This window comes from Streptomyces sp. NPDC047880, from assembly GCF_040706515.1.
In the GTDB taxonomy this organism is placed as follows: domain Bacteria; phylum Actinomycetota; class Actinomycetes; order Streptomycetales; family Streptomycetaceae; genus Streptomyces.
In genome coordinates this window covers 115,344-158,568 of record NZ_JBEZOK010000010.1, presented here as the reverse complement: position 1 = coordinate 158,568, position 43,225 = coordinate 115,344, and the positions used below count along the sequence as shown (strand labels likewise).

Genomic DNA, 43,225 nt, shown 5'->3' with positions numbered 1-43,225 from the left:
CCCGGGGCACCGTGCGCCTCGGCGGCCGTCGTCGAACGTCGACCTCGTGCTCCCTGGCGTCGGGCCCCGGGCGTTGATCCCCTGCCTCGGCGGCGGCCTTCGCGCGTTAATCGCGTGCCCCCGCGAAGGCCGGCCGCCTAGGCTCCCCCAGTTGTTCCGACAAGGGGGGCGCAGGCATGGAGGAACTGGTCGCGGCCGTACGGCGCGGGGACGCCGACGCGGTCACGTCGCTGCTGGAGTCCGGGGCCGACCCCGACACCCTCGCGCAGGGCCTGCCGGTCCTGTGCCTCGCCGTGGCCGCGTACGACGAGGACGTCGCCGAAGCGCTGCTGCGAGCCGGTGCCGACCCCCTGCGCCCGCTGCCCGACGGCAGCACCCCGCTGACGCGCGCGGTGGACGGCGGGTGGCACCTGCTGACCCATGCGCTCGCGACCGGCCGCAGACCGCTCCCGGCACCGGCGCGCGCCGACCTGCTGGCCCGGGCCCGGCGCTGGGCCGAGGCGGGCGCCGAGGCCGAACTGCGCCGCCTCACCGGCCTCACCGGGCCCATCGAGCGGACCCGGGTCGAGAACGACGAGATCGGCTGGTGGTGCGAGCAGCTGAGGCTCGGCCCCATGACCGTGCGCGACGAGCACCGGGCCGTCCTGACGTCCATGGAGGCCCTGTACGGCATCCGCACCCCCTTCGACGAACTGGTCGCGCGCGCCCTCGCCCACCCCGACCGGAACCACGTCGTGTGGTGCGACGTGGTGTTCACGCTCGGACGGCGGACCGACGAGGAGACCTGGCAGTGGAGCCGGGACCTGCTCAACCACCCCGACCGGCTGCACCGCCTGCTCGCCGCCGACCTCCTGCTGTCCCTGATCCTCGGAGACGTCGTCAAGGGCGGCCAGCCGTTCTGGGACCGGGGCCGGGAGCTCGTGCCCTGGGCGGAACAGGAGGAGGACCCGGAGGTGCTGGCGGTTCTCCTGCACGCGATGACCCACGACAGCGCCCCGGAGATCGAGGCGGTCGGGCTGTCGTACCTCACCCACCCGGATCCGAGGGTGCGCGCCCTGGTGCCGGAGACCGTGCACCGCCCCGAGAGCCTCACCACCGTGCTCACCCTGGCCCGTGACGAGGACCCCGGCGTACGCGAGGCGGTGTGCCACTGGCTCGCCCACCACCGGGGGAGCGAACCCGAGGTGGGGGACGCGCTGGTCGCGCTCACCCATGACGAGAAGCAGCCGATCCGCCTCTGTGCCGTGTCCGGTCTGGCCGTGCGCGACGACCCGCGCTGTGTGGAGGCCGAGCACCGCATCGGCCCCGTGGCCGAGGAACTGCGCGAAGACGAGCGGCTGCTGGACGTGTGGCGCTACCAGCGCCGCCGGGAAGAGGCGGACGGCGGCTGACCGCCCCGGCCGGAGCACCCCCGCACGCGACTACCCTGGGGGTCGATCCATCCCCCTTGGCAGGAGAGTAATGGCCGTCAACCTGGTCAATGTCGAGAACGTCAGCAAGGTGTACGGCACCCGCGCCCTGCTCGACGGCGTCTCCCTCGGCGTCTCCGAAGGGGACCGCGTCGGTGTCGTGGGCCGCAACGGCGACGGCAAGACCACGCTCATCCGCATGCTCGCCAAGCAGGAGAGCGCCGACAGCGGCCGGGTCACGCATTCCGGCGGGCTCCGCCTCGGCGTGCTCACCCAGCACGACTCCCTCGACCCCGAGGCCACCGTCCGCCACGAGGTCATCGGCGACATGGCCGACCACGAGTGGGCCGGCGACGCCAAGGTCAGGGACGTGCTCACCGGTCTGTTCGGCGGGCTCGACCTGCCGGGCTTCCCCAAGGGCCTGGACACCGTCATCGGCCCGCTGTCCGGCGGTGAGCGGCGCCGGATCGCGCTGGCCAAGCTGCTCATCGAGGAGCAGGACCTGCTCGTCCTGGACGAGCCCACCAACCACCTCGACGTCGAGGGCATCGCCTGGCTGGCAGGCCACCTGCAGAAGCGCAGGTCGGCCCTCGTCTGCGTCACCCACGACCGGTGGTTCCTCGACCAGGTGTGCACGCGCATGTGGGACGTCCAGCGCGGCGCGGTCTACGAGTACGAGGGCGGCTACTCCGACTACGTCTTCGCCCGGGCCGAGCGCGAGCGCATCGCCGCCACCGAGGAGGCCAAGCGGCAGAACCTCGTCCGCAAGGAACTGGCATGGCTGCGCCGTGGCGCGCCCGCCCGCACCTCCAAGCCCCGCTTCCGCGTCGAGGCCGCCAACGAGCTCATCGCGGACGTACCGCCGCCCCGGGACAGCAGCGAGCTGATGAAGTTCGCGTCGACCCGGCTGGGCAAGACGGTGTTCGACCTGGAGGACATCACCGTCCAGGCCGGCCCCAAGGTCCTGCTCAAGCACGTCACCTGGCAGCTCGGTCCCGGCGACCGCATCGGCCTGGTCGGTGTCAACGGCGCCGGCAAGACGTCGCTGCTGCGGGCCATGGCGCAGGCGGCCAGGACCGACGGCGAGGCACAGCCGGCGGGCGGGCGCGTCCGCGTCGGCAAGACGGTCAAGCTCGCCTACCTCTCCCAGGAGGTCGCCGAACTCGACCCGAACACACGCGTGCTGGAGGCCGTGCAGCAGGTGCGCGAGCGCGTCGACCTCGGCAAGGGGCGGGAGATGACCGCCGGGCAGCTGTGCGAGACGTTCGGCTTCACCAAGGAGAAGCAGTGGACGCCCGTCGGCGACCTGTCCGGCGGTGAGCGCCGCAGGCTCCAGCTGCTGCGCCTGCTCATGGACGAGCCCAACGTCCTCTTCCTCGACGAGCCCACCAACGACCTCGACATCGAGACGCTGACGCAGCTGGAGGACGTCCTCGACGGCTGGCCCGGCTCGATGATCGTCATCTCCCACGACCGGTTCTTCATCGAACGCACCACCGACCGCGTCTTCGCGCTGCTCGGCGACGGCGCGCTGCGCATGCTGCCGCGCGGGATCGACGAGTACCTGGAGCGACGGCAGCGCATGGAGGAGGCCGCGGCCGCCTCAACCCCCGCACCGCAGCAGTCCGCCGCCCCGGAGAAGAGCGCGGCCGACCAGCGCGCCGCCAAGAAGGAGCTCCAGAAGATCGAGCGGCAGCTCGACAAGTTCTCCGAGAAGGAGACCAAGCTCCACGCACAAATCGCCGAGAATGCCACGGACTTCGCAAAGGTGGCCGAACTGGATGCGGAGCTGCGGGAGTTGGCCGGTCAGCGCGAGGAGCTGGAGATGCGCTGGCTGGAACTCGCCGAGGACGCGTGAAGGGTGCGTGAAGACGCGTAACGGCGGCATCACGGGCCGGTTCTCCCTTGGGAACAGGGGGCGACGGCCCGCTCCGCTGTCGGAACGGAGTGATAGAAAGAGCCGTCTTAGAACTTTATGAAGCATCTCTGAGCCCCATGGGCATTTCAGGGTGTGGCTAAAAATCAGTGATCGAACGGGGGAGCCGCTGATGACTCAGCCGCCCAGTCAGCCACCGCACGGTGGCTTCGGAGCACCGCAGAACCAGCCGCCGCAGGGCGGTGGTTACGGGGCGCCGCAGACTCCGCCGCCGCCCCAGGGCCCGCCCCAGACGCCGCCTCCTCCGCAGGGACCGCCGCAGCCCGGCTACGGCTACCCGCAGCAGCCCGGTCCGTACGGGCAGCCGCAGCAGCCGGGCCCGTACAACCCCGGCCCCTACGGTCAGCCGCAGCAGCCCGGCCCGTACGGCCGGCCCGGATACGGCTACCCGCAGCAGCCGCAGTACCCCGGCGCGCCCGGCACCCCGCCCGGGGGCGGTTCGAACAACCCCTTCAAGGGCAAGCCCGCCCTGATCATCGGCGCCGCCGTCGCCGCGCTGCTCGTGGTCGGCGGAACCGTGTGGGCCGTCACCGGCGGTGACGACGGCAAGGGCAAGAAGAAGCCGGTCGCCCAGAAGACCGACGACGCCAAGCCCGGCTCCTCCGCACCGGTCAACCCCGGTGACGGCAGCGGCGACGGCGGCGAGGACCCGGAGGACCTCAACGCGGGCCGGCAGGCCGGCGAGGCCAAGGTCCTCTGGTACAAGGAGGCGCCCGACGCGCCCGGTTCCGGCGCCGAAGCCGACGGCATGTGGATCACGGGCAAGACCGCCGTGAAGGCCGCCTACAAGCAGCTCTTCGCCTACAACGTCGGTGACGGCAAGCCCACCTGGGACGCGATCACCTTCCCGCAGAAGATCTGCGCGACGACCCCGCAGAAGACCTCCGACGACAAGATCGTCGTCGCGTACATGAGCGGCTCGAGCGACCGCGCAAAGTGCAACCAGCTCCAGGAGATCGACCTCGCCACCGGCGAGAAGGGCTGGAAGGAACAGGTCGCCGACGGCGCCCTGTTCGACTCCACGCTCTCCGTCGAACTGTCCATCACCGGCAAGACCCTGATGGTGGGCCGCTCCCAGTCCGGCACGGCGTACGACGTCACCAACGGTGACAAGCTCTTCGACAAGAAGAAGTACGGCAACGCCTGCTTCCCCGCCGCGTTCGCCGGCGGCGAGAAGCTGATCGCCGTCTCCTCCTGCGGCGCGGGCTCCGACAAGGAGCACGACGAGGTCCAGGAGCTCGACCCGAAGACCGGCAAGGCCAGGTGGACCCAGCCGTTCGACAAGGGCTGGCGGGTCGCGCGCACCTACTCGGTCAGCCCCCTGGTCGTGTACAGCACCAACGAGGACAAGAAGGCCTGGAACATCTCCACCTTCACCTCCGGCGGCAAGTTCCGCTCGCAGGTCGGCTTCGACGAGGACTTCGCCCCCGAGTGCGGCTGGGCCATCCTCGAGCGGGACCTCACGGGCTGCGAAGGCGTGGCCGTCGACGACGACACGCTGTACCTGCCGACCGAGGCCACCTCCGGCGCCAACGAGATCGTCGCGGTCAACCTCGCGAACGGCAAGGAGAAGTGGCGCGTGAAGTCCCCCTCGGACGAGTCGATGCTGCCGGTGAAGACCGAGGGCGGAAAGCTCATCGCCTACGTGCAGCCGTCGTACGACGCGGGCGGGCAGATCGTGTCCATCCCGACCGGCGGCGGCAGCCACAAGCCGTCCAAGCTGCTGCAGAACCCGGAGGGTGCCGCGGACGTCGAGGACAGCTTCTTCTCCAAGGACATCGACTGGGTCGACGGGCGCTTCTACATCTCGACGACCCGGCTGAGCGGGAACGACGACACGAAGGAGAAGTTGATGCTCGCCTACGGCAAGTGACTCCTCCTCCTTCCGCGCCCCGTTCGTCGTCCGTCCCCTTCCCCGAGGTACCCACGTCATGACCCAGCCGCCGCCCCCGCCGCCCCAGCAGCCCCCGCAGGGGGGCGGCTTCGGCCCGCCCCCGGAGCAGCCGCCCCAGGACCAGCCGCCGCAGACCCCGCCGCAGGGCCAGCAGCCCGCGTCCGGGCCGAACCTCGGCAAGGCCCCGGAGCCGGGGTACGGCTACCCCCAGGCGCCGTCCGCGCCGCAGACGCCTGCCCCGTCGGCTCCGCAGAACACGCCGCAGCCTCCGCAGGGTTACGGGTATCCGCACAGTGCTCCGGCGCCCCAGCCTCCGCAGGCCCCGCCCGGCTACGGCTACCCCGGCCAGCAGCCGGGGCCGTACGGGCAGCCGCAGGCGCCGTACGGGCAACCGCAGGCGCCCTATGGCCAGCCCGGTTACGGGCAGCAGCCCGGCTACGGCTATCCGCAGCAGACCATGCCGCACCAGCCGCAGGCCGGACAGCCGGGCGGCGGCGCGAAGCTCAACGTGCAGCTGCTGATCATCGTCGCCGCGGTCCTGGCGATCGCCCTGATCATCGGCGGCGGCGTCTGGTACGCCTCGTCCGGCAAGGACGAGGGCAGGCAGAACGACACCGCCGGCCAGAGCGGCGGCACCGGCGGCACGGACGACGGCAACGGCGGCACCGCCGCCGGCAAGGAGAAGGCGCCGTCCGACCCCAGCGCCAAGGTCCTCTTCCAGGTCCCGGCGCCCGAGGTGAAGAACGACAGCACGGTCGTCGTCTCCGGCTCGTGGCTCACCGACAAGGCGTACGTCAAGAGCGGCATCGCCCGGATCGTCGGCTACGACCGCGACAAGGGCAGCGAGTTGTGGAAGCTGCCGCTGGCCGGTCCGGTCTGCCAGGCCAGCCGTCACGTCACCGACGACAACCTGACGGCGATCCTCTACCAGCCGGCGATGCCCACCAAGGCCGACCCGTCGCACGGGTGCAGCCAGATCGCCCTCATCGACCTCGACGCGGGCAAGAAGCTGTGGACCAAGACGGTCAAGAGCGGTGACCAGCTGGTCAACTTCGACAACATCACCCTCAGCGGGAAGACCGTCGCCGTCGGCAGCACGAGCGGCGGCGCCGCCTTCGACGTCTCCGGCAAGCTCCTGTGGAGCCCCAAGCCGGCCGACTCCTGCTACGACGCCGGCTACGGCGGCGGCGACAAGCTCGTCGCGGTGCGCAAGTGCGGCCCGTACGACCAGAGGCAGCTGCACATCCAGACCATCGACCCGAAGTCCGGGAAGGTGATCTCGGAGTACAAGATGACCGAGGGCATCGAGTACGCGAGCATCGTGTCCACCAACCCGCTGGTCGTGGCCGCCGATGTCGGCGACTCCGCGGGCGACGGCAGCGGCATCTCCGACTTCTTCTCCATCGACAGCAGGACCGGCAAGCTGCGCACGCGCATCTCCGCGCCGGGCGAGCAGTTCGCGGCCCGCTGCGAGGGCATCACCCGCGTCGAGGCGTGCAACCTGCTGGCCGTCGGCAACGACCGGCTGTACTTGCCCACCGAGGAGCACGACGGCACCGGCAAGTACAGCCAGACCAACGAGATCGTCGCCTTCGACCTTGCCACCGGCAAGCAGACCGGGCAGCGGGCCGACGCCGGCGACGGGTACACCATCTCGCCGCTGCGCATGGACGGCGGCAACCTGATCGCGTACAAGCGTCCCCCCTACGACAAGGGCGGACAGGTCGTGAGCATCGCCGGAGGCAGCTTCAAGGAGACGACGCTGCTGCAGAACCCCGCGACGGACTCGGTCCGCGACGTGGAGACCAGCATGTCGCCGGAGTACTCCGAGTTCCTGTACGCCGACGGGCACCTTTACATGTCCAAGGTGTATGCGAGCAAGCGGTCGACAGTGCGGGAGAAGGAGTACCTCGCGGTCGGCTTCGGTACGGGCTGATCACTCCGACCGGGCTCTGACCGGGTACTGACCGGTTCTTGATCGACTGGTGGCTGATGTGGCCCCGTCCCTGTTCAGGGGCGGGGCCACAGCTGTTTGGCGCGGTCAACCTGGAGGGCTGGGAATTTCGGCGATCCGGGGCGATTCTCGCCGGTAGGGGGAGCGCAACGTCGAACAAGCGTGTAGCTTCCGGGGGCATGAAGGCGGGGGAGCCGGGGGGCTTCCATGGGGGGGCTGGGGTGACTGGGGGGTTGCTCGATGGGAGTGCGGCTCATGGTGGTCGACGACCACCGATTGCTGGCCGAGGCGCTGGCTTCGGCGCTGAAGCTGCGGGGGCACCGGGTGCTGGCCGCGGCGGCGCCGGCCGCGGGCGCGGCGGAGCTGGTGATCACACGGGCGCCGGAGGTGTGCCTGCTGGGGACGGCGGCGCCGGCCGAGCCGGGGGTCTTCGACCCGGTGGTGCGGATCAAGCGGGAGCGGCCGCAGGTGGCGGTGCTGGTGCTGGGGCCGGTTCCGAGCCCTCGGGGCATCGCGGCGGCGTTCGCGGCGGGGGCGTCCGGCTATGTGCGGCACGACGAGCGCATAGAGGGTGTCGAGCGGGCGATCATGAAGGCGCGGGCGGGGGAGGCGGCGGTGGCGCCGCAGCTGCTGCAGGGTGCGTTCGGTGAGCTGCTCAACCCGGCGGCCCAACCGGACGACGAGGGCCAGCGGTTGCTCCAGATGCTCACGCCCCGCGAGGTGGAGGTCCTGGTCCGGGTCGCCGACGGTGAGGACACCCGCCTGATCGCGGCGGGCATGGGCATCGCACCGTCGACGGCACGCACGCACGTCCAGCGGGTCCTGATGAAACTGGGCGTCGGCTCCCGCCTGGAAGCGGCGGCCCTGGCGGCCCGCACGGGCTTGCTGGACAGGGCGGGACCGGTACAGCGCGAGCAGTGAGCCGGGGAGGGCGGTGGGGTCCGCTCAGCCCCCGCTCGGGCAGTGGTGCCGCCGGGGCGGCACGGGTGGGCGCAGGCAGCACCTCGTCGCGCCGAGTTGCGCGCCCACCCTGCCCGGCAGCGACGCCGCGCACCGGACACCCCCGGGTCACTCCACCCGCTCGTCGTCCTCCGGCTCAACCCCGGGCGGTGCCGGGGCCGCAGGCCTCAGCTTCAGCCAGACCAGGAAGAACACGCCCAGCAGCAGCATCCCCAGCCCGGTCCACAGGTTGATGTTCACCCCCTCGGCCTTGTCGATGTCCGCGTCGGACGCCGTGAACCCCGCGATCGTGACGATCACGCCGTAGACCACGAACAGCCCGCCGATGATCCGCCGGATGTCGAAGAGCCGCGCAGCCGTCGCCGACTTGCCCTGCAGCTCGGTCACTTCCCGCTGCAGGTCCTTCTCGGAGTAGAACTCGGACATGTGCGATCACACTCCTCGGTCGGGGGTCAGAACGAGAACGGGATGTAGCAGGCCGCGGCCAGGACGATCGCGCCCCAGCCGAGCAGCGCCGGCTTGCGGTACCAAGCCTCGTCCCCGGGCGCCGGCGGCTCCGACATGCCGGGCGAGGTCGTGCCGTAGACCAGCCCCTGCAACTCCTCGGCCGGCTTGGGCGCGGTGAACAGTGACACCGCGACCATGACGACCGCGCCCGCGACGAAGCCCGCGATCGCCGAGACGAAGTTGGCCCCCTGGTCGGAGGGGATGTCGATGATGTCCCGCTTGTAGAGGACGAAGTAGTTGACCATCGCCGCGGTGGTGCCCGCGAGCAGCCCCCAGAAGCCCGACTTCATGGACGCCCGCTTCCAGAACATGCCGATGATGAAGACGACGAACATCGGCACGTTGAAGAAGGAGAAGAGGGTCTGCAGGTAGGCCATGATGTTGGAGAACGAGCGGGCGAGGAACGCCGTGCCGATGGAGGCCAGGACGCCGATCGCGGTGATGAGGCGGCCGAAGCGGACGTAGTACTCGTCCTCGCGGCCCCTCACGACGTACTTCGCCCAGATGTCCGTGGTGAACACGGTGTTGAACGACGACACGTTGGCCGCCATGCCCGCCATGAACGCCGCGAGCAGGCCGGTGACGGCGATGCCCAGCACGCCGTTGGGCAGCAGCTGCTCCATCAGGTAGGGGATGGCGTCGTTGTACTGGAGGTCGGAGCCGGACGTGCCGATCTTCGGGACCAGCACGGCGGCGACCAGGCCCGGGATCATCACCAGGAACACGATGAAGATCTTCGGGAACGCCGCGATCAGGGGGGTGCGCTGGGCGGCCGAGAGGTTCTTCGCGGACAGCGCGCGCTGCACCTCGGCGAAGTTCGTCGTCCAGTAGCCGAAGGAGAGGACGAAGCCGAGGCCCAGGACGATCGTCAGCCAGTTCGCGCCGAGCGGGTTGTCGTTGCCGATGCCCGTGCCGCCCCAGGACGTCATGAAGTCGGCGCCGCGGCTCTTCGTGAGGGAGTCGGACAGGCCGTCCCAGCCGCCGACCTTCTTCAGGCCGAGGAAGGTGATGGGGATGAGCGCCGCCAGGATCACGAAGAACTGGAGGACCTCGTTGTAGATCGCCGAGGACAGGCCGCCCAGGGTGATGTACGCCAGGACGAAGAAGCCGGCGACGACGATGGCCACCCACTCCGGCCAGCCCAGCAGCGCCTCCACGACGATGGCCAGGGCGTAGAGGTTGACGCCGGCGATGAGGATCGCGGCGAAGGCGAAGAGGACCGAGCTGAGCAGGTGCGCCGCCCGGTCGAAGCGCATCAGCAGGAACTCGGGGACCGAGCGCACCTTCGAACCGTAGTAGAAGGGCATCATCACCAGGCCGAGGAAGACCATGGCCGGGATGGCGCCGATCCAGTACCAGTGCGTGGTGTAGACGCCGTACTGGGCGCTGTTGGCGGCCATGCCCAGGATCTCCGTGGCGCCCAGGTTGGCGGCGATGAACGCGAGACCGGTGACCCAGGCGGGCAGGGAACGGCCGGAGAGGAAGAAGTCGAGACTGGTCTTCACCGAGCGCCGGGCGGCGAAGCCGATGCCGAGCACGACGAGGAAGTAGATGCCGAGGATCGTGTAGTCGAGCCAGTTGGTGGGGAGTCGTAGCTCGGCCGACAGATATGTGGGGGTTTGCATGAGCCCTCGCTTCGTTGCGCGAACCGATACCTCGCGGGATCTTCTTCTCCGCGTCCAGCAATTGAACCCGTTTGTTGATGCACTTTGTTTGATTGTGATGTTGACGTCTGTGGTGAATTGCGTTTTGATATGTTGGGTTCTGTTTGAAGGGCAAGGAGTCCGGCGTGAAGAAGACCTCGACCCGGCTGGCCGACGGTCGCGAGCTCATCTACTACGACCTGCGTGACGACAGCGTGCGGGACGCGACCGACCGCCGGCCGCTGGACCGCACCGTCACCACGTCCGAGATCCGCCGTGACCCCCTCCTCGGCGACTCCGTCGCCATCGCCTCCCACCGCCAGGGCCGCACCTACCACCCGCCGGCCGACGAGTGCCCCCTGTGCCCCTCCGAGGGCGAGCGCCTGAGCGAGATCCCCGACTCGTCCTACGACGTCGTCGTCTTCGAGAACCGGTTCCCCTCGCTCGCCGGCGACTCGGGCCGCTGCGAGGTCGTCTGCTTCACCTCCGACCACAACGCCTCCTTCGCCGACCTCACCGAGGAACAGGCCGGCCTGGTGCTGGACGCGTGGACGGACCGCACCTCGGAGCTGTCCCACCTGCCGTCCGTCGAGCAGGTGTTCTGCTTCGAGAACCGGGGCGCCGAGATCGGCGTGACCCTCGGACATCCGCACGGCCAGATCTACGCCTACCCCTTCACCACCCCCCGCACCGCGCTGATGCTCCGCTCGGCCGCGACCCACAAGGAGATGACCGGCGGGGAGAACCTCTTCGACGCCGTTCTGGAGCGCGAACTCGCGGGCGAGCGGGTCGTTCTGGAGGGGGAGCACTGGGTGGCCTTCGTGCCCTACGCGGCCCACTGGCCCTACGAGGTGCACCTCCACCCCAAGCGCCGCGTGCCCGACCTGCTCGGCCTCGACGAGGACGCGCGCACAGAATTCCCCAAGGTCTATCTGGAACTCTTGAGGCGCTTCGACCGGATCTTCGGGGAGAGTGAACCTCCCACGCCCTACATCGCGGCCTGGCACCAGGCCCCGTTCGGCTCCCTGGAGGAGTTCGACGGCGTCGTGCGCGAGGACTTCGCGCTGCACCTCGAGCTTTTCACCATCCGCCGCACTTCCGGCAAGCTGAAGTTTCTCGCGGGTTCCGAGTCCGGCATGAACGTGTTCATCAACGACGTGCCGCCGGAGCGCGCGGCCGAGCGACTGCGAGAGGTAGCGAGTTCATGAGCGGGAAGTACCTGGTGACGGGCGGCGCGGGATACGTCGGCAGCGTGGTCGCCCAGCACCTGCTGGAGGCCGGTCACGAGGTCGTCGTCCTCGACAACCTCACCACGGGCTTCCGCGAGGGCGTCCCGGCGGGCGCGTCGTTCGCCGAGGGCGACATCCGCGACGCCGCGAAATGGCTGGACTCCTCCTTCGACGGCGTGCTGCACTTCGCCGCGTTCTCGCAGGTCGGCGAGTCGGTCGTGAAGCCGGAGAAGTACTGGGACAACAACGTCGGCGGCACCATGGCGCTGCTGGCCGCGATGCGCGAGGCGGGCGTGCGCAAGCTGGTCTTCTCCTCGACGGCGGCGACGTACGGCGAGCCCGAGCGGGTCCCGATCGTCGAGTCGGCGCCCACGTCCCCGACCAACCCCTACGGCGCCTCCAAGCTCGCGGTCGACCACATGATCACGGGGCAGGCCGCGGCGCACGGCCTGGGCGCGGTCTCCCTGCGCTACTTCAACGTGGCGGGCGCGTACGGCGCGTACGGCGAACGCCACGACCCCGAGTCCCACCTGATCCCGCTGGTCCTCCAGGTGGCGCAGGGCAGGCGCGAGGCGATCTCGGTCTTCGGCGACGACTACCCGACGCCGGACGGCACGTGCGTGCGTGACTACATCCACGTCGCGGACCTGGCCGAGGCCCACCTGCTGGCCCTGACCTCCGCCACCCCCGGCGAGCACCTGATCTGCAACCTCGGCAACGGCAACGGCTTCTCGGTCCGCGAGGTCATCGAGACGGTCCGCCGGGTCACCGGCCACCCGATCCCCGAGGTCGTGGCCCCGCGCCGGGGCGGCGACCCGGCGGTCCTGGTGGCCTCGGCCGACACCGCCCGCGAGAAGCTGGGCTGGAACCCGTCCCGCGCGGACCTCGCGGGAATCGTCGCGGACGCGTGGGACTTCGCGCAGAACATCGCAAGGGAGCAGTAGTGGGCGCACAGCAGGTGCGGGACGGTTTCGAGGAGCTCTACGGAGCCGCCCCCGAGGGTGTCTGGGCGGCCCCGGGCCGCGTCAACCTCATCGGTGAGCACACGGACTACAACGACGGCTTCGTGATGCCCTTCGCGCTGCCGCACACCGCCGTGGCGGCCGTCTCCCGGCGCACGGACGGCGTGCTGCGCCTGCACTCGGCGGACGTCGAGGGCGGGGTCGTCGAGCTGCGCGTCGACGAGCTGGTGCCGGAGGCCGACCGGAACTGGACGGCGTACCCGGCGGGTGTGGTGTGGGCGCTGCGCGAGGCCGGTCACCCGGTCACCGGCGCCGACATCCACCTCGCCTCGACGGTCCCCTCCGGCGCGGGCCTGTCGTCGTCGGCGGCGCTGGAGGTCGTGGTCGCGCTGGCCCTCGACGACCTGTACGAACTGGGCCTGAAGGGCTGGCAACTGGCCCGCCTGTGCCAGCGCGCGGAGAACGTCTACGTCGGTGCCCCCGTCGGCATCATGGACCAGACGGCGTCGGCCTGCTGCGAGACCGGCCACGCCCTGTTCCTCGACACGCGCGACCTCTCCCAGAAGCAGATCCCCTTCGACCTGGCCGCCGGGGGCATGCGCCTGCTGGTCGTGGACACGCAGGTCAAGCACTCCCACAGCGAGGGCGAGTACGGCAAGCGCCGGGCCGGCTGCGAGAAGGGCGCGGCCCTGCTGGGCGTCGACGCGCTGCGTGACGTGCCCTACGCGGACCTGGACGCGGCCCTGGGCCGCCTCGGCGACGAGGAGGAGGTCCGCCGCCTGGTCCGCCACATCGTCACGGAGAACGAACGCGTCGAACGGGTCGTCTCCCTCCTGGAGTCGGGCGAGACCCGCGCGATCGGCCCGGTCCTCGTCGAGGGCCACGCCTCGCTGCGCGACGACTTCCGCATCTCCTGCCCCGAACTGGACCTGGTCGTCGACACGGCCCTGGCCAACGGAGCGCTGGGCGCCCGCATGACGGGCGGCGGCTTCGGCGGTTCGGCGATCGTCCTCGTGGAGGAGGCGGACGTGGACGCCGTCACCAAGGCGGTGACGGAGGCTTTCGCATCGGCGGGCTTCACCACCCCCCGCGTCTTCGAAGCGGTCCCCTCCCCAGGAGCCCGCCGCCTGCCCTGACCCCCCCCGGCACCAGCGGCGCCCTCCCCCCCCCCCGGGGAGAGCACCGCTGCCGTCGCCTTGTCAGCGGTTGACGGACTGGATCTCCTGGACCGGCACCTCGGTGGTGGTGGCGAACGTGCCGTTGGGCAGGTCACCGCCCGTGCCGCCCGCACCCTCCCAGGTGATCTCCCACGTGAGAGTCGCTTCAAGGCCGTAGGTGTCGTCTCCCGAGGAGCGCAGGTAGCGCACCCCGCACGGTGGCGTCAGCTCCGCCTTGCCCCGGGCGTACGGCTCTCCGATGGAGCCGTCGTCGTTGATCAGGCACTCACCGGACGCCGGAAGCGTCTCCGCGTCCGCTGTTCCCGGATCGAGGTGCAGGCTCACCGGCTTGGCCGTGGTGGTCGCCCACAGTCCCGTGCCGGGCAGACTCGCCGTGACGGAGACGGGCTTGAAGGCGCCCTTGTCCAGCCAGACCCATGTGGGCGCGTTCACCGTCGACCTGGCCTCCGGAGCGAGGGAGATCTTCGTCGGCGGCACGACGGTCCGCTGGTGCGCGAGCCCGGCGAGGGTCTCGGTGTCGATGGCCTGAGGAACACCGGGGTTCTTGCCGTTGTCGACCCAGAAGGGGTCACGCGTGCAGGACTTGGCCGCCGGATCGTCCTTCATCTCCGGGTTCTTCACCGCCACCCACCACATGCCCTCGTCGTTCTTCGCGACGTTGAAGTCCTTGTAGGGGTGGCCCTTCTTGTAGCGAGCCTGGACGTCGGCGATGCCTTCGGGCGAGCCTCCGGCGGACTCGTACATCGACCACTTGGCCTCGTTGAAGGTCTTGAAGTCCTTGGCTTTCCAGTACGGCTCGTACCAGCAGGCCGGCGGCTCCCAGTCCACGGCGGTGGAGGTGATCGGACCGCTGCCCTTCGCCTTGGTGCCCTTGACCGTGATGCTGACCCGGGACTCCAGGGCGGGGCCGGAGGCGTCGCCGGATGTCTTGCTCTCCCGGGGCCCGACAGTGTCGAACCCTCCGGCCGCAGCCGGAAGAGCCCCGAGGCCGACCAGTGCCGAGGCGAGCGCCGCTACGCCCATGCACCGTGTCAGGGCTGGCACTTCTTCGACCCCCGGTCCTCGGTGACATCCCAGGTCTGCCAGACGCCTGCGTCGTTCTTCTTCAGGCCGATGTTGTAGTGGACGTAGCTGTTCGGCGTGGTCTTGGTGCCTTGCAGCTTGTTCGTCTCGCGGTTCTTGAGGTCTGCCTTGCTCTCGTCGACGCAGTACGTCAAAGCCGCCGACTTCTTGCCGAACACCGTGACCTGCCGGTCGAAGTAACGCAGGGTGCCGGCCCAACTGGTCTTCTTGTCGATGGCGCGCTTGGCGTACTGGTACACACCGGTCAGCGCATCGTCCGTGTAGTAGAAGGCCATCCCGGACTTCTTCACGTCGCCGTAGGCCATGGCCTGCCACATCGTGCCCTCGGCCCGTTCGTTGTCCGCGAGAACGGCGTCCTTGATGGCATCGCCGGTCTGCTGTCCTTCGAAAACCATCTTCATGTCCGATGGCAGCTTGATGACCGGCCGATCGATCCCGTCCGCCGACGCGGAAGCCGAAGGTGAAGCCGATGCCTTGTCGCCCGATCCCGCACCGGCGATCTTGTCGGACGATGACGAGCCGTCACCTCCCCCCGAGCCACAGGCGGTCAGCAGCAGGGCCGCGGAGCGGTGAGCGCGGCTGTCACGAGCCGAGCGGGGCGGTTCACTGTGTCTCCCGTTGATCATGTGGGGGGATAACTCAAGCGAACCAACGCTATCGGTGAGTGATGACGGGGCGTCATCGAGCGGGTTCGCCCCCGCAACTCGCCCGCGCCGCTACCCCAGCCTCTTCACCAGCGAGTACTCCGTGATCCCCGGCGGATAGTCCGGCACCACGCACACCACCTCGTACCCCTGCTTCTCGTAGAACCGGGGGGCCTGGAAGTCCCAGGTCTCCAGGCGGGACGACCGGCAGCCGCGGGACGTGGACGCGATGTGTTCCGCCTCCGCGAGGAGCCGTGCGCCCAGGCCCCTGCCGCGGTGGCGTTCGTCGACCCAGAGGTAGGTCACGTGGAGCCAGGTCGCCCAGGTGTGGCCGACCAGGCCGCCGGCGAGGTCGTCGGTTCCGTCGTTCACAGCCCACACATGCAAGGGCATGTCCCTTTCGTCCGGAGTCCCGCGCAGGGCGCGCAGGATCGGAGAGGCGGCGGTGTTCGTGTCCCGCAGGCGTGTGCGGAGCAGATCACGTCGGTCCTTGTCGACTTCTGTCTCAAGACGGAACATGCGGCACACCATAAACGCGTCGGGCAGTCAGTTTTGCAAATAACCTTCCGCTCCGGGCCCCCGTCCGTACCCTGATGAACAGCACCGGTGGGGGCCGGTGCCGATCAGGGGGCGAGACAGCCGGGGTACGACGCCCGGGGTGGGGGTGGCGGTACTGCACGGCGGCGGCCGTGCGGCTGCGGCGACCCGAACAGGCCGCTGCGGCAAGGACGGACGACGGAACGCAGCGGACCCGGACACCCCGGCGTCGTGCCCGCGCGGTGTCAACCCCCGACGTTGGGGTATCCCCTGCTCTTCGGGAGCACTGGGGAAGGGGGTTACGTGGTTCGCATCCGAGTCCTGGTCGTCGACGACCATCGCATCTTCGCCGAGTCACTCGCGGCGGCCCTCGCCGCCGAGCCCGATGTCGACGTCTCCGCGGCCGGCAGCGGTCCGGCCGCGCTGCGCAGCCTGGAGCGGGCGGTCGCCGAAGGGCGGCGGTTCGACGTGCTGCTCGTGGACGCCGACCTGGGCGGCAAGGTACCGGGCACCCGCCCGGCCGTCCCCGTGCAGGAGGGCAACGAGGACGGGCTCGTCGACGGGATCTCCCTCGTCACGGGTGTGCGCTCCGCGCAGCCGAACGTACGGATCGTCGTGCTCGCCGAGAAGGACGACCCGCGGCGGGCGGCCCTCGCCCTGCAGGCCGGCGCCTCCGGCTGGGTCGCCAAGGACTGCTCGCTGTCCCGGCTGCTCACGGTCATCCGGGGCGTGCTGCGGGAAGAGACCCATCTGCCGCCCGCCCTGCTGACGGGTGTGCTGCGGGAGCTCACCGCCGCCCGCAAGCACCGCACCGAGAGCGAGCAGCTCGTCGAGTCCCTCACTCCGCGTGAGCGGGAAGTGCTGCGGTGCATGGTGGCGGGACTGGGGCGCAAGGCCGTCGCCGAGCGCCTGTTCCTGTCGCCGCACACCGTACGGACCCACATGCAGAACGTCCTCGGCAAGCTCGGCGTGCATTCCACCCTCGCCGCCGTCGCCCTCGCACGGCGGGCCGGGGTCGGGCCGGTGGACCTAACCGGGGATGTTGTCGAACGGGGCGGTCAGCTGGCGTAGCAGCCCCGCCAGCTCACCGCGCTGGGCTCGGGAGAGCTCCGCGAGGATCGCGCGCTCCTGGGCCAGCAGACCCGCCAGGGCCTGGTCCGCGCGGTCCCGGCCCTCGACCGTCAGCCGCACCAGGACGCCCCGGCGGTCGCTGGGGTCGGGGAGGCGCTCCACCAGGCCCTTCTTCGCCAGACGGTCGATGCGGTTCGTCATCGTGCCCGAGGTGACCAGGGTCTGGGTGAGGAGCTGTCCCGGCGAGAGCTGGTACGGCGTGCCCGCCCTGCGCAGGGCCGTCAGGACGTCGAACTCCCACGGCTCCAGGTTGTGCTCCGAGAACGCCAGCCGCCGTGCCCGGTCCAGATGCCGGGCCAGCCTGCTCACGCGGCTGAGCACCTCGAGCGGTTCCACGTCGAGGTCCGGGCGCTCCCGGCGCCACGCTGCGACCAGCCGATCGACCTCGTCCTCCATGACGATCAGTGTAGTGGTTGTGTCGACGTAGAGTCTCTTGACATCAAGTTTCTTGACATCGAGATACCTTTGGATCACGCTGGGTGTGCGCCCCGCACGGTCACCACCAGGACACATCAGGACACCAGGAGGAACGATGCCCGCAGCCGCCCCCACCTGGGACCCCGGTCAGTACCTCCGTCACGCCGACCACCGCGCCCGCCCCTTCACCGACCTCCTCGCCCGCGTCCCCGACCTGCCCGCCCGGTCGGCCGCCGGCCGTCCCCGCATCGCCGACCTCGGCTGCGGCCCCGGGAACGTCACCACGCTGCTCGCCACCCGCTGGCCCACCGCACTGATCACCGGCTACGACAACTCGCCCGAGATGCTCGACAAGGCCCACGTCGACCACGAGGGGCCGACCCCGGGCGGAGGGCGTCTCGGCTTCGAGCACGCCGACGTACGGACCTGGACGCCGGACGAGCCGTACGACCTGATCATCAGCAACGCCACGCTCCAGTGGGTGCCTGGCCACGCCGAGCGCTTCCCCGACTGGGTGGCGGGACTGAAACCCGGCGGCACCCTCATCTTCCAGGTGCCCGGCAACTTCGACGCCCCCAGCCACCGGCTCATGCGCGAACTCGCCGGTGCACCGCGCTGGCGCGGCCGGCTCGCCGGCACCCTGCGCCACGCCGACGCCGTCCACGCCCCCGGGGCCTACCTGGAGCGGCTGACGTCCCTCGGTTGCGCGGCCGACGTGTGGGAGACGACGTACATCCACCTGCTCCAGGGGGAGGACGCGGTGCTCGACTGGGTGAAGGGAACCGGCCTGCGGCCCGTGCTCACCGCCCTCGCCGACGAGCCGGAGCAGCGGGAGGCGTTCGTCGCCGAGTACCGGGCGGCCCTGCGCGAGGCCTATCCGGCCGGCCCGCACGGCACGCCGTTCCCGTTCCGCCGGGTGTTCGCCGTGGCCCGGAAGGAGGGCTGAAGATCACCGCCCTGTATCACGTCGAGCTCGCCGCCTCGCCCGGCAGCGAGCGGCGGCTGCGGGCGTACTACGTCGACGTCCTCGGGATGACCGAGGTACCGAAACCGCCCGAGCTTGCCCGGCGGCGCGGGTGCTGGTTCCGGGCCGGGGCGGTGCAGCCGCATCTGGGGGTCGAGGAGGATTTCCGGGCGGCACACAAGGCCCACCCCGGACTGCGGGTGACGGGCATCGACGCCCACGCCGCGCGGCTGGAGTCCGGCGGGGCGTCCGTCGTCCGGGACTCCGCCCTGCCCGGGCACAAGCGGCTCTGCACACAGGACCCGGCCGGCAACCGCCTGGAGTTCCTCGAACCCCTCTGGAGGGGACCTGGTCAGGCCTTGCGGCGTCCTATCAGGTGCGGCTTGGCCTCTATCCCGTCCAGGCCGTGCCACGCCAGGTTCACCAGGTGCGCGGCCACCTCGGCCTTCTTCGGACGGCGCACGTCCAGCCACCACTGGCCGGTCAGGGCGACCATGCCGACCAGGGCCTGGGCGTACAGCGGGGCCAGCTTCGGGTCGAAGCCGCGGCTCTTGAACTCGCGGCCCAGGATGTCCTCCACCTGGGTGGCGATGTCGGAGATCAGCGAGGCGAAGGAACCCGTCGACTGAGGGATGGGCGAGTCACGGACCAGGATGCGGAACCCGTCCGTGTACTCCTCGATGTAGTCCAGCAGCGCGAACGCGGCCTGTTCGCACAGTTCGCGGGGGTGACCGGCCGTGAGCGAACTGGTCACCATGTCCAGCAGGCGCCGCATCTCACGGTCCACCACGACCGCGTACAGCCCTTCCTTGCCGCCGAAGTGCTCGTACACCACCGGCTTGGACACCCCGGCCTTCGCCGCGATCTCCTCCACGGACGTGCCCTCGAAGCCCTTGGCCGCGAAGAGCGTGCGACCGATCTCCAGCAGTTGCTGACGGCGCTCGGCACCGGTCATCCGGGTGCGGCGCGCTCGCCGCGGCTTGTCATTGCTGGGGGTGCTGCTCGAGTCGGTCGCCACAGCGACCATCATGCCGCCTCGACGGGCTCCTTCCCGCGCGGGGAGCCGCCTTCCCCGGTGTTACGGCGCGAATCGATACGCGAGCGTGACGGCCACCTCACGTCGTACGCCCAGCCCGCCCTCTCGAACCAGCGGATCAGCCGGGCGGACGAATCCAGCTGGCCGCGCATCACGCCGTGCCGGGCGGACGTCGGGTCGGCGTGGTGCAGGTTGTGCCACGACTCACCGCACGACAGCACCGCCAGCCACCACACGTTGCCCGAACGGTCACGCGACTTGAACGGGCGCTTGCCGACCGCGTGGCAGATCGAGTTGATCGACCACGTCACGTGGTGCAGCAGGGCCACCCGGACGAGGGAACCCCAGAAGAAGCCGGTGAACGCGCCCCACCAGGACATCGTCACCAGGCCGCCGATCAGCGGCGGCAGCGCCAGCGACACCACCGTCCACAGGACGAACTGGCGGGAGATGTTGCGCAGCGTCCTGTCCTTGATCAGGTCGGGCGCGTACTTCTCCTGCGACGTCTGCTCCTCGTCGAACATCCATCCGATGTGCGCCCACCACAGGCCCTTCATCAGGGCCGGGAGCGTCTCACCGAAACGCCACGGCGAGTGCGGGTCGCCCTCCGCGTCGGAGAACTTGTGATGCTTGCGGTGGTCGGCCACCCAGCGCACCAGCGGGCCCTCGACCGCCATGGAACCCGCGATCGCCAGCGCGATCTTCAACGGCCGCTTGGCCTTGAAGGACCCATGGGTGAAGTGACGGTGGAAGCCGATCGTGATGCCGTGGCACCCGAGGTAGTAGAAGAAGACCAGCAGACCGATGTCCAGCCAGCTCACCCCCCAGCCCCACGCCAGCGGCACCGCGGCCAGCAGAGCGAGGAACGGGACGGTGATGAAGAGAAGGAGGGCGATCTGCTCGATGGACCGCTTCTGCTCGCCGCCCAGCGTCGCCGGGGTGGCGTCGGTGGCCTGACCGGGCGCCTCGAAAGCGTCCTCGATCACGTCGGAACTACTGGTCATACGCGTCCCCTGGGGGGTATGTGGAGGGAGAAGGGGTAGCCGGGGCACGTGAACCGTGACGTGCTTCCTACGGTTCCGTAACCTACGGCGTCGTAAGTATGGCAGTGCGTCGCCCGGCGGCAAGAGCCCGCGAGCCTGCGCGTCCTGGCCGACACCTATCCTTGAGTCGGTCGGACAGCGCGGTCCGCTCTGATTTCTTCCCGGATGTCCGGACCGTATGCGGCGCCCCGCCGCGCGAGACGCCGTCCGGGTTCCCCTCCCAGACGAGCTTCAACACTGCAAGGAGCCGCACCTGTGAGCAGTGCCGACGACCAGACCACGACGACGAGCAGCGAGCTGCGAGCCGACATCCGCCGGCTGGGTGACCTCCTCGGCGAGACCCTCGTCCGCCAAGAAGGCCCCGAGCTGCTGGAACTCGTCGAAAAGGTCCGCCGCCTCACCCGCGAGGACGGCGAGGCCGCCGCCGAGCTGCTGCGCGGCACCGAACTCGACACCGCGGCCAAGCTGGTCCGCGCCTTCTCCACCTACTTCCACCTGGCGAACGTCACCGAGCAGGTCCACCGCGGCCGCGAGCTGCGCGCCCGCCGCGCCGCCGAGGGCGGACTCCTCGCCCGTACGGCCGATCGGCTCAAGGACGCCGACCCCGAACACCTGCGCGAGACGGTCCGCAACCTCAACGTCCGCCCCGTCTTCACGGCCCACCCCACCGAGGCCGCACGCCGCTCCGTCCTCAACAAGCTCCGCCGCATCGCCGCGCTCCTGGAGACCCCGGTCATCGAGTCCGACCGGCGCCGCCTGGACACCCGCCTGGCCGAGAACATCGACCTCGTCTGGCAGACCGACGAGCTGCGCGTGGTGCGCCCCGAGCCCGCCGACGAGGCCCGCAACGCCATCTACTACCTCGACGAGCTCCACGCGGGCGCCGTCGGCGACGTCCTGGAGGACCTCACCGCCGAACTGGAGCGCGCCGGGGTCAAGCTCCCCGACGACACCCGCCCCCTCACCTTCGGCACCTGGATCGGCGGCGACCGCGACGGCAACCCCAACGTCACCCCCCAGGTCACCTGGGACGTCCTGATCCTCCAGCACGAGCACGGCATCAACGACGCCCTGGAGACCATCGACGAGCTCCGCGGCTTCCTGTCCAACTCCATCCGCTACGCCGGCGCCACCGAGGAACTGCTGACCTCCCTCCAGACCGACCTGGAGAACCTCCCCGAGATCAGCCCCCGCTACAAGCGCCTCAACGCCGAAGAGCCCTACCGGCTCAAGGCCACCTGCATCCGCCAGAAGCTGGAGAACACCAAGAAGCGCCTCGCCAAGGGCACCGCCCACCGCGACGGCCGCGACTACCTCGGCACCAGCGAACTCCTCGACGACCTGCGGATCATCCAGCGCTCCCTGCGCGAGCACCGCGGCGGACTCTTCGCCGACGGCCGCCTCGCCCGCACCATCCGCACCCTCGCCGCCTTCGGCCTCCAGCTCGCCACCATGGACGTCCGCGAACACGCCGACGCCCACCACCACGCCCTCGGCCAGCTCTTCGACCGGCTCGGCGAGGAATCCTGGCGCTACGCCGACATGCCCCGCGACTACCGCGCCAAGCTCCTCGCCAAGGAGCTCAGGTCCCGGCGGCCGCTCGCCCCCACCCCGGCCCCCGTCGACGCGCCCGGCGAGAAGACCCTCGGCGTCTTCGGCACCGTCAAGCGCGCCCTGGAGGTCTTCGGACCCGAGGTCATCGAGTCCTACATCATCTCCATGTGCCAGGGCGCCGACGACGTCTTCGCCGCCGCCGTCCTCGCCCGCGAAGCCGGTCTCATCGACCTGCACGCCGGCTGGGCCAAGATCGGCATCGTGCCGCTCCTCGAGACCACCGACGAGCTCAAGGCCGCCGACACCATCCTCGAGGACATGCTCTCCGACCCGTCCTACCGGCGCCTCGTCGCGCTGCGGGGCGACGTCCAGGAGGTCATGCTCGGATACTCCGACTCCTCCAAGTTCGGCGGCATCACCACCAGCCAGTGGGAGATCCACCGCGCCCAGCGCCGCCTGCGCGACGTAGCCCACCGCTACGGCGTCCGCCTGCGCCTCTTCCACGGCCGCGGCGGCACCGTCGGCCGCGGCGGCGGCCCCACCCACGACGCCATCCTCGCCCAGCCCTGGGGCACCCTGGAGGGCGAGATCAAGGTCACCGAGCAGGGCGAGGTCATCTCCGACAAGTACCTCATCCCCTCCCTCGCCCGGGAGAACCTCGAACTCACCGTCGCCGCCACCCTCCAGGCCTCCGCCCTGCACACCGCACCCCGCCAGTCCACCGAGGCCCTCTCCCGCTGGGACGCCGCGATGGACGTCGTCTCCGACGCCGCCCACGCCGCGTACCGCCGACTCGTCGAGGACCCCGACCTGCCGACGTACTTCCTCGCGTCGACGCCGGTGGACCAGCTCGCCGACCTGCACCTGGGCTCCCGGCCCTCCCGCCGCCCCGGCTCCGGTGTGTCGCTCGACGGCCTGCGCGCCATCCCCTGGGTGTTCGGCTGGACCCAGTCCCGGCAGATCGTCCCCGGCTGGTTCGGCGTCGGCTCCGGCCTCAAGGCCCTGCGCGAAGCCGGCCTCGACACCGTCCTCGACGAGATGTACGGACAGTGGCACTTCTTCCGCAACTTCATCTCCAACGTCGAGATGACCCTGGCCAAGACCGACCTGCGGATCGCCCAGCACTACGTCGACAGCCTCGTCCCCGACGAGCTCAAGCACGTCTTCGACACCATCAAGGCCGAACACGAACTGACCGTGCGCGAGGTGCTGCGCGTCACCGGTGAAGAGGAACTCCTCGACGCCGCGCCCGTCCTGAAGCAGACCTTCGCCATCCGCGACGCCTACCTCGACCCCATCTCCTACCTCCAGGTCGCCCTCCTCAAGCGGCAGCGCGACGCCGCCGAAGCCGGCGAGCAGCCCGACCCGCTCCTCGCCCGCGCCCTCCTCCTCACCGTCAACGGCGTGGCAGCCGGCCTGCGCAACACCGGCTGAACCGCTCCCGGACACCACTGTGCCCCCGAGCCCGTACAGGCTCGGGGGCACAGTGCCGTCCGCATCAGCCGCGACCGGCCCTCCGGCGCCGCACTACCAGGAACCCGCCACACGCCACCAGGGCCGCCGCCACACCCGACAGCACACCCACCGGCGCCCCGTTGCCCGTCTCGGCGAGATCACCCTCACCGCCACCCTGCGCCGACGGGGACGAGGACGGCGCCGAAGAAGCAGGCACCCCACCGCCGGCCGACGCACTCGGCGACGCCGACGCACCCGGCTCACCCGACGGCTCACCGGACGCACCCGACGACGGCGACGCCGAAGCCGACGGCGTCGAACCACCCGGCTCCTGCTCGTCCTCGCACTCCGACCAGAACACCTTGTGCTTGGCGGACCCCTTCTCACCCTCGAACGTCCAGAACAGCTTGTAATGCCCGTCGGGCAGCGTCAGATCCCCGGTCCGGCCGTGACCCTCGGCGTCCAGCACCAGCGCACCGGACTCCACCGTCTCCCCCTTGTTCTCACTCGGAGGGATCGCATCGATGTGCCAGTCCACCTTCTGCCCCCCGTCGAAACCGAAGGCATCCAGGTAGAAGGCGCACACGTGCGGCTCATTGCGCCGCAGCTCCTCACCCGTCGAGGCGTCATGGATCTTCACCGTGCCGTTGTCGCCCGGGGGAGTGGCGTGGGCGGCCGGAGCGAACAGGAGAACCGAGGAAGCGGCAGCGCAGACAGCGCCGAAGCGGGAGAGGGGTCGCATCAGAGGTAGTCCATCTTCGAGAAGTGACAGGAAGATGTGGAGGGGGCGGCTCAGCTTCCGGCCTCGCCCGGCCGCACGTCAATCACGAACACACAACACTCGCACCGGCACACGGGAAACAACGACCCAGCCCTCACACGGCAACGAAAGCCGCCGTCAGCAAAGCCACCCCCGACAACCCCATCACCCACGCGAGCCGCGTCCGCAGCAGACCACCCGCCACCACGACCGACGCCAGCAACAACGCACCACCGAGCGGAACCCACGCGTACAGCACCCCCGCCGGACCCGAACGCACCGCGTCATCACCACCGGGCTTCACGACCACCGTGTACGTCCGGCCCCGCTCCACCGCGACCGACTTCTCCAGCACCACCCGCGCCCGCGGCTGCGAACCCGCCGACAACGGCGTGTACCGGCCCCAGCACACCGCGGGCCCACACCGCGACACATCGACCGTGCCCTGCTCCCGGCCCTTCGTCAGCATCACGTGCTGCGCCGTACCCCACGACGCCCACACACCCGCGATCAGGATCAGCACCGCGACCGAACCCATCGCCGCGAACCGCCCGAACCGCAGCACGGCGGTCGAAGCCTGGGACGAAGAGGCGGCAATGGCAGGCATGGCCGGGATCATTGGCCATGCCTGAACGGCCCGTCAACCTCGACGGGTGACAAGTCAGGAGTTGTACGTGCTTTGCGCCCGCTCCAGCCCCTCGATCACCAGACACTCCACCGCATCCGCCGCCCGGTCCACGAAGTAGTCCAGCTCCTTGCGCTCCGACGACGAGAAATCCTTCAGCACGAAATCCGCCACCGGCATCCGACCCGGCGGCCGCCCGATCCCGAACCGCACCCGGTGATACTCCGCACCGAACGCCTTCGTCATCGACTTCAGCCCGTTGTGCCCGTTGTCCCCGCCACCCAGCTTCAGCCGCAGCACCCCGTAGTCGATGTCCAACTCGTCATGCACCGCCACCACATGACCCACCGGCACCTTGTAGAAGTCCCGCAGCGCGTTCACCGGCCCGCCCGACAGGTTCATGTACGACATCGGCTTCGCCAGAATCACCCGCCGGTTCAACGGCCCCGGCGGCCCGATCCGGCCCTCCACGACCTGCGCCTGCGCCCGCCCGGCCCGCTTGAACCTCCCCCCGACCCGGTCCGCCAGCAGATCGGCCACCATGAAACCCACGTTGTGCCGGTTCCCCGCATACTCCGGCCCCGGATTGCCCAGCCCCACGATCAGCCACGGAGCGGCCGCATCGGTCGTCACGTCCATGTCTCCTTCATACGCGTCGGCCGCTGCCCCGCACGGGAACAGCGGCCGACGAAACGACGACGCAGAGGATCAGGCCTCGGCGGCCTCTTCCTCAGCGGCCTCCTCGCCCTCCGGGGCCTCCTCGGCCTGCGCGGCCAGCACCTGCAGGACGACAGCGTCCTCATCGACGGCCAGCGTCGTGCCCTTGGGCAGCTCGATGTCCTTCGCGAGGATCGAGGCACCGGCCTCCAGTCCCTCGACGGACACCGTCACCGACTCCGGGATGTGGGTCGCCTCGGCCTCCACCGGCAGCGCGTTCAGCACGTGCTCCAGCAGGTAGCCACCCGGGGCCAGCTCACCCTCGGTCTGCACCGGGATCTCGACCGTGACCTTCTCGCCGCGCTTGACCAGCAGCAGGTCCACGTGCTCCAGGAAGCCCTTCAGCGGGTCACGCTGCACGGACTTCGGGATCGCCAGCTCGTTCGTCTTGCCGTCGATGTCCAGCGCGATCAGGACGTTCGGCGTACGCAGCGCCATCAGCAGCGCGTGACCCGGAAGGGTCAGGTGCAGCGGGTCCGAACCGTGCCCGTAGAGCACGCCGGGAACCTTGTCCTCACGACGGATACGGCGCGCGGCACCCTTGCCGAACTCGGTGCGCGTCTCGGCGGCGATCTTCACCTCGGACATGATCACTCCTCATAGTCAGAAACGGACGTGGTCACCCGGCCACGAACGGCCTGCTACGAAGAGCGCGTCGATAACGGACCACCGCATCCCGCAAACACAACGGGAACGGCCTCCCTCGCCGAGCAACTGCAGCAGTCTACTCGGACAGGGAGGCCGCACCCAAAAGGATCTACGCCGGCACCACGCGGGGGCCTACTGCTCGTCGAACAGGCTCGTCACCGAACCGTCCTCGAACACCTCACGCACCGCACTCGCGATCGTCGGCGCGATCGACAGCACCGAGATCTTGTCCAGATCAGCGCTCAGCTCCGACGGCGTCGGCAGCGTGTTCGTGAACACGAACTCACTCACCCGCGAGTTCTTCAGCCGGTCCGCGGCCGGACCCGACAGCACACCGTGCGTCGCCGTCACGATCACGTCCTCCGCACCGTGCGCGAACAGCGCGTCCGCCGCGGCACAGATCGTCCCACCGGTGTCGATCATGTCGTCCACCAGGACACACACGCGACCCTCCACCTCACCCACGACCTCGTGGACGGTGACCTGGTTCGCGACGTCCTTGTCACGCCGCTTGTGCACGATCGCCAGCGGCGCACCCAGACGGTCGCACCAGCGGTCCGCCACCCGCACACGGCCCGCGTCCGGAGACACCACCGTCAGCTTCTCCCGGTCCACCTTCCGGCCCACGTAGTCCGCCAGCAGCGGCAGCGCGAACAGGTGGTCCACCGGACCGTCGAAGAAGCCCTGGATCTGATCCGTGTGCAGATCCACGGTCAGGATCCGGTCCGCACCCGCGGTCTTCATCATGTCCGCGATCAGACGCGCCGAAATCGGTTCACGGCCACGGTGCTTCTTGTCCTGCCGCGCGTAACCGTAGAACGGCACGATGACCGTGATGGAGCGGGCCGACGCACGCTTCAGCGCGTCGATCATGATCAACTGCTCCATGATCCACTTGTTGATCGGAGCCGTGTGGCTCTGGATCAGGAAGCAGTCGGCACCACGCGCCGACTCCTGATAACGCACATAGATCTCGCCGTTCGCGAAGTCGAAGGCCTTCGTCGGGACGACCCCGACACCCAACTGCTGGGCGACCTCCTCGGCAAGCTCGGGGTGGGCGCGGCCGGAGAAGAACATCAACTTCTTCTCGCCGGTCGTCTTGATCCCGGTCACAGCACTGTCTCCTCAGAGGTGTCGCAGCTGGGTGGCGAGAGACCTCGCAGCCGACTTGCCGGAGGCCGTCTCAGCTGGTGGGGGTGCGGGTTGTGCACTTATCACCGTACGCCGTGTTTGAGGCATCGGTTTCCGGTCAGCCCTCGCCGGCCGACTCCCGGGAAGCCGCCTCCGCCGCCTTCGCGGCCGCGCTCCCCGGACGCTTGCGAGCCACCCAACCCTCGATATTCCGCTGCTGACCACGGGCCACGGCCAACGAACCCGCCGGCACATCCTTCGTGATCACGGATCCCGCAGCGGTGTACGCACCGTCCCCCACCGTGACAGGCGCCACAAACATGTTGTCCGAGCCCGTACGGCAATGCGAACCGATGGTGGTGTGGTGCTTCTCCTGCCCGTCGTAGTTCACGAAGACGCTCGCGGCACCGATGTTCGTCTGGTCACCGATCGTCGCGTCCCCCACGTACGACAGGTGAGGCACCTTCGTCCCCTCCCCGATCGACGCGTTCTTCGTCTCCACGTACGTCCCGATCTTGCCCTTCGCACCCAGCCGCGTCCCCGGCCGCAGATACGCGAACGGACCCACCGTCGCCTCCGCGCCCACCTCGGCACCCGCCGCCACGGTGTTGTCCACCCGCGCACCCGCACCCACCCGGGTGTCGGTCAGCCGCGAGTTGGGCCCGACCTCCGCACCCCCGGCCAGATGCGTCGCGCCGTGCAGCTGCGTGCCCGGGTGCACGACGACGTCCTGCTCGAAGGTCACGGTGACGTCGACCCAGGTCGTAGCCGGATCGATCACGGTCACACCCGCCAGCATCGCCTCGGTCAGCAACCGGTCGTTCAGGATCCGCCGCGCCTCCGACAGCTGCACACGGTTGTTGATCCCGGCGATCTCACGGTGGTCGCCGGCCACCGACGCCCCCACCCGGTGCCCCGCCTCACGCAGGATCCCGAGCACATCCGTCAGGTACTCCTCGCCCTGGCTGTTGTCCGTCCGCACCTTCTTCAGCGCGTCCGCCAGCAGCTGACCGTCGAACGCGAACACACCCGAGTTGATCTCACGGATCGACCGCTGGGCGTCCGTCGCGTCCTTGTGCTCGACGATGGCCGTGACGGCACCCGTGGCGTCGTCGCGGACGATCCGCCCGTACCCCGTCGCGTCCGGCACCTCGGCGGTCAGCACGGTGACCGCGTTGCCGTCGGCGGAGTGCGTCTCGGCGAGCGCCCGCAGGGTCGCCCCGGTCAGCAGGGGCGTGTCCCCGCACACGACCACGACGGTCCCGTCCACGGACCCGCCCAGCTCCTCCAGGCCCATCCGCACGGCGTGCCCGGTGCCGTTCTGCTCCGCCTGCACGGCGGTACGGACGTCCGGGGCGATCTCACCGAGATGCGCGGTGACCTTCTCACGGGCGTGGCCGACCACGACGACCAGATGCTCGGGCTGCAGCTCGCCGGCGGAGGCGAGGACGTGCCCCACGAGACTGCGGCCGCAGAGCTCGTGCAGGACCTTGGGTGTGGCCGACTTCATACGGGTGCCCTCACCCGCTGCGAGAACGACGACGGCTGCCGGGCGGTTGGCGCTCACGGGATGCCCTTCGGCTGTGGATGGGGTGGGGTGACATCCGCAGGATACCGGGGGGTTTTGTGGGGGGTGGGGGTGTGGGGTCCGACCGATCCATCACCAGTCAGGACCCGAACCCATCATGTGCTCCCGGGGGAGGACTCGAACCCCCATGATCAGAACCAAAATCTGACGTCTTGCCCTTAGACGACCCGGGATTGCCGCTAAGTCCGATTTGGTAGTTCGGACGCGGTGGCAGCCCCTACTATGCCGCACCACCAGCCTTCGATGCGACGGTACAGCTCCGCGCTCCGTCGCACGGTGAGTGCAAGGCATCCTCGGTAGTCATCACCGGTGTTCTTGCGCACTGTCTTCGGGTTGTGCCGCTTCAGTGTCGTCCGGCCGAATGAGGTGCGGTCGGTCTGGGTGATTTCCGCCCAGTATTTCTCGGCTGCTTCAACATCGGCCGACTCGTGAATCATCACGCGGTACGTGATGTGGGTCCTCTCGACCTCGAGCAGGTCGAGCCAGGCGAGGAACACGCGGATCATGTCGGGGTCGTTGTTGACGAAAATGACCCGTTCCCGTCGGGCGTGCGGCTTGTCCTTGGCGCCCTCGGCCCAGTACAAGCCGACTCCGAGAACGAACAGCTCCCGTTGGGAGAGTTCGCCGATCGCTCGCCTGGCGGCCTCCTTGGTCTGCTGGCGTTCCTCGTCGCGTACCGCCAGCTCGTGCTCCCACCTCCGTTGCGCTGCCAGTTTCGCCTGCTGTGTCGGGTCGAGGCGCTCCGGCTTCGGCAGATCCCGGACCCACAGTGAGATCGAGCTCTTCGAGCACCCCAGCTCCACCTGGATCTGGTCGTACGTCCAGCCCTGGAGGCGGAGTTCCCTCGCCCTCTCCCTCAGGTCGTCCTTCGCGTTCGGGCGCTTGGTCCAGGCCGGTGGTGGTTCGCCTTCCAGCAGGCGGTTGAGGATGTCGTTGTTGTCGACGTGAAGCCGGTCGCGGATCTGGCGACGGCTCAGTCCTGCGCGCCGCAGTGCCACCGCCCTCTCCCGCAGCCCCTCGAAGTCGGCGTACTTGCCGGGTGCATGTGTCATACGCATACCGTCCGGGCGGAATGGAGGCCTCCGGGGTCGAACGGTGTGCGATTCAGCAGTTCGAGGGATATCGGGTGGTATCGCGGCCGAACGGTCACGGAGTGTGGTGTAGGCCAGTCCGGGAAATGCGACGGAAAACCGGCGGGGGCCGCCCGTAGGCTGGGAGCCATGACCGCGACGGGGGAAGACCATGTGACGGCCCGGGGAGGGCCGTGGTGGTGGGCCAGGCGGCGCAGCGCCGTGCTCGATGTGAGCCTGGCCGTGGTGTCCGCGCTGGAGTGCGCGCTGGAGGGGATCCCGTTCGCGCGGGATGCCGGGATCCCGGTGGCCGCGGGGGTCGTCTTCGGGTTGCTGGCCGGTTCGGTGCTGCTCGTGCGGCGGCGGTGGCCGATCGCCGTGGTGCTGGTGTCGATCGCCATCACGCCCGCCGAGATGGGCTTCCTGATGGGCATCGTCGGCCTGTACACGCTGGCCGCGGCCGAGCTGCCCCGGCGGATCATCGGCTCGCTGGCGGGGATGTCGCTGGTCGGGACGCTGATCGTGACGTTCGTGAAGACGCAGCAGGACATGTCGCGGGGGGATCTGGAGATAGGGGACTGGTTCGTCCCCTTCGCTGCGATCACGATGTCGCTGGGCTTCACGGCGCCGCCGGTGCTGCTGGGACTGTACGTGGGGGCGCGGCGGCGGTTGATGGAGAGTCTGCGGGAGCGGGCGGACAGTCTGGAGCGGGAGCTTCAGTTGCTGGCGGAGCGGGCGGAGGAGCGGGCCGAGTGGGCCCGGAACGAGGAGCGGACGCGGATCGCGCGGGAGATGCACGACGTGGTCGCGCATCGGGTGAGCCTGATGGTGGTGCATGCCGCGGCGTTGCAGGCGGTGGCCCGGAAGGATCCGGAGAAGGCCGTCAAGAATGCCGCGTTGGTGGGGGACATGGGGCGGCAGGCGCTGACGGAGCTGAGGGAGATGCTCGGGGTGCTGCGCAGTGGTGGGGACGGCCCGTCGCGTGAGCCGTCCGCGCCGGCATCGGTATCGGCCTCGGTGTCGGCATCTGCGTCGGTGCCGTTGGCGGCGGTGGGGGTGGCGGCCGCTGCGGCTGCTTCGCGGGCGGCGGATGACGAGGGGCCGTGTCTGGCGGAGATCGAGGAACTGGTGGGGCAGTCGGCTGCGGCGGGGATGGTGGTGGCGCTGTCGGTGGAGGGGGATGTGCGGTCGTATGCGCCGTTGGTGGAGCAGACGGCGTACCGGGTGGTGCAGGAGGCGTTGACGAACGTCCACAAGCACGCGGCCGGGGCGAAGACGTATGTGCGGTTGGCGCATCGGGTGTCGGAGATCGCGATGCAGGTGGAGAACGAGCCGCCTGAGGAGGCGGCGTCGTCGGCGCGGTTGCCGTCCGGGGGGAACGGGCTGGTGGGGATGAGGGAGCGGGTGTCGGCGCTGGGCGGGGTGTTCGTGTCGGGGCCGACGGATGCGGGGGGTTTCCGGGTGTCGGCGGTGATTCCGGCGTCGTAGCCCCTTCGGGGCCGGTCGCCGCCCGCTGACCGGCCGGTGACGGGCCGCTGACCGGCCACGCCCGGCCGGTGGTCGGGCGTGGCCGGCCGGTGGTCAGCCGGCGGTGAGGCGGAGGGGGGCGGTGCCGGCGATGAGGGTGGCGAGGGCCTGGTCGATGTCGTGGCCGAGGTACCAGTCGCCGGTGTGGTCGAGGGTGTAGACGCGGCCGTCGGTGTCGATGGCGAGGAGGGCCTGGCTGTCGGTCTCGGCGCCGAGGGGGCAGACGTCGGTGCCGAGGGCGCGGCCGAGGTCGCCGAGGGTGCGGGCCATGTGGAGGCCGTGGAGCGGGTCGAGGTGGAGGGTGGCGGGGGCGACCTGGCGGCCGGGGCCCGTGGGTGTGATGTGGAGTCCGCCGAATTCGGCCCAGGCCTCGACGGCCGCGGGGAAGACGGTGTGGCGGTGTCCCGCGGGGGAGGTGTGGTCGCGCAGGGCGTCGGCCCAGATCTCGGCTTGTTTGATGTCCCAGCGTCCGGGTTGCCAGCCGGCGGCGCGCAGGGCGGCGTCGACGGGTACGGCGAAGCGGGTGGTTGAGGTGCGGTCGGTGTGCATCTGCCCTTCGTCTCGTCGAGGTCATGGGGTGGCGGCGGGTGTGCGCGGGCGCACGCCGGGTGTCCGGCTGTGCGGTGTGGGGGTGGGGGGAGGCGTCAGGTGTTCTGGGACGCCGGGTCGACTATGCGGACGCCGAAGTGGGAGCTGAGCGCGGTGCAGGCGCGGCAGGGGGCGGCGAAGCTGCCGTGGAGGGGGTCGCCGTCCTCGCGGATGCGTCGGGCGGTGAGTTTGGCCTGTTTGAGGGCTTTGCGTGCTTCGCCGTTGGTCATGGGTTTGCGTGCGGCGCGTTTGCTGCGTGCGGTGTCCGCGGCGGCGATGTGCCGGGAGATGAGGATCGTTTCGGCGCAGCGGCCGGTGTAGCGGTCGCGCTGGGTGCTGGTGAGGGTGTCGAGGAAGTCCTGGACGAGGGGGTGCAGGGCGGGGGGTGTGTCGCCGCGGGCTGCGGTGCCGGTGAGGGTGGTGCCGCGGACGGAGAGGGCGGCGGCGATGGTGGGGAGGATGCCGTCGCGGCGGTGCAGGAGGGTGGGGGCGTGGGCGGTTTCGGTGGTGCTCCAGCCGATGCGGGGGTCGCCGTTGCGGGGGTCTGCGTGGTGCGGGTCCCTGCTGCGGGGGTCGCCGATGCGCGGGTCGCTGTGCGGGTGGCCGGCCGCGGGGCCGGTGTCGCGGCTGCCGCCTCGGGGGTCGCCGTTTCGTGGGTCGGCGGGCCTGCCGGTGTGTGGTCCCGTCTGCGTCGCGTTCATGATCGTCTTCCCCTCCGTGCATCCCCCCGGGGTCACAGACTGCCAAATGCCGTGGCTGCTGCGGAAGCTGGGGCGATGCGACACGCCCGTAGCGGGTTGTGTTGTCACGGTGGGGTGACGGCTGGTCACGGAAGCGGAGGGGGTGCCGGCCGGTGCCGGTGACCGGTGTCGTCGCACCGCATAGGCTGTCGGCACCGCGGGCGATGCGGTGATCCGTTCGGAGATCGATGCCGTGAACCGGAGGGGGATCCTTCAGGTCGGCGCGTGCGGTGAAGTGCAGTGAAGTCGAAACAGACGTGACAGTCGATACGGTTCGTAGTGCGCCAAGGGTGGTCAATACGGGTCGTACAGAGTGCCGCAGGGGGCAACCGCCATGACGACAGGTCGGCTCGGGCAGCAAGCCGCGCCGCCGAACGCGGCCTACGCCGGGCAGGTCGTGCATTTCCCGGATCCGGTGCGGGCGGCCCGTCACCCGAGAGGGGTACGGGTCGACGAGCGTGGTTACCCCGACTTCTCGGCGTACGCCCGGGCGGCCGCGGAGATCGCGGAGCCGCCGGAGGGTTTCGGTGTCGACGAGTTGCGGCTGACGGACTACGTGTCGGCGAACACGGCGTTGTCGGCGTCCGGGCACGAGTTGTGGGACACGGTGCCGGCGGTGGCGACGCCGCACGGCTGGACGTGGCACCACGTGGTGGGCACGCGGCGGCTGGAGCTGGTCCCGGTCGAGGTGAAGGCGCTGCTGCGGCATCACGGGGGTGTGGCGACGTCGGGCGTGGACCATGCCAAGCGGGGCACGCGGCCGCTGCAGGAGACCCGTCCGGCGCACTTCGGGCTGCCGAAGTCGGGGGTCGCGGTCACCGAGTCGCAGGTGCAGGGTGTCGAGGAGGACCTCGGCTACCGGCTGCCGGGTGCGTACCGGTCGTTCCTGAAGGCGGCGGGCGGTTGTGCGCCGGTGGGTGCCGCGTTGGACGCGGAGCTGGGGCTGCTGGTCGATCAGCCGTTCTTCACGGTGCGGGACGAGGCGGCGGTCAACGACCTCGTCTACGTCAACAAGTGTCTGCGTGACCATCTGACCAAGGACTATCTGGGGATCGCGTTCGTCCAGGGCGGGTTGCTGGCCGTGAAGGTGAAGGGCGAGCGGATCGGCTCGGTGTGGTTCTGCGCGTACGACGACGCGCGGGACGTGGATCCCTCGGTGCCGCCGGCGGAGCGGGTGGAGCGGTTGCTGCTGCCGTGCGGTGAGGACTTCGACGTCTTCCTGTCGCGGTTGGCGGGCAATCCGCCGGAGTTGGAGACGGTGGCGAACCTGATGGTGGACGGCGGGTTCGCGCGTGTGGTGCCGGTGGGTGCGGTGTCGTCCTCGGCCGTGGGGGAGTGACGTCAGCGATGGTGACCTTCGCGCAGGCGCAGGAGCGCGCGGAAGAGTGGATCAACGGGGATGTGCCGTCGTACCAGCATCGTGAGGTGCGGGTGCGGGAGTTCGATCTCGGGTTCGTGGTGTGGGCCGAGGACCGGGCGGACGGGCCGCGGTCGGACGGTGGTGCGCAGCGGCTGGTGATCGCGCGGGACAGCGGCGAGGCGACGCTGTGGCCCGGGTTGCCGGTGGGCGAGGTGATTCGCCGGTACGAGGAGGAGTACGGCCGTCCGGACGCGGTGGACGAGCCGGCAGCGGCGGCGCCCGCTGCACGGGTGGATCTGAATCAGACGTCGTTCCTGCTGACTCCGCCGGAGTGGTTGCAGGACGCGGCGGACAAGCTGGGGATTCCGGACCGGCGGGGTGCGGGGGCCGGGGCTCAGGCGGCTTCTGCCGAGGGCTCTTCCGGCCCTGCTGCTGGTGCTGATGCCGGTGCTGGTTCCGGTTCGGTGGTCGGCGGGGTCTCGGCCGGTGGCGGGGCGACTCCCGCACAGGGGGCGCCCGTGGCGTCGGACGGTGGTGCGTCGTGGCCGGTGGCCGGGGGTGACTCCGGGGCCGACGCGGGTGCTTCCGGGTCTCCGGCGGCGCCGGGTGTGCCGGAGGGGGCGACGCCCTGGGCCGGTACGGACACCACCGCGGACGCGGGCGAGGACCGTTCCGTGCCGCTGCCGGCGACGGTCTTCGCGCCGCCGCTGAGCGAGGACGACGGCGACACTCCGCCGCCTTCGACGATGCCCGAGGCCAAGACGACGCTGATGTCGGGCGGCAGCCAGCTTCCGCCGACGGCGCTGTCGCCGGCGGTGGACGACCCGAACGCGCAGGGCCCGGGGTCGGTGCCCGCGCCTGGCGGCCCCGGTCAGGGGCGCCCGGCGGGTCCGGCGGGCGCTCCGCCCGTGCCGGGGACGCCGCCCGGTGGTGTGCCGCAGGGCGGTACACCGCCGCCCGTGCCCGGGGGCCAGCCGTACGGCTATCCGCAGCCGCCGGGCAGCACGCCGCCGCCGGCCGCCGCGCCGCAGCAGCCGGCCGGGCCGGGGGCCGCTCAGCATGCCGGGGACATCGCCGACGCCGCGACCAGCAAGGCGGCTCCGCCGTCCGGGCGCCGGGGGACGGGCCCCTCCACGCCGCCTCCGCCGGGCGCCCCGGGGACGCCCGGCGCCCAGCGGGGCGGTACGCCCCCGCCGTCGGGGCCCGGAGCGCCGGGTACTCCCGCGGGTGGGTACGTGCCCACGCAGATGGTGTCGGCGCTCGGGCCGGACGGTCCGGGCGGGGCCGGGGACCCTTCAGGCACGGGTGCGGGCGCGCCGCTGCCGCCGCCGGGGGCTCCGGGCACTCCGGGTGCCCCGCAGGCGGGCCCGGGTGCTCCCGGTACTCCGGGTGCGCCGAATCCGCCCGGCCCTCCGGGCGCGCCGCAGCCTCCGGGCGCCCCGGGTGGTACGCCGCCCGACGGAGTCCACCACGCCGCCACGATGCTTGCCGATCCCGGTCGCATGGGCCCGGGCGCCCCGCAGCCGCCGGGTCCTCCGGGTGCGCCCCAGGGTGCGCCGAGCCCGGGTGCTCCCGACGCGCCCGGTGCGCCGGGCGGTCCGCGGCCTCCGGGTGCCCCAGGTGCTCCTGGTGCCCCGGGTGCTCCCGGCGGTCCTGGGCCCGTGCACCACGCGGAGACCGTGCTGGCCGCGCCCCCGGCGGGCGGACCCGGCGTGCCTCCGCCGCCGCAGGCCCCGGGCGCACCACCCGCCGCCCCGGGTGCTGCACCGGGCACCCCTGGCACGCCCGGTGCGCAGCCGATGCCGCCCGGGATGCCGGGAGCGGTGCCTCCCGGTGTGCCGCCGGGTGCCATGCCCCCCGGTGCGGTGCCGCCGCCCGGCCCCGGGCAGCCTCCCGCGTACGGCTATCCGCAGCAGCCCACCGGGCAGCCGACCGTCGGCCCCGGCTACCAGGCCGTGCTGCGCTACCGCGCGCAGGACGGTTCCGAGCAGCAGCTGATCCGGCGTTCGGCGCCGGGCACGCCGCACCCGGAGTGGCAGATCTTCCACGAGCTGCGGGCCATGAACGTGCCCCCGGACCAGGTGCTGGAGCTGCACACCGAGCTGGAGTCGTGCGAGCTGCCGGGTGCGTACTGCGCGCGGATGATCCGGGAGCAGTGGCCGCAGGCGCGGATCACGAGCATCGCGCCGTACGGTACGGACCACGCGAGCCGGCAGCAGGGCATGCAGCAGCTGCTGGCCCACCAGGGGGAGTTGCACCAGGTGGCGGACGGCCCGGCGCGCCCGGCGCCGGTGCGCGCTCCGCTGCCGCCGGTGCAGATGGCGCCGCCGATCCCGCCCGAGGCCATCGGGCAGGAGCTGGGGGCCGCGTTCGGGCCGGGGGTGTTCCGGTTCGAGCAGGCCGCCGTGTCGCGGCAGGGTGTGCCGCCGATCGTGGCGCACACGCTGGTGGCGGCCGGACTGCCGATGGACATGGGCCCGTTCTTCTGGGCGCAGGCCCAGCCGGGGCGGCCCGTTCCGACGCTGGCGGAGCTGGCGGCCGAGCGCGGTGTGCAGCCGGCCTCGGACGCGGGTTCCTATCTGGTGATGGGCAGCGACTTCGGCAAGGCGATCTGCGTGCAGTACGGCACGGCGAACATCGTGGCCGTGCCGGTGGAGGCCGGGCCGGGCGGGGCGCCGGTGCCGCCGCAGTTCGTGAACACCGGGCTCCCGGAGTTCGCACGCTGCCTCGCCCTGCTGGGGCGGATGTGGCGACTGCGGTTCGGGCTGAACCAGGAGCAGGCGGGCCGCTGGACCGTCGACTTCCAGGCCCAGCTCGCCGCGCTCGACCCGGCGGCGCTGGGGTCGCCGGAGAGCTGGTGGTCGGTCCTGCTGGAGCAGATGTGGGACGGGCTGCTGTGACGCGCCGCCGCTGAGGCGGTGCCGCCGACGTGCCGCAAAGGAGCCGGGTCCGGTCGCTCGCGCGACCGGGCCCGGCTCTTTCGTGTCCGCGGTGAAAAATCTCCTCGCCGGGCTGTCACATCTCTCCCCGCCGTTCCGTCAGTGCAGTGACAGCGACGCACCGCGGACCCAGGAGGCAGAGATCATGCAGGCACGGATGACGAACCCGGCGTTTGTCCTGTCCGGCGCGATGAAGGGCATCGGCACCCTCTTTCAGGCGATCGGGGAGGGCGGCCTGGCGCAGGACGTGGCGGAGATCGTCGGGCTGCGCGCCAGTCAGATCAACGGCTGCGGGGCGTGCGTGCACGGTCACGTCGCCAATCTCCGCAAGGGCGGGGCGAGTGAGGAGCGCATCGCGGCCGTCGCGGCATGGCGGCATGCGCCCTTCTTCTCGGACGCCGAGCGCGCCGCGCTGAAACTGACCGAGGCGATGACGAGGCTGTCCGACCTCTCGGGGGAGTCGGTGCCGGACGCGCTGTGGGACGAGGTGGCCGACCACTTCGACGAGAAGGAGCTCTCCGCGCTGATCCTCACCGTCGCGGTCACCAACATGTTCAACCGCATCAACACGACCATCCAGGAGCCCGCGGGCACCAGCTGGGGCTGACCGGCGTACGACCCCGCCAGGGGCCCGTGACCCGTGTGCGGAGTGTCGCGTTACGAACACTTCCGCCTGATCCACCAAGATGTGCGCGAAATCATCCCGTTTTCAGCGCGACTTCACGTTCTGTGGTGGAGAGGGGTCCGGATGAGCGGCGCGACGGTGTCCCCGCACGGTTTCACGGCCGTGCGGGGACGCGGCTACCGTCCCGAGCAGGTCGACCAGTACGCCGAGGCCCTCTCCGCGGACCGGGACGCGGCCTGGGAGAGGGCGGCCCGGCTGACGGTGCTGGCCCGGCGGATGGACGAGGAACTGGGGCGGCTGCGCGAGGCCGTGGCCCGGCTGGCCCCGCAGCACTACGAGTGCCTCGGGGAACGGGCACTGCGGCTCTTCGCACTCGGTGAGGAGGAGGCCGCTGCCGTACGGGAAGGGGCGTGCCGGGAGGCGCGGCAACTCGTCGACGGGGCGCGGGCGTCCGCGGCCGGGGTGCGCGAGTCCGCCCGAGCGCACGCCGATGCCTTGCGCGCGGACGCCGACGAACGGGCCCGGCAGCGGCTGCTCGCCGCCACTGCCGAGGCCGACGAGATCCGGGGCACGGCCCGGCGCGAGGCGGAGGAGGAGCGGGGGGAGGCCCTGGCCGCGCTGCGGGAGATGCGGCAGCGCACCTCCGGGATGCTGGCCGAGCAGGACAGGGAGCGCGCCGAGCGGTGGGCGGAGACGGAACGGGAGGAAGCCGCCCGGGTGGCGGAGCTCGACGCGCGCCACGAGGAGGTGGTGTCGGGCGCCCAGGACGCGCTGGCCGAGGCCGAGCAGGCCTTCGCCGACGCGGAGGACTCCGCCCGCGACCTGGAGGAGGAAGCCCGGGCCCATGCGGCGGAACTGGTCGCCCAGGCCCACGAGCACGTGAAGACCGTCGAGGAGGAGACCGACCGGCTCCTGCGCGAACACGCCGGGCAACGCGACGACGCCCTGGCCCACATCGACCACGTCCACAGCAGCCTGACGGCCTGGGCGGGCCGGGTGGCGGCGGAGTGACGCCGACGACCGCTTGAGGCGAACGGAGGGGCTGGCGGGCGCCTCTCCGGACCGCCGGTTGGCGATGCCGCCCGTGCCTTGTCGGCCCGTCGGCCGTCACTACCGTCCGGGCCGCGTGCTGTGGACGGCGGTCCGAGTCGCTGCGGGATGTGCTGCCGCTGTCGCTACGGGTTTGGGCGGCGTGTTGTGGACGGCGGTGAGCGTCGCTGCGGGATGTGCTGCCGCCGTTGCCACCGTCCGGGCCGCGTGCTGTGGACGGCGGTCCGAGTCGCTGCGGGATGTGCTGCCGCCGTTGCCACCGTCCGGCCCGCGCGCCGTCGACCGCGGTGAGCGTCGCAGCGGGACGCGCCGCCGTCGCCACCGGGTCCGGGCCGCGCGCAGTCGGCCGCGCTGAACGGCGGCAGCGGGACGCGCCGCCGTCATCACCACCATCGACCACGGGGTCGCCGCCCGGCCCGGGCCCGCCCGTCAGCCGGTGGCACGGCGAGCCGTGGCGGCCGCCGTGCCGTCCGTGTCAGTGGTCCCTGCGGGCCGCTCCCGCCAGGATCCAGCTCTCCACCGCCTCGTACTGGTGGCGTTGTTCCTCCGACTTCCGCCGGCCGGAGGCGATCGTGCCCAGCCAGCCGCAGGCGAAGCCCAGGGGTATGGAAAGCAGGCCCGTGGTGGTGAACGGGAACCAGTTGAAGTCGGCCTCGGGGAAGGCCGAGACCGGGGAGCCGGAGACCAGGTTGGTGCCCGGCATCAGCAGCAGGACGGCCAGGGAGCCGCCGATGAGGGTGCTGAGCAGGCCCGTTCGCGTGTAGCGGCGCCAGAACAGGCTGTAGACCAGCGCGGGAGCGATGGCCGAGGCGCCCAGGCAGAAGGACAGCGTCACCAGCGGTTGCAGGCTGCGGTGCTGGACCTGGGTGGCCAGCAGGACCGCGGGGAGGCCCACGGCGAGGGCCGACAGCCGCGCCACGGTCATCTCACGGCGCGGTGACATCTCCTGCACCCGGGCCGCGAACACGTCGTGTGCCAGGGAGTTGGCGCAGGCCAGGATCATGCCGGCGACGGAGGCGAGCAGGGTCAGGAAGACCGCTGTCGTGACGGTCGTGAACAGGAACGTCTCCGCCGACGACACGTCCGCGCCGAACGCCGCCTGCGAGCCCAGCAGATACGCCGTGTTGCCCTGCGGGTCGACCTGCGCGATCAGTTTCCGCCCGACCAGCGCGGTCGCTCCGAAGCCGACGACCGTGATGACGAGCACGAACAGGGCCACGCCCGACACCGCCCAGGACATCGAGCGGCGCACCTGCCGGGCGCTGGAGGCCGTGTACATGCGCATGGTGACGTGCGGCAGGACGCCACCGCCGAGGACCACCGTCAGCTGTGCGGTGATCATGTCCAGGTCGGGGCTGGGGCCGCCGGAGAACTGCAGGCCCGAGGAGAGGAACGCCGAGCCCACGCCGCTGTTCTGGGCAGCCGCGCCGAACAGCGCTCCCGGGTCCCAGTCGAACCGGTTCAGGATCAGCACCGCGACCACCATGCCGGAGCCGAGCAGCATCACGATCTTCAGGATCTGGATGAGGGCGGTGCCCTTCATCCCACCGATCGCCGCGTAACTGATCATCAGTACGCCCACGCCGATGATGCAGCCGGTCTGCAGGGACTCGCCGGAGAAGCCGAGGATGAACGCCATCAGCTGCCCGGTCCCCGCCAACTGCACCAGCATCAGCGGCAGCAGCGCCGCCAGGGTCACCGCGCAGGCCGCGATGCGGACGGCACGTCCCGGCATCCGGCGGGTCAGCGCGTCGCCCATGGTGAACCGGCCCGCGTTGCGCAGCGGTTCGGCGAGCAGGAACATCATCAGCATCAGCGACAGCGCCGTGCTCAGCGCCAGTACGACACCGTCGTAGCCGAACAGCGCGATGACGCCGCCGGTGCCGAGGACGGTCGCGGCGGAGATGTAGTCACCGGCGATCGCGAGACCGTTGCGCATGGGCGACAGGGAGCTGTAGCCGGTGTAGAACTCGTCCAGGTCGTCCCGGTCCGGGCCCGTCATCACGCACAGCAGCAGCGTGACCGTGGCGACGGCGGAGAAGCCGACCAGGGACATCGTCTGGGCGTTGCCGCTGAAATCGGTGGTCACCGGGCGCCCTCCCGCTTCGCGTCCAGCTCGGCCAGCCCGCGGATCCGGTCCGCGATCGGGTCGACGCGGCGGCGGGCCGTCTGCTCGTACAGGGCGATCGCCAGCCAGGTCACGGGCACCTGGACGAGCGCGAGCAGCAGTCCGGTGGGCAGGCCGTCGGTGACGCTGCTCGTCATGAACGACGGCGCGAACGCCGACAGGATCAGGAAGAGGACGAAGTAGCCGAGGGCCGTGAGTGTGGCCACGCGCCGCTGCCAGCGGTAGGCGCTGCGCAGGACCCGCAGGTCGCTGTGGTGCCCCAGCGCGGCGTGCCGCTGGGGACGCCGGGCTGCCGGTTCGGAGACCTCCTGCGGTGTCCAGGGGTAGGTGTCGTACGTGTACGGGTCGTAGGGCGCGGGTGGATCGGGTGGTCGGAACGGGTGGGGCGGGGACGGGTCGTAGGACATCCCGGTGCTCCTTGCGAGGGTGGTTTCCGGTGCGGCGGGCCGCAGGGAGGTGGGGGGCGGGAGCCACGCACGCTACTTCGGAGTAGGGGTCCGGCGCGAGGGTTTCGGCAAACTGATCGGTCGGTATGCGCTTACCTTCCCGACCTCGGGTGTTACCCGCGCTAACTCGTGCTTCCCGCAGGTCGTGGCGTGTCGGGTGAGGTGGATCAGCGCCACGGACGCGGGCACTCCGGTTTTGGCCCTAAGGGCCGTCGGGGGTGGCGTCGAGGAGCCGGCGCTCGTAGCGGACCCCCGGCCGTCCTCCCACCGTCGTGTTCTCCAGCCGGGTGAAGCCGCTGCGGGTCAGGACCCTCATGGACGCCGCGTTGTCCTGGGTCGTGACCGCGGTCAGGGACGTCAGGCCGTAGTCGGTGGCGGCCAGTCGGCACACCTGTGCGACCGCTGCCGTCGCCACGCCCCGGCCGGCGGCCCGGCGGCCGACGCGGTAGCCGAGTTCGGCGCTGCCGTCCGCCAGGTCCATCAGGTTCACGCGGCCGATCAGCTCGCCGTCCTCCGCGAGGACCACGTGGAAGCGGCACACGCGCGCGTGCTGCTCGTCGAGGAGTGCCTGAAGGCGCGCGGCGAACCCCGCCTCCGTGAAGAAGGCGTCCCCGCGATCCGGCACCGTGCGGGCGAAGTAGGCCCGGTTCTCCCGCTCGAAGGCCAGCAGCGCCTCCGCGTGCTCCGCCCGCAGGGGCTCCAGGGTGACCATGGGTGCGAGGATACGGATGTTCAGTCGTTCAGGACCGGGAATTTCCGGGGCGCGAGGAACAGCAGCACCAGGAACGCCAGGGCCGCCGCGCACGCCGCCCCCAGGTAGACCGAGTGCACCGCGTCGGCGATGGCCCGCCGGGTCGCCTCCGGCACGCTGCCCGAGTCGAGCGCCCGCGTCACCGAGTCCAGGTCCCCCGCGCCGCCGATCCGCGCGGCAAGCACCCCGTTGGCGACGGCACCGAACACCGCCGCGCCGACCGTCTGGCCGGTCTGGCGGCAGAACAGCACGGACGCCGTCGTGGTGCCGCGCTCCGCCCATCCCACCGTCGACTGCACACCGACGATGAGCGGCAGCTGGAACAGGCCCAGCGCGGCGCCGAGCAGCAGCATCAGCAGCGTCGGCTGCCACGCCTGCCCGGGGTAGGGCAGGAAGGGGAACGCGAAAAGGATCAGCGCGGCCGTGCCGATGCCCAGCATCGCCGTGTTGCGGAAACCGATCCTGCGGTACACGTGCTGGCTCAGAGCCGCAGACACCGGCCAGCTCAACGTCCAGACGGACAGCACGAATCCGGCGGCCACGGGCGCGAGCCCCAGCACCGACTGGGCGTACGTGGGCAGGAAGACCGACGGCGCGACCATCAGCAGACCCAGTGCGCCCAGGGCCAGGTTGACCGCGGCGATCGTACGGCGCCGCCACACCCAGCCCGGGATGATCGGGTCCGCCGCCCGGCGCTCCACCAGCACCACGACCGCCACCAGGGCGAGCCCCACGCCGAACAGCGCCAGGGAGGGCGCCGACAGCCACGGCCACGCCACCCCGCCCTGCACCAGCGCCGTGAGCAGCACCCCGCCGCAGGCGAACACCGCGAGCGCGCCCGCCCAGTCCACGCGCGCGTGCCCGGAGGTTTCCCGCTCCGGCTCGTGCAGGTGACGGACGATCAGCCACAACGCGACCGCGCCGATCGGCAGGTTGACCAGGAAGATCCACCGCCAGTCCGCGTACGCGGCGAGCACTCCGCCGAGGCCCGGGCCG

General features: G+C 70.9%; 38 protein-coding genes, 1 tRNA gene and 1 pseudogene (1 of these 40 running past the window's edge). 18 read left to right on the top strand and 22 right to left on the bottom strand.

The window, feature by feature from the left end; all coding sequences use genetic code 11:
* The first annotated feature begins 176 nt into the window (after nt 1–176).
* The 5 genes from AB0937_RS17805 to AB0937_RS17785 all read left to right on the top strand — a co-directional run bounded on the left by AB0937_RS17805 (nt 177) and on the right by AB0937_RS17785 (nt 8,114).
* On the top strand, nt 177–1,391 hold the full coding sequence (locus tag AB0937_RS17805) for a hypothetical protein (RefSeq protein WP_366712715.1): 1,215 nt from the start codon (nt 177–179) through the stop codon (nt 1,389–1,391).
* Nucleotides 1,392–1,461: 70 nt separating this feature from the next.
* Nucleotides 1,462–3,267 carry an ABC-F family ATP-binding cassette domain-containing protein gene (locus AB0937_RS17800; protein ID WP_366712714.1) on the top strand — a complete coding sequence of 602 codons (1,806 nt, stop codon included), beginning with the start codon at nt 1,462–1,464 and terminating at the stop codon, nt 3,265–3,267.
* A 190-nt stretch (nt 3,268–3,457) separates the two neighbouring features.
* Nucleotides 3,458–5,218 carry a PQQ-binding-like beta-propeller repeat protein gene (locus AB0937_RS17795; protein WP_366712712.1) on the top strand — a complete coding sequence of 587 codons (1,761 nt, stop codon included), beginning with the start codon at nt 3,458–3,460 and terminating at the stop codon, nt 5,216–5,218.
* Between the two features lie 58 nt (nt 5,219–5,276).
* Nucleotides 5,277–7,175, top strand: a complete 1,899-nt coding sequence (locus AB0937_RS17790) for a PQQ-binding-like beta-propeller repeat protein (RefSeq protein ID WP_366712710.1) — start codon at nt 5,277–5,279, stop codon at nt 7,173–7,175.
* A gap of 258 nt (nt 7,176–7,433) precedes the next feature.
* Nucleotides 7,434–8,114 carry a LuxR C-terminal-related transcriptional regulator gene (locus AB0937_RS17785; protein WP_366712708.1) on the top strand — a complete coding sequence of 227 codons (681 nt, stop codon included), beginning with the start codon at nt 7,434–7,436 and terminating at the stop codon, nt 8,112–8,114.
* Nucleotides 8,115–8,261: 147 nt separating this feature from the next.
* On the opposite strand, the gene AB0937_RS17780 is transcribed toward AB0937_RS17785, so the two are convergent.
* Both AB0937_RS17780 and AB0937_RS17775 read right to left on the bottom strand, forming a co-directional pair.
* Nucleotides 8,262–8,579: a hypothetical protein gene (locus AB0937_RS17780; RefSeq protein WP_366712707.1), complete on the bottom strand. Its 318-nt coding sequence runs from the start codon at nt 8,577–8,579 to the stop codon at nt 8,262–8,264.
* A gap of 26 nt (nt 8,580–8,605) precedes the next feature.
* Nucleotides 8,606–10,285, bottom strand: a complete 1,680-nt coding sequence (locus AB0937_RS17775) for a sodium:solute symporter family protein (RefSeq protein WP_366712706.1) — start codon at nt 10,283–10,285, stop codon at nt 8,606–8,608.
* Nucleotides 10,286–10,449: 164 nt separating this feature from the next.
* Between AB0937_RS17775 and galT the strand changes: the two genes are divergently transcribed.
* The 3 genes from galT to galK are packed head-to-tail and all read left to right on the top strand — an operon-like array spanning nt 10,450 to nt 13,630.
* Nucleotides 10,450–11,511, top strand: coding sequence for a galactose-1-phosphate uridylyltransferase (gene galT / locus AB0937_RS17770; protein ID WP_366712705.1), 1,062 nt, complete (start codon nt 10,450–10,452; stop codon nt 11,509–11,511).
* Complete coding sequence (gene galE, locus AB0937_RS17765; RefSeq protein ID WP_366712703.1) at nt 11,508–12,476, top strand: UDP-glucose 4-epimerase GalE; 969 nt, start codon at nt 11,508–11,510, stop codon at nt 12,474–12,476. Before galT ends, galE begins: the two co-directional genes overlap by 4 nt.
* Complete coding sequence (gene galK, locus AB0937_RS17760) at nt 12,476–13,630, top strand: galactokinase (RefSeq protein ID WP_366712701.1); 1,155 nt, start codon at nt 12,476–12,478, stop codon at nt 13,628–13,630. Before galE ends, galK begins: the two co-directional genes overlap by 1 nt.
* 63 nt (nt 13,631–13,693) lie before the next feature.
* Here galK and AB0937_RS17755 read toward each other — a convergent pair whose 3' ends face one another.
* The gene (locus AB0937_RS17755; RefSeq protein ID WP_366712700.1) at nt 13,694–14,695 is read right to left on the bottom strand and encodes a hypothetical protein; all 1,002 of its coding nucleotides are present in this window, start codon (nt 14,693–14,695) and stop codon (nt 13,694–13,696) included.
* Between the two features lie 8 nt (nt 14,696–14,703).
* Nucleotides 14,704–15,156, bottom strand: a complete 453-nt coding sequence (locus AB0937_RS17750) for a hypothetical protein (RefSeq protein ID WP_366712699.1) — start codon at nt 15,154–15,156, stop codon at nt 14,704–14,706.
* Here AB0937_RS17750 and AB0937_RS17745 point away from each other — a divergent pair.
* Nucleotides 15,155–15,328: a hypothetical protein gene (locus AB0937_RS17745; RefSeq protein ID WP_366712698.1), complete on the top strand. Its 174-nt coding sequence runs from the start codon at nt 15,155–15,157 to the stop codon at nt 15,326–15,328. The genes AB0937_RS17750 and AB0937_RS17745 overlap by 2 nt on opposite strands.
* 143 nt (nt 15,329–15,471) lie before the next feature.
* On the opposite strand, the gene AB0937_RS17740 is transcribed toward AB0937_RS17745, so the two are convergent.
* On the bottom strand, nt 15,472–15,930 hold the full coding sequence (locus tag AB0937_RS17740) for a GNAT family N-acetyltransferase (protein WP_366712697.1): 459 nt from the start codon (nt 15,928–15,930) through the stop codon (nt 15,472–15,474).
* Between the two features lie 309 nt (nt 15,931–16,239).
* On the opposite strand from AB0937_RS17740, the gene AB0937_RS17735 reads away from it, so the two are divergent.
* Nucleotides 16,240–17,007, top strand: a complete 768-nt coding sequence (locus tag AB0937_RS17735; protein WP_366712696.1) for a response regulator transcription factor — start codon at nt 16,240–16,242, stop codon at nt 17,005–17,007.
* Here the strand turns inward: AB0937_RS17735 and tamR are convergent.
* Nucleotides 16,966–17,463, bottom strand: a complete 498-nt coding sequence (gene tamR / locus AB0937_RS17730; protein ID WP_366712695.1) for a MarR family transcriptional regulator TamR — start codon at nt 17,461–17,463, stop codon at nt 16,966–16,968. The two genes, AB0937_RS17735 and tamR, sit on opposite strands and share 42 nt — an antisense overlap.
* 136 nt (nt 17,464–17,599) lie before the next feature.
* On the opposite strand from tamR, the gene AB0937_RS17725 reads away from it, so the two are divergent.
* Nucleotides 17,600–18,430, top strand: coding sequence for a trans-aconitate 2-methyltransferase (locus AB0937_RS17725; protein ID WP_366712694.1), 831 nt, complete (start codon nt 17,600–17,602; stop codon nt 18,428–18,430).
* Nucleotides 18,431–18,432: 2 nt separating this feature from the next.
* Nucleotides 18,433–18,783 (top strand): annotated as a pseudogene (locus tag AB0937_RS17720) (VOC family protein); the annotation flags it as partial.
* A 17-nt stretch (nt 18,784–18,800) separates the two neighbouring features.
* Here AB0937_RS17720 and AB0937_RS17715 read toward each other — a convergent pair.
* Together AB0937_RS17715 and AB0937_RS17710 are read right to left on the bottom strand one after the other, a co-directional pair.
* Nucleotides 18,801–19,478, bottom strand: coding sequence for a TetR/AcrR family transcriptional regulator (locus AB0937_RS17715; protein ID WP_053675827.1), 678 nt, complete (start codon nt 19,476–19,478; stop codon nt 18,801–18,803).
* Nucleotides 19,475–20,488 carry a fatty acid desaturase gene (locus tag AB0937_RS17710; RefSeq protein ID WP_366712692.1) on the bottom strand — a complete coding sequence of 338 codons (1,014 nt, stop codon included), beginning with the start codon at nt 20,486–20,488 and terminating at the stop codon, nt 19,475–19,477. The genes AB0937_RS17715 and AB0937_RS17710 overlap by 4 nt, the downstream gene beginning before the upstream one ends.
* A gap of 294 nt (nt 20,489–20,782) precedes the next feature.
* Here AB0937_RS17710 and ppc point away from each other — a divergent pair, with 294 nt between their 5' ends.
* The gene (gene ppc / locus AB0937_RS17705; RefSeq protein WP_366712690.1) at nt 20,783–23,515 is read left to right on the top strand and encodes a phosphoenolpyruvate carboxylase; all 2,733 of its coding nucleotides are present in this window, start codon (nt 20,783–20,785) and stop codon (nt 23,513–23,515) included.
* 64 nt (nt 23,516–23,579) lie between these two features.
* Here the strand turns inward: ppc and AB0937_RS17700 are convergent, their stop codons facing one another.
* The 8 genes from AB0937_RS17700 to AB0937_RS17665 all read right to left on the bottom strand — a co-directional run bounded on the left by AB0937_RS17700 (nt 23,580) and on the right by AB0937_RS17665 (nt 30,057).
* Nucleotides 23,580–24,278: an LPXTG cell wall anchor domain-containing protein gene (locus tag AB0937_RS17700; RefSeq protein ID WP_366712688.1), complete on the bottom strand. Its 699-nt coding sequence runs from the start codon at nt 24,276–24,278 to the stop codon at nt 23,580–23,582.
* 133 nt (nt 24,279–24,411) lie between these two features.
* Nucleotides 24,412–24,915 (bottom strand): hypothetical protein, encoded by a 504-nt coding sequence (locus AB0937_RS17695; protein ID WP_366712687.1) that lies wholly within the window; start codon nt 24,913–24,915, stop codon nt 24,412–24,414.
* A gap of 42 nt (nt 24,916–24,957) precedes the next feature.
* The gene (gene pth / locus AB0937_RS17690; RefSeq protein ID WP_366712685.1) at nt 24,958–25,560 is read right to left on the bottom strand and encodes an aminoacyl-tRNA hydrolase; all 603 of its coding nucleotides are present in this window, start codon (nt 25,558–25,560) and stop codon (nt 24,958–24,960) included.
* 69 nt (nt 25,561–25,629) lie between these two features.
* The gene (locus AB0937_RS17685) at nt 25,630–26,226 is read right to left on the bottom strand and encodes a 50S ribosomal protein L25/general stress protein Ctc (RefSeq protein ID WP_366712683.1); all 597 of its coding nucleotides are present in this window, start codon (nt 26,224–26,226) and stop codon (nt 25,630–25,632) included.
* Nucleotides 26,227–26,418: 192 nt separating this feature from the next.
* The gene (locus AB0937_RS17680) at nt 26,419–27,399 is read right to left on the bottom strand and encodes a ribose-phosphate diphosphokinase (RefSeq protein ID WP_366712681.1); all 981 of its coding nucleotides are present in this window, start codon (nt 27,397–27,399) and stop codon (nt 26,419–26,421) included.
* A gap of 136 nt (nt 27,400–27,535) precedes the next feature.
* The gene (gene glmU, locus AB0937_RS17675; protein ID WP_366712680.1) at nt 27,536–28,984 is read right to left on the bottom strand and encodes a bifunctional UDP-N-acetylglucosamine diphosphorylase/glucosamine-1-phosphate N-acetyltransferase GlmU; all 1,449 of its coding nucleotides are present in this window, start codon (nt 28,982–28,984) and stop codon (nt 27,536–27,538) included.
* 123 nt (nt 28,985–29,107) lie between these two features.
* A tRNA-Gln gene (locus AB0937_RS17670) sits at nt 29,108–29,178 on the bottom strand.
* 6 nt (nt 29,179–29,184) lie between these two features.
* The gene (locus AB0937_RS17665; protein ID WP_366712679.1) at nt 29,185–30,057 is read right to left on the bottom strand and encodes a hypothetical protein; all 873 of its coding nucleotides are present in this window, start codon (nt 30,055–30,057) and stop codon (nt 29,185–29,187) included.
* A 168-nt stretch (nt 30,058–30,225) separates the two neighbouring features.
* On the opposite strand from AB0937_RS17665, the gene AB0937_RS17660 reads away from it, so the two are divergent.
* Nucleotides 30,226–31,563: a histidine kinase gene (locus tag AB0937_RS17660; RefSeq protein WP_366712678.1), complete on the top strand. Its 1,338-nt coding sequence runs from the start codon at nt 30,226–30,228 to the stop codon at nt 31,561–31,563.
* A gap of 93 nt (nt 31,564–31,656) precedes the next feature.
* On the opposite strand, the gene AB0937_RS17655 is transcribed toward AB0937_RS17660, so the two are convergent.
* On the bottom strand, nt 31,657–32,151 hold the full coding sequence (locus AB0937_RS17655; RefSeq protein ID WP_366712676.1) for an SUKH-3 domain-containing protein: 495 nt from the start codon (nt 32,149–32,151) through the stop codon (nt 31,657–31,659).
* A 95-nt stretch (nt 32,152–32,246) separates the two neighbouring features.
* Nucleotides 32,247–32,891, bottom strand: a complete 645-nt coding sequence (locus AB0937_RS17650) for a YwqJ-related putative deaminase (protein ID WP_366712674.1) — start codon at nt 32,889–32,891, stop codon at nt 32,247–32,249.
* A 373-nt stretch (nt 32,892–33,264) separates the two neighbouring features.
* Here AB0937_RS17650 and AB0937_RS17645 point away from each other — a divergent pair, with 373 nt between their 5' ends.
* From AB0937_RS17645 to AB0937_RS17630, 4 genes are all read left to right on the top strand, one after another.
* A complete protein-coding gene (locus AB0937_RS17645; RefSeq protein ID WP_366712673.1) occupies nt 33,265–34,269 on the top strand; it encodes an SMI1/KNR4 family protein in 1,005 nt (334 codons plus the stop codon).
* Nucleotides 34,270–34,277: 8 nt separating this feature from the next.
* Nucleotides 34,278–37,190: an SUKH-4 family immunity protein gene (locus AB0937_RS17640; RefSeq protein ID WP_366712671.1), complete on the top strand. Its 2,913-nt coding sequence runs from the start codon at nt 34,278–34,280 to the stop codon at nt 37,188–37,190.
* A gap of 184 nt (nt 37,191–37,374) precedes the next feature.
* A complete protein-coding gene (locus AB0937_RS17635; protein ID WP_366712670.1) occupies nt 37,375–37,836 on the top strand; it encodes a carboxymuconolactone decarboxylase family protein in 462 nt (153 codons plus the stop codon).
* 141 nt (nt 37,837–37,977) lie between these two features.
* Nucleotides 37,978–38,865, top strand: a complete 888-nt coding sequence (locus AB0937_RS17630) for a cellulose-binding protein (protein WP_366712668.1) — start codon at nt 37,978–37,980, stop codon at nt 38,863–38,865.
* 514 nt (nt 38,866–39,379) lie between these two features.
* On the opposite strand, the gene AB0937_RS17625 is transcribed toward AB0937_RS17630, so the two are convergent.
* The 4 genes from AB0937_RS17625 to AB0937_RS17610 form a co-directional block, all read right to left on the bottom strand.
* Nucleotides 39,380–40,993 carry a cation acetate symporter gene (locus AB0937_RS17625; RefSeq protein WP_366712666.1) on the bottom strand — a complete coding sequence of 538 codons (1,614 nt, stop codon included), beginning with the start codon at nt 40,991–40,993 and terminating at the stop codon, nt 39,380–39,382.
* A complete protein-coding gene (locus AB0937_RS17620) occupies nt 40,990–41,439 on the bottom strand; it encodes a DUF485 domain-containing protein (RefSeq protein ID WP_366712665.1) in 450 nt (149 codons plus the stop codon). The genes AB0937_RS17625 and AB0937_RS17620 overlap by 4 nt, the downstream gene beginning before the upstream one ends.
* 241 nt (nt 41,440–41,680) lie before the next feature.
* A complete protein-coding gene (locus AB0937_RS17615) occupies nt 41,681–42,190 on the bottom strand; it encodes a GNAT family N-acetyltransferase (protein ID WP_366712664.1) in 510 nt (169 codons plus the stop codon).
* A 20-nt stretch (nt 42,191–42,210) separates the two neighbouring features.
* Nucleotides 42,211–43,225, bottom strand: partial view of an MFS transporter gene (locus AB0937_RS17610; protein ID WP_366712662.1) — the 3' portion only. 479 nt of this gene lie beyond the right edge of the window; the window shows 1,015 of its 1,494 coding nt (coding positions 480–1,494); its start codon lies off the right edge, out of view; its stop codon occupies nt 42,211–42,213.

What these genes read in the sequence shown, in the direction of transcription:
- AB0937_RS17800 (WP_366712714.1), top strand. Translation starts at nt 1,462, where the DNA reads ATGGCCGTCAACCTGGTCAATGTCGAGAACGTCAGCAAGGTGTACGGC.
- galE (WP_366712703.1), top strand. Translation starts at nt 11,508, where the DNA reads ATGAGCGGGAAGTACCTGGTGACGGGCGGCGCGGGATACGTCGGCAGC.
- AB0937_RS17695 (WP_366712687.1), bottom strand. Translation starts at nt 24,915, where the DNA reads ATGATCCCGGCCATGCCTGCCATTGCCGCCTCTTCGTCCCAGGCTTCG.
- pth (WP_366712685.1), bottom strand. Translation starts at nt 25,560, where the DNA reads ATGGACGTGACGACCGATGCGGCCGCTCCGTGGCTGATCGTGGGGCTG.
- AB0937_RS17790 (WP_366712710.1), top strand. Translation starts at nt 5,277, where the DNA reads ATGACCCAGCCGCCGCCCCCGCCGCCCCAGCAGCCCCCGCAGGGGGGC.
- AB0937_RS17710 (WP_366712692.1), bottom strand. Translation starts at nt 20,488, where the DNA reads ATGACCAGTAGTTCCGACGTGATCGAGGACGCTTTCGAGGCGCCCGGT.
- AB0937_RS17660 (WP_366712678.1), top strand. Translation starts at nt 30,226, where the DNA reads ATGACCGCGACGGGGGAAGACCATGTGACGGCCCGGGGAGGGCCGTGG.
- AB0937_RS17725 (WP_366712694.1), top strand. Translation starts at nt 17,600, where the DNA reads ATGCCCGCAGCCGCCCCCACCTGGGACCCCGGTCAGTACCTCCGTCAC.
- AB0937_RS17635 (WP_366712670.1), top strand. Translation starts at nt 37,375, where the DNA reads ATGCAGGCACGGATGACGAACCCGGCGTTTGTCCTGTCCGGCGCGATG.
- AB0937_RS17655 (WP_366712676.1), bottom strand. Translation starts at nt 32,151, where the DNA reads ATGCACACCGACCGCACCTCAACCACCCGCTTCGCCGTACCCGTCGAC.
- AB0937_RS17645 (WP_366712673.1), top strand. Translation starts at nt 33,265, where the DNA reads ATGACGACAGGTCGGCTCGGGCAGCAAGCCGCGCCGCCGAACGCGGCC.
- AB0937_RS17745 (WP_366712698.1), top strand. Translation starts at nt 15,155, where the DNA reads ATGTCCGATGGCAGCTTGATGACCGGCCGATCGATCCCGTCCGCCGAC.
- AB0937_RS17805 (WP_366712715.1), top strand. Translation starts at nt 177, where the DNA reads ATGGAGGAACTGGTCGCGGCCGTACGGCGCGGGGACGCCGACGCGGTC.
- AB0937_RS17755 (WP_366712700.1), bottom strand. Translation starts at nt 14,695, where the DNA reads ATGGGCGTAGCGGCGCTCGCCTCGGCACTGGTCGGCCTCGGGGCTCTT.
- AB0937_RS17640 (WP_366712671.1), top strand. Translation starts at nt 34,278, where the DNA reads ATGGTGACCTTCGCGCAGGCGCAGGAGCGCGCGGAAGAGTGGATCAAC.
- AB0937_RS17665 (WP_366712679.1), bottom strand. Translation starts at nt 30,057, where the DNA reads ATGACACATGCACCCGGCAAGTACGCCGACTTCGAGGGGCTGCGGGAG.
- AB0937_RS17785 (WP_366712708.1), top strand. Translation starts at nt 7,434, where the DNA reads ATGGGAGTGCGGCTCATGGTGGTCGACGACCACCGATTGCTGGCCGAG.
- AB0937_RS17715 (WP_053675827.1), bottom strand. Translation starts at nt 19,478, where the DNA reads ATGATGGTCGCTGTGGCGACCGACTCGAGCAGCACCCCCAGCAATGAC.
- AB0937_RS17700 (WP_366712688.1), bottom strand. Translation starts at nt 24,278, where the DNA reads ATGCGACCCCTCTCCCGCTTCGGCGCTGTCTGCGCTGCCGCTTCCTCG.
- AB0937_RS17685 (WP_366712683.1), bottom strand. Translation starts at nt 26,226, where the DNA reads ATGTCCGAGGTGAAGATCGCCGCCGAGACGCGCACCGAGTTCGGCAAG.
- AB0937_RS17740 (WP_366712697.1), bottom strand. Translation starts at nt 15,930, where the DNA reads ATGGTGTGCCGCATGTTCCGTCTTGAGACAGAAGTCGACAAGGACCGA.
- AB0937_RS17620 (WP_366712665.1), bottom strand. Translation starts at nt 41,439, where the DNA reads ATGTCCTACGACCCGTCCCCGCCCCACCCGTTCCGACCACCCGATCCA.
- AB0937_RS17615 (WP_366712664.1), bottom strand. Translation starts at nt 42,190, where the DNA reads ATGGTCACCCTGGAGCCCCTGCGGGCGGAGCACGCGGAGGCGCTGCTG.
- AB0937_RS17780 (WP_366712707.1), bottom strand. Translation starts at nt 8,579, where the DNA reads ATGTCCGAGTTCTACTCCGAGAAGGACCTGCAGCGGGAAGTGACCGAG.
- AB0937_RS17630 (WP_366712668.1), top strand. Translation starts at nt 37,978, where the DNA reads ATGAGCGGCGCGACGGTGTCCCCGCACGGTTTCACGGCCGTGCGGGGA.
- AB0937_RS17650 (WP_366712674.1), bottom strand. Translation starts at nt 32,891, where the DNA reads ATGAACGCGACGCAGACGGGACCACACACCGGCAGGCCCGCCGACCCA.
- AB0937_RS17750 (WP_366712699.1), bottom strand. Translation starts at nt 15,156, where the DNA reads ATGAAGATGGTTTTCGAAGGACAGCAGACCGGCGATGCCATCAAGGAC.
- AB0937_RS17775 (WP_366712706.1), bottom strand. Translation starts at nt 10,285, where the DNA reads ATGCAAACCCCCACATATCTGTCGGCCGAGCTACGACTCCCCACCAAC.
- AB0937_RS17795 (WP_366712712.1), top strand. Translation starts at nt 3,458, where the DNA reads ATGACTCAGCCGCCCAGTCAGCCACCGCACGGTGGCTTCGGAGCACCG.
- tamR (WP_366712695.1), bottom strand. Translation starts at nt 17,463, where the DNA reads ATGGAGGACGAGGTCGATCGGCTGGTCGCAGCGTGGCGCCGGGAGCGC.